The organism is Sphingomonas sediminicola (genome assembly GCF_049991885.1).
In the GTDB taxonomy this organism is placed as follows: domain Bacteria; phylum Pseudomonadota; class Alphaproteobacteria; order Sphingomonadales; family Sphingomonadaceae; genus Sphingomicrobium; species Sphingomicrobium sediminicola.
This window is the reverse complement of record NZ_CP178916.1, coordinates 1,780,198-1,834,858: the sequence shown is the minus strand read 5'-3', so window position 1 is coordinate 1,834,858 and position 54,661 is coordinate 1,780,198. Positions and strand designations below refer to the sequence as shown.

At 62.7% G+C, this 54,661-nt stretch carries 61 protein-coding genes and 1 tRNA gene (2 of these 62 running past the window's edge); 33 read left to right on the top strand and 29 right to left on the bottom strand.

What is annotated here, in order from left to right:
* On the top strand, positions 1–380 hold the 3' portion of the coding sequence (locus ACMC5O_RS09495) for a protein-L-isoaspartate(D-aspartate) O-methyltransferase (RefSeq protein ID WP_426692760.1). Its footprint begins 325 nt before the window's first position; the window shows 380 of its 705 coding nt (coding positions 326–705); its start codon lies beyond the left edge, outside the window; the stop codon is at positions 378–380.
* On the opposite strand, the gene serA is transcribed toward ACMC5O_RS09495, so the two are convergent.
* A complete protein-coding gene (serA, locus tag ACMC5O_RS09490; RefSeq protein ID WP_281389405.1) occupies positions 356–1,945 on the bottom strand; it encodes a phosphoglycerate dehydrogenase in 1,590 nt (529 codons plus the stop codon). The two genes, ACMC5O_RS09495 and serA, sit on opposite strands and share 25 nt — an antisense overlap.
* The gene (locus ACMC5O_RS09485) at positions 1,942–3,108 is read right to left on the bottom strand and encodes a phosphoserine transaminase (RefSeq protein WP_222949890.1); all 1,167 of its coding nucleotides are present in this window, start codon (positions 3,106–3,108) and stop codon (positions 1,942–1,944) included. The genes serA and ACMC5O_RS09485 overlap by 4 nt, the downstream gene beginning before the upstream one ends.
* A gap of 366 nt (positions 3,109–3,474) precedes the next feature.
* Here ACMC5O_RS09485 and ACMC5O_RS09480 point away from each other — a divergent pair, with 366 nt between their 5' ends.
* The 3 genes from ACMC5O_RS09480 to xth are packed head-to-tail and all read left to right on the top strand — an operon-like array spanning position 3,475 to position 5,573.
* Positions 3,475–4,431 (top strand): M23 family metallopeptidase, encoded by a 957-nt coding sequence (locus ACMC5O_RS09480; RefSeq protein ID WP_187708989.1) that lies wholly within the window; start codon positions 3,475–3,477, stop codon positions 4,429–4,431.
* Positions 4,432–4,470: 39 nt separating this feature from the next.
* Positions 4,471–4,803 carry an iron-sulfur cluster insertion protein ErpA gene (erpA, locus tag ACMC5O_RS09475; protein WP_187708990.1) on the top strand — a complete coding sequence of 111 codons (333 nt, stop codon included), beginning with the start codon at positions 4,471–4,473 and terminating at the stop codon, positions 4,801–4,803.
* Complete coding sequence (xth, locus tag ACMC5O_RS09470) at positions 4,800–5,573, top strand: exodeoxyribonuclease III (RefSeq protein WP_187708991.1); 774 nt, start codon at positions 4,800–4,802, stop codon at positions 5,571–5,573. The genes erpA and xth overlap by 4 nt, the downstream gene beginning before the upstream one ends.
* 10 nt (positions 5,574–5,583) lie before the next feature.
* On the opposite strand, the gene ACMC5O_RS09465 is transcribed toward xth, so the two are convergent.
* Positions 5,584–8,892, bottom strand: coding sequence for a M10 family metallopeptidase C-terminal domain-containing protein (locus ACMC5O_RS09465; RefSeq protein WP_187708992.1), 3,309 nt, complete (start codon positions 8,890–8,892; stop codon positions 5,584–5,586).
* A 133-nt stretch (positions 8,893–9,025) separates the two neighbouring features.
* On the bottom strand, positions 9,026–10,168 hold the full coding sequence (locus ACMC5O_RS09460) for an N-acetyltransferase (RefSeq protein WP_426692759.1): 1,143 nt from the start codon (positions 10,166–10,168) through the stop codon (positions 9,026–9,028).
* A gap of 96 nt (positions 10,169–10,264) precedes the next feature.
* Between ACMC5O_RS09460 and ACMC5O_RS09455 the strand changes: the two genes are divergently transcribed.
* The gene (locus ACMC5O_RS09455) at positions 10,265–11,374 is read left to right on the top strand and encodes a fatty acid desaturase family protein (RefSeq protein WP_426692758.1); all 1,110 of its coding nucleotides are present in this window, start codon (positions 10,265–10,267) and stop codon (positions 11,372–11,374) included.
* Positions 11,375–11,381: 7 nt separating this feature from the next.
* On the opposite strand, the gene ACMC5O_RS09450 is transcribed toward ACMC5O_RS09455, so the two are convergent.
* The 3 genes from ACMC5O_RS09450 to lptF form a co-directional block, all read right to left on the bottom strand.
* Positions 11,382–11,513 carry a hypothetical protein gene (locus tag ACMC5O_RS09450; RefSeq protein WP_281389406.1) on the bottom strand — a complete coding sequence of 44 codons (132 nt, stop codon included), beginning with the start codon at positions 11,511–11,513 and terminating at the stop codon, positions 11,382–11,384.
* A gap of 132 nt (positions 11,514–11,645) precedes the next feature.
* Positions 11,646–12,743, bottom strand: a complete 1,098-nt coding sequence (gene lptG, locus ACMC5O_RS09445) for an LPS export ABC transporter permease LptG (protein ID WP_425506889.1) — start codon at positions 12,741–12,743, stop codon at positions 11,646–11,648.
* Positions 12,740–13,939: an LPS export ABC transporter permease LptF gene (gene lptF / locus ACMC5O_RS09440; RefSeq protein WP_246444337.1), complete on the bottom strand. Its 1,200-nt coding sequence runs from the start codon at positions 13,937–13,939 to the stop codon at positions 12,740–12,742. The genes lptG and lptF overlap by 4 nt, the downstream gene beginning before the upstream one ends.
* A 162-nt stretch (positions 13,940–14,101) precedes the next feature.
* Between lptF and ACMC5O_RS09435 the strand changes: the two genes are divergently transcribed.
* Together ACMC5O_RS09435 and ACMC5O_RS09430 are read left to right on the top strand one after the other, a co-directional pair.
* Entirely contained in the window at positions 14,102–15,073 is a 972-nt protein-coding gene (locus ACMC5O_RS09435) for a diacylglycerol/lipid kinase family protein (protein ID WP_187708994.1), read from the top strand.
* A gap of 3 nt (positions 15,074–15,076) precedes the next feature.
* Positions 15,077–15,940, top strand: coding sequence for a hypothetical protein (locus ACMC5O_RS09430; RefSeq protein ID WP_187708995.1), 864 nt, complete (start codon positions 15,077–15,079; stop codon positions 15,938–15,940).
* On the opposite strand, the gene ACMC5O_RS09425 is transcribed toward ACMC5O_RS09430, so the two are convergent.
* From ACMC5O_RS09425 to ACMC5O_RS09415, 3 genes are read right to left on the bottom strand one after another with little or no spacing between them, the layout of a single operon-like run.
* Positions 15,897–17,879 (bottom strand): ATP-binding protein, encoded by a 1,983-nt coding sequence (locus tag ACMC5O_RS09425; protein ID WP_426692757.1) that lies wholly within the window; start codon positions 17,877–17,879, stop codon positions 15,897–15,899. The two genes, ACMC5O_RS09430 and ACMC5O_RS09425, sit on opposite strands and share 44 nt — an antisense overlap.
* Before the next feature lie 48 nt (positions 17,880–17,927).
* Entirely contained in the window at positions 17,928–19,127 is a 1,200-nt protein-coding gene (spt, locus tag ACMC5O_RS09420; protein ID WP_246444339.1) for a serine palmitoyltransferase, read from the bottom strand.
* Complete coding sequence (locus ACMC5O_RS09415) at positions 19,124–19,372, bottom strand: acyl carrier protein (protein WP_246444341.1); 249 nt, start codon at positions 19,370–19,372, stop codon at positions 19,124–19,126. The genes spt and ACMC5O_RS09415 overlap by 4 nt, the downstream gene beginning before the upstream one ends.
* A gap of 487 nt (positions 19,373–19,859) precedes the next feature.
* On the opposite strand from ACMC5O_RS09415, the gene ACMC5O_RS09410 reads away from it, so the two are divergent.
* Both ACMC5O_RS09410 and ACMC5O_RS09405 read left to right on the top strand, forming a co-directional pair.
* Positions 19,860–21,341, top strand: a complete 1,482-nt coding sequence (locus tag ACMC5O_RS09410; protein WP_187708998.1) for a hypothetical protein — start codon at positions 19,860–19,862, stop codon at positions 21,339–21,341.
* Positions 21,338–22,297 carry a threonine ammonia-lyase gene (locus tag ACMC5O_RS09405; protein ID WP_187708999.1) on the top strand — a complete coding sequence of 320 codons (960 nt, stop codon included), beginning with the start codon at positions 21,338–21,340 and terminating at the stop codon, positions 22,295–22,297. The genes ACMC5O_RS09410 and ACMC5O_RS09405 overlap by 4 nt, the downstream gene beginning before the upstream one ends.
* Here ACMC5O_RS09405 and ACMC5O_RS09400 read toward each other — a convergent pair.
* The 6 genes from ACMC5O_RS09400 to ACMC5O_RS09375 form a co-directional block, all read right to left on the bottom strand.
* Positions 22,294–23,355, bottom strand: coding sequence for an isopenicillin N synthase family oxygenase (locus tag ACMC5O_RS09400; protein WP_187709000.1), 1,062 nt, complete (start codon positions 23,353–23,355; stop codon positions 22,294–22,296). The genes ACMC5O_RS09405 and ACMC5O_RS09400 overlap by 4 nt on opposite strands.
* Positions 23,352–24,248 (bottom strand): TSUP family transporter, encoded by an 897-nt coding sequence (locus ACMC5O_RS09395; protein WP_187709001.1) that lies wholly within the window; start codon positions 24,246–24,248, stop codon positions 23,352–23,354. Before ACMC5O_RS09395 ends, ACMC5O_RS09400 begins: the two co-directional genes overlap by 4 nt.
* Positions 24,242–24,379, bottom strand: a complete 138-nt coding sequence (locus tag ACMC5O_RS09390; RefSeq protein ID WP_187709002.1) for a hypothetical protein — start codon at positions 24,377–24,379, stop codon at positions 24,242–24,244. The genes ACMC5O_RS09395 and ACMC5O_RS09390 overlap by 7 nt, the downstream gene beginning before the upstream one ends.
* Positions 24,380–24,499: 120 nt before the next feature.
* Positions 24,500–25,405 carry an NAD-dependent epimerase/dehydratase family protein gene (locus tag ACMC5O_RS09385; protein WP_187709003.1) on the bottom strand — a complete coding sequence of 302 codons (906 nt, stop codon included), beginning with the start codon at positions 25,403–25,405 and terminating at the stop codon, positions 24,500–24,502.
* Positions 25,402–26,445, bottom strand: coding sequence for a GTPase ObgE (gene obgE / locus ACMC5O_RS09380; RefSeq protein ID WP_187709004.1), 1,044 nt, complete (start codon positions 26,443–26,445; stop codon positions 25,402–25,404). Before obgE ends, ACMC5O_RS09385 begins: the two co-directional genes overlap by 4 nt.
* Positions 26,446–26,482: 37 nt before the next feature.
* The gene (locus tag ACMC5O_RS09375; RefSeq protein ID WP_426692756.1) at positions 26,483–27,073 is read right to left on the bottom strand and encodes a TetR/AcrR family transcriptional regulator; all 591 of its coding nucleotides are present in this window, start codon (positions 27,071–27,073) and stop codon (positions 26,483–26,485) included.
* 27 nt (positions 27,074–27,100) lie between these two features.
* On the opposite strand from ACMC5O_RS09375, the gene ACMC5O_RS09370 reads away from it, so the two are divergent.
* Entirely contained in the window at positions 27,101–27,979 is an 879-nt protein-coding gene (locus ACMC5O_RS09370) for a metal-dependent hydrolase (protein WP_187709005.1), read from the top strand.
* Between the two features lie 56 nt (positions 27,980–28,035).
* The gene (locus tag ACMC5O_RS09365) at positions 28,036–28,740 is read left to right on the top strand and encodes a 2OG-Fe(II) oxygenase (RefSeq protein ID WP_187709006.1); all 705 of its coding nucleotides are present in this window, start codon (positions 28,036–28,038) and stop codon (positions 28,738–28,740) included.
* On the opposite strand, the gene ACMC5O_RS09360 is transcribed toward ACMC5O_RS09365, so the two are convergent.
* The 4 genes from ACMC5O_RS09360 to hspQ all read right to left on the bottom strand — a co-directional run bounded on the left by ACMC5O_RS09360 (position 28,737) and on the right by hspQ (position 30,726).
* Positions 28,737–29,276: a GNAT family N-acetyltransferase gene (locus ACMC5O_RS09360; RefSeq protein WP_187709828.1), complete on the bottom strand. Its 540-nt coding sequence runs from the start codon at positions 29,274–29,276 to the stop codon at positions 28,737–28,739. The genes ACMC5O_RS09365 and ACMC5O_RS09360 overlap by 4 nt on opposite strands.
* Positions 29,277–29,452: 176 nt before the next feature.
* Complete coding sequence (gene rpmA / locus ACMC5O_RS09355) at positions 29,453–29,725, bottom strand: 50S ribosomal protein L27 (protein ID WP_187709007.1); 273 nt, start codon at positions 29,723–29,725, stop codon at positions 29,453–29,455.
* Positions 29,726–29,759: 34 nt separating this feature from the next.
* Positions 29,760–30,263: a 50S ribosomal protein L21 gene (rplU, locus tag ACMC5O_RS09350; RefSeq protein ID WP_187709008.1), complete on the bottom strand. Its 504-nt coding sequence runs from the start codon at positions 30,261–30,263 to the stop codon at positions 29,760–29,762.
* A gap of 112 nt (positions 30,264–30,375) precedes the next feature.
* Entirely contained in the window at positions 30,376–30,726 is a 351-nt protein-coding gene (gene hspQ, locus ACMC5O_RS09345) for a heat shock protein HspQ (RefSeq protein WP_246444342.1), read from the bottom strand.
* 144 nt (positions 30,727–30,870) lie between these two features.
* Between hspQ and ACMC5O_RS09340 the strand changes: the two genes are divergently transcribed.
* From ACMC5O_RS09340 to pgl, 21 genes are all read left to right on the top strand, one after another.
* Positions 30,871–30,960 (top strand) — tRNA-Ser (locus ACMC5O_RS09340).
* Between the two features lie 185 nt (positions 30,961–31,145).
* Positions 31,146–32,411 carry a tyrosine-type recombinase/integrase gene (locus ACMC5O_RS09335; RefSeq protein ID WP_426692755.1) on the top strand — a complete coding sequence of 422 codons (1,266 nt, stop codon included), beginning with the start codon at positions 31,146–31,148 and terminating at the stop codon, positions 32,409–32,411.
* Positions 32,408–32,821, top strand: coding sequence for a hypothetical protein (locus ACMC5O_RS09330; protein WP_187709012.1), 414 nt, complete (start codon positions 32,408–32,410; stop codon positions 32,819–32,821). The genes ACMC5O_RS09335 and ACMC5O_RS09330 overlap by 4 nt, the downstream gene beginning before the upstream one ends.
* Before the next feature lie 99 nt (positions 32,822–32,920).
* Positions 32,921–33,136 (top strand): helix-turn-helix transcriptional regulator, encoded by a 216-nt coding sequence (locus ACMC5O_RS09325; protein WP_187709013.1) that lies wholly within the window; start codon positions 32,921–32,923, stop codon positions 33,134–33,136.
* On the top strand, positions 33,136–33,357 hold the full coding sequence (locus ACMC5O_RS09320; RefSeq protein WP_187709014.1) for a hypothetical protein: 222 nt from the start codon (positions 33,136–33,138) through the stop codon (positions 33,355–33,357). The genes ACMC5O_RS09325 and ACMC5O_RS09320 overlap by 1 nt, the downstream gene beginning before the upstream one ends.
* Positions 33,358–33,426: 69 nt before the next feature.
* A complete protein-coding gene (locus tag ACMC5O_RS09315) occupies positions 33,427–33,876 on the top strand; it encodes a hypothetical protein (protein WP_426692754.1) in 450 nt (149 codons plus the stop codon).
* Entirely contained in the window at positions 33,863–36,229 is a 2,367-nt protein-coding gene (locus tag ACMC5O_RS09310; RefSeq protein ID WP_426692753.1) for a DUF5906 domain-containing protein, read from the top strand. The genes ACMC5O_RS09315 and ACMC5O_RS09310 overlap by 14 nt, the downstream gene beginning before the upstream one ends.
* A 202-nt stretch (positions 36,230–36,431) precedes the next feature.
* The gene (locus tag ACMC5O_RS09305; RefSeq protein WP_426692752.1) at positions 36,432–36,806 is read left to right on the top strand and encodes a hypothetical protein; all 375 of its coding nucleotides are present in this window, start codon (positions 36,432–36,434) and stop codon (positions 36,804–36,806) included.
* A gap of 16 nt (positions 36,807–36,822) precedes the next feature.
* Complete coding sequence (locus ACMC5O_RS09300) at positions 36,823–37,203, top strand: P27 family phage terminase small subunit (RefSeq protein ID WP_426692751.1); 381 nt, start codon at positions 36,823–36,825, stop codon at positions 37,201–37,203.
* On the top strand, positions 37,200–37,448 hold the full coding sequence (locus ACMC5O_RS09295; protein ID WP_187709017.1) for a hypothetical protein: 249 nt from the start codon (positions 37,200–37,202) through the stop codon (positions 37,446–37,448). Before ACMC5O_RS09300 ends, ACMC5O_RS09295 begins: the two co-directional genes overlap by 4 nt.
* A gap of 77 nt (positions 37,449–37,525) precedes the next feature.
* Complete coding sequence (locus ACMC5O_RS09290; RefSeq protein WP_426692750.1) at positions 37,526–37,885, top strand: hypothetical protein; 360 nt, start codon at positions 37,526–37,528, stop codon at positions 37,883–37,885.
* A 99-nt stretch (positions 37,886–37,984) separates the two neighbouring features.
* Positions 37,985–38,578: a hypothetical protein gene (locus ACMC5O_RS09285; protein WP_426692749.1), complete on the top strand. Its 594-nt coding sequence runs from the start codon at positions 37,985–37,987 to the stop codon at positions 38,576–38,578.
* An 83-nt stretch (positions 38,579–38,661) separates the two neighbouring features.
* Complete coding sequence (locus ACMC5O_RS09280) at positions 38,662–39,873, top strand: phage major capsid protein (RefSeq protein WP_426692748.1); 1,212 nt, start codon at positions 38,662–38,664, stop codon at positions 39,871–39,873.
* 174 nt (positions 39,874–40,047) lie between these two features.
* The gene (locus tag ACMC5O_RS09275) at positions 40,048–40,602 is read left to right on the top strand and encodes a hypothetical protein (RefSeq protein ID WP_426692747.1); all 555 of its coding nucleotides are present in this window, start codon (positions 40,048–40,050) and stop codon (positions 40,600–40,602) included.
* A 28-nt stretch (positions 40,603–40,630) separates the two neighbouring features.
* Entirely contained in the window at positions 40,631–41,053 is a 423-nt protein-coding gene (locus ACMC5O_RS09270) for a hypothetical protein (RefSeq protein ID WP_187709021.1), read from the top strand.
* A gap of 47 nt (positions 41,054–41,100) precedes the next feature.
* Positions 41,101–41,316 carry a hypothetical protein gene (locus ACMC5O_RS09265; protein WP_187709022.1) on the top strand — a complete coding sequence of 72 codons (216 nt, stop codon included), beginning with the start codon at positions 41,101–41,103 and terminating at the stop codon, positions 41,314–41,316.
* A 228-nt stretch (positions 41,317–41,544) separates the two neighbouring features.
* A complete protein-coding gene (locus ACMC5O_RS09260; RefSeq protein WP_187709023.1) occupies positions 41,545–42,093 on the top strand; it encodes a hypothetical protein in 549 nt (182 codons plus the stop codon).
* 143 nt (positions 42,094–42,236) lie between these two features.
* Entirely contained in the window at positions 42,237–42,779 is a 543-nt protein-coding gene (locus ACMC5O_RS09255) for a hypothetical protein (protein WP_426692746.1), read from the top strand.
* 81 nt (positions 42,780–42,860) lie between these two features.
* A complete protein-coding gene (locus tag ACMC5O_RS09250) occupies positions 42,861–42,989 on the top strand; it encodes a KGG domain-containing protein (protein WP_187709025.1) in 129 nt (42 codons plus the stop codon).
* 112 nt (positions 42,990–43,101) lie between these two features.
* Complete coding sequence (locus ACMC5O_RS09245; protein WP_187709026.1) at positions 43,102–43,854, top strand: energy transducer TonB; 753 nt, start codon at positions 43,102–43,104, stop codon at positions 43,852–43,854.
* A gap of 20 nt (positions 43,855–43,874) precedes the next feature.
* Positions 43,875–44,576 carry a 6-phosphogluconolactonase gene (gene pgl, locus ACMC5O_RS09240; RefSeq protein ID WP_426692745.1) on the top strand — a complete coding sequence of 234 codons (702 nt, stop codon included), beginning with the start codon at positions 43,875–43,877 and terminating at the stop codon, positions 44,574–44,576.
* Between the two features lie 16 nt (positions 44,577–44,592).
* On the opposite strand, the gene ACMC5O_RS09235 is transcribed toward pgl, so the two are convergent.
* The 9 genes from ACMC5O_RS09235 to ACMC5O_RS09195 all read right to left on the bottom strand — a co-directional run bounded on the left by ACMC5O_RS09235 (position 44,593) and on the right by ACMC5O_RS09195 (position 54,220).
* The gene (locus tag ACMC5O_RS09235) at positions 44,593–45,048 is read right to left on the bottom strand and encodes a hypothetical protein (RefSeq protein WP_187709027.1); all 456 of its coding nucleotides are present in this window, start codon (positions 45,046–45,048) and stop codon (positions 44,593–44,595) included.
* A 46-nt stretch (positions 45,049–45,094) separates the two neighbouring features.
* Positions 45,095–45,229, bottom strand: coding sequence for a hypothetical protein (locus ACMC5O_RS09230; protein WP_281389409.1), 135 nt, complete (start codon positions 45,227–45,229; stop codon positions 45,095–45,097).
* Between the two features lie 147 nt (positions 45,230–45,376).
* A complete protein-coding gene (locus ACMC5O_RS09225; protein WP_426692744.1) occupies positions 45,377–47,014 on the bottom strand; it encodes an MFS transporter in 1,638 nt (545 codons plus the stop codon).
* Positions 47,015–47,067: 53 nt separating this feature from the next.
* Positions 47,068–49,011, bottom strand: coding sequence for an acetate--CoA ligase (acs, locus tag ACMC5O_RS09220; RefSeq protein WP_187709028.1), 1,944 nt, complete (start codon positions 49,009–49,011; stop codon positions 47,068–47,070).
* Positions 49,008–50,102 carry an NAD(P)-dependent alcohol dehydrogenase gene (locus ACMC5O_RS09215; RefSeq protein ID WP_426692743.1) on the bottom strand — a complete coding sequence of 365 codons (1,095 nt, stop codon included), beginning with the start codon at positions 50,100–50,102 and terminating at the stop codon, positions 49,008–49,010. Before ACMC5O_RS09215 ends, acs begins: the two co-directional genes overlap by 4 nt.
* Before the next feature lie 10 nt (positions 50,103–50,112).
* Positions 50,113–50,943: an HpcH/HpaI aldolase/citrate lyase family protein gene (locus ACMC5O_RS09210; protein WP_187709029.1), complete on the bottom strand. Its 831-nt coding sequence runs from the start codon at positions 50,941–50,943 to the stop codon at positions 50,113–50,115.
* Positions 50,940–51,392 (bottom strand): MaoC family dehydratase, encoded by a 453-nt coding sequence (locus ACMC5O_RS09205; RefSeq protein ID WP_187709030.1) that lies wholly within the window; start codon positions 51,390–51,392, stop codon positions 50,940–50,942. Before ACMC5O_RS09205 ends, ACMC5O_RS09210 begins: the two co-directional genes overlap by 4 nt.
* Before the next feature lie 36 nt (positions 51,393–51,428).
* On the bottom strand, positions 51,429–51,824 hold the full coding sequence (locus ACMC5O_RS09200) for a hypothetical protein (protein WP_187709031.1): 396 nt from the start codon (positions 51,822–51,824) through the stop codon (positions 51,429–51,431).
* 80 nt (positions 51,825–51,904) lie between these two features.
* Complete coding sequence (locus ACMC5O_RS09195) at positions 51,905–54,220, bottom strand: transketolase-like TK C-terminal-containing protein (protein ID WP_426692742.1); 2,316 nt, start codon at positions 54,218–54,220, stop codon at positions 51,905–51,907.
* 114 nt (positions 54,221–54,334) lie between these two features.
* On the opposite strand from ACMC5O_RS09195, the gene ACMC5O_RS09190 reads away from it, so the two are divergent.
* Positions 54,335–54,661: the 5' portion of a nuclear transport factor 2 family protein gene (locus ACMC5O_RS09190; RefSeq protein ID WP_187709032.1), read on the top strand. 147 nt of this gene lie beyond the right edge of the window; the window shows 327 of its 474 coding nt (coding positions 1–327); its start codon is at positions 54,335–54,337; its stop codon lies beyond the right edge, outside the window.

Here is a 54,661-nt window from a genome sequence, read left to right as displayed (position 1 = left end):
TCATGGCCGAGATGGGCGCTGAGATGTTCAGCGTCGAAGTCGTCGAAGAGTTCGCCGACGGCGCGAAGGCGAGGTTTGAGTTGCTCGGGTACGATATCGAGGTGCGCGTCGGCGACGGAACGCGCGGCTGGCCCGAACATGCGCCCTTCGATCGCATTCTCGTCACGGCCGCCGCGGAAGAACCGCCTCCCGCGTTGATCGAGCAGCTTGAACCCGGCGGTCGAATGGTCATCCCGATCGGGGGGAGGGAAATCCAGCAGCTCAGCGTCATCGACAAGACCGGCAGCGGCGAGATCCGGACGCGCGAAATCATGCCCGTCCGGTTCACCGAGCTAGAGACCTCGTCGAGCGGACCTCAGAAGGTCAGCGGCACGACCTGACGGACGCCTGGAAGCTTCCGAAGCTCTTCGGTCAGTTCGGGCGTGATCGGGTCGTCGACCGCCACCAGCGCGACTGCCTCTCCACCGGCCTTGCGCCGGCCGAGGTTGAAGGTCGCAATGTTGACGCCTGCCTTGCCCAACGTCGTTCCGAGCGAGCCGATGAAGCCCGGCGCGTCGGTGTTGACGATGTAGATCATCCGCGGGGTCAGGTCGGCCTCGACTGCGACACCGAAAATGTCGACCAGACGCGCAGCGCGGTTGCCGAACAGGGTGCCGGCAACACGCTTGTCGCCCTCGGCTGTGCCGACCGTCACGGCGACGAGGGTATGATAATCCACCTCTCGCTCGTGGCGGACTTCCTTGACGTCGAGTCCGCGCTCCTTTGCGTAGACCGGAGCGTTCACCATGTTCACCGTGTCGGAATAGGTGCCCATCAGGCCCGCCAGCACCGCACCGGTGATCGGCTTCATGTTGAGCTCTGCGGCTGCGCCCTCAACCTCGACCGCGACCGACCGGATGTCCGCTCCCGCGACTTGTCCGACGAGGCGTCCGAGCTTCTCCGCCAACGCCATGTAGGGTTTCAGCCGCGGCGCTTCCTCGGCCGACAGCGAGGGCATGTTCACCGCATTGGTGATCCCGCCGAGAAGCAGGAAGTCCGCCATCTGTTCCGCGACTTGGATCGCGACGTTCACCTGAGCCTCGTTGGTCGAGGCACCGAGATGCGGCGTGCAGATCAGGTTGGGCGTCCCGAACAGCGGGTTTTCTTTCGCCGGTTCCTGCATGAACACGTCAAGCGCCGCTCCGGCGATATGCCCGCTCTCGAGACCTTCCTTGAGCGCCGCTTCGTCGATGAGGCCGCCGCGCGCGCAATTGACGATGCGTACGCCCGGCTTGGTCTTCGCCAGCGCCTCTCGCGACAGGATGCCGCGCGTTTGATCGGTCAGCGGGGTGTGCAGCGAGATGAAGTCGGCGCGACGCAGAAGCTCATCGAGTTCGACCTTGTCCACGCCGAGTTCGAGAGCGCGTTCAGGCGAAAGGAAGGGATCGTAGGCTACCACCTTCATCTTCAGCCCGTGGGCCCGGTCGGCGACGATCGAGCCGATATTGCCGCAGCCGATCAGGCCCAGGGTCTTGCCGCTGAGCTCTACACCCATGAAGCGGTTCTTCTCCCACTTGCCGGCTTGCGTGGACTGGTCCGCAGCGGGGATTTCACGGGCCAACGCGAACAGCATTGCGATGGCATGCTCGGCGGTCGTGATCGAATTGCCGAAGGGCGTGTTCATTACGACGATGCCGCGAGCCGTTGCGGCCGGAACGTCAATCGTGTCGACGCCGATACCCGCCCGGCCGATGACCTTCAGTCGCGGGATCGCCGCATCCATCGCCTCGGCATTGACCCTGGTCGAGCTGCGGACGGCAAGGCCGTCATAGTCGCCGATGATCGCCTTGAACTCTTCCGGCGTGAGACCTGGCTTTTCGTCCACCTGGATGCCGCGCTCGCGGAAGATCGCCGCCGCGCGCGGGTCCATTTTGTCTGAAATCAGTACGCGCACTTGCTCGCTCACGCCGTCGCCTCCCAAGCCCAATCGAGCCAGGGCCCGAGCTTCTCTATGTCTCCAGTGTCGACGGTGGCTCCGCACCAGATGCGGATACCGGGCGGCGCATCGCGGTAGGCGCCTATGTCGTAGGCGGCGTCCTCCACCTCGAGCAGCTTCACGATCGCCTTCTGGCGCGCCTTGTTCGCTTCCTCGTCGGCGCGATCTGCGAACTGGAGGCAGACGGAGGTGTTCGACCTGATTGCCGGGTCGCCTGTTAGATGCTGGATCCAGTCTGACGCCGCGACCCAGCGGTCGAGCGCTCCGGCGTTCGCATCTGCCCGGGCGATCAGCGCGTCGAGACCGCCGACCCGCTCCGCCCAATCCAGCGCAACGAGCCAGTCCTCGACCGCGAGCATCGAAGGTGTGTTGATGGTCTCGCCCTTGAACACGCCTTCGATAAGCGCGCCGCCTTTGGTCAGGCGGAAGATCTTGGGAAGTGGCCGGTTCGTCTGGGCTTGCTTAAGCCGCTCGACTGCGCGCGGGCTGAGGACGAGCATGCCGTGCCCGCCTTCACCGCCGAGCGCCTTTTGCCAGCTGAAGGTGCCGACATCGATCTTCGGCCAGTCGATACGCTGGGCAAATGCGGCCGAGGTCGCATCGCAGATGGTAAGGCCGGTGCGGTCTTCGGCGATCCAGTCGGCGTTCGGCACCCGGACGCCGCTGGTCGTCCCGTTCCACGTAAAGACCACGTCGCTCGCCGGATCGATGCCGCCCAACTCGGCAATCTGTCCGTAATCGGCGGTGCGGACCTCTGCTTTCAGCTTCAGTTGCTTGGAGACATCCGTCACCCAGCCAGCGCCGAAGCTTTCCCATGCGAGCATGGTGACCGGCTTCGGTCCAAGAAGCGCCCACAGCGCCATTTCGACCGCACCGGTATCCGACGCCGGAACGATGCCGAGCCGATAGTCGGCCGGCAGCTGAAGCAGCGCCTTGGTGCGCTCGATGGTTTCCTGCAGCCGCGCTTTGCCGAGCGCCGACCGGTGCGACCGTCCGAGTGATCTTGTGTCGATGCGACTTGGGGACCAGCCTGGCGGCTTGGCGCAGGGGCCCGACGAGAAATGCGGGCGAGCCGGTAGAGTAGCGGGTTTCGGCCGGCGCAACGTCGCGCCTGCCGCTGTCGTATCAGTCAATTCAACTCTCCTCGCAGAGAGCACGCGCCGCGTTGGGACGGCGTGGCCCGCCGACGTTTCTAGCGGCGATTGCGGCATCGGCAAGGCAGTGCGAAATTATCGCAGATCAAGGTCAAACAGCGCCTGATTCGGGCGCTCTTCCCTCTGTGGTTGACGCAATTTGCTCATTTCACCGCAGTGAGCGGACGACTCGTCCCGGCTGGAGGAACCGAAGGTTGAATTCATTAACCGGGGCGGGTCAGTCTCCCCTCGCCAGCTGGTGGTGGGCAAACTCTGTTGGCAGGTGGGGGCTGGGGAGCTCCTTGATCGATGGAATTTCGGACCGCGTTTTTGCGCGGCCCGCATGGATTTGTGGAGCGAGGGGTCATGTCTACGGTGTTGGCGGCGACGTCCGGCCTTTTCAGGGACCGCGATTTTTTTGTGCACGACGGAAAGCAACTTCGCAGGTTCCGCCTGTCTGCCTCTGCTCAAATTGTCGTCTTCGCCGCATTCTTCGCGCTCGTTGCGTGGTCCAGCTACTCCGTCGCCCGCATCCTGACTCCAGCTCCTGCCCCAATCGCCACCACCGAAGCTTCCTCCACCGATTACGCAGCCCAGGTCGCCCAGCTCACAGCTGAAACCGAGCGCCGGGTTCAATTGATCGAGCAGCGCCAGATGGCTCTGGCAGCAGCTCTCTCCAGCGAGAACATCGACAAGTCGACGCTCGAGCGTCTCGGCTTCTATCCTTCAAGAGCCGGCCAGGACGGCCGCGGCGGCCCGTTCGACGGCAATGCCGACCCGACCTTCAAGCAGCTGTTCACGAGCTGGAAGAAGCTCGACAACCTCGCGTCCGGCGCAATTGCCGTTCCTTCGGACAAGCCGGTCAAGACCGCCGCTTTCACCAGTGGCTACGGCGTCCGCTCCGATCCGTTTCGCGGCTCGGCAGCGATGCACCCCGGCATAGACCTCGCGGGTCCGTACGGCACGCCGATCTACGCGACCGCCGACGGTACCGTCCTTCGTGCCGGCTGGAACAGCGGCGGCTACGGCAATCTGGTCGAGATCGACCACGGCCGCGGCATCGCTACCCGCTACGGCCACCTGTCGCAGGTTCTCGTCCAGGCGGGTGCCCACATCACTCGCGGTCAGCTGATCGCCCGCATGGGCTCGACAGGGCGCTCGACCGGCAGCCACTTGCACTATGAAGTGCGCATCGACGGCCGTCCCGTGAATCCGATCCCGTTCATGAAGTCGACCGACTATCTGGTCGCGATGCAGAAGAACGCCGGAACGCACTCGATGGACACGATCGCCCTTGGCGGTCCGTCGGGCGGCAAGCGCTAATTCTTGCCGCTTCGGCGGTGCCACCCTATCTCGCTACCTGTGAGCGAGCCTGACATCATCCTGACCGAGAGCGCTGCGAAGCGTGTAGCCTGGATCGCTGAGCGTCAGTCGAGGCCTGCGATCCTGCGTCTCGCAGTGGATGGCGGCGGGTGCGCCGGCTTCACCTACAAGTTCGAGCTCGCCGAGAGACAGGCCGACGACGACACGGTCGCAGAGACTCACGGCGTCAAGCTGGTGGTCGATCCGATCAGTCTCGACCTCGTTCGCGGCTCGGCCGTCGATTTCGTCGAAGACCTCGGCGGCGCGGCCTTCAAGGTCACCAATCCCAATGCGGCTTCGGGCTGCGGCTGCGGCTCGAGCTTCTCGGTTTGAGGCTAGCGACGTTCAACATCAACGGCATCCGCGCGCGGCTCCCGCGCCTGCTCGAATGGCTGGACCGCGAAAAGCCGGACGTCGTCTGCCTTCAAGAATTGAAGTGCGCCGACGAAAGCCTGCCAATCGCCGACATCGAAGGCGCGGGTTACGGCGCCGTCTGGCACGGCCAGAAGGGCTTCAACGGCGTCGCCATACTCGCGAAGGGCGACACGCCGGAGCTCAGGCGCGTTGGCCTTCCGGGCGACCCCGACGACACCCACAGCCGCTACATCGAGGCTGAGACGAATGGCACGGTCGTTGCGTCGATCTATCTTCCGAACGGCAATCCGATCGGCACCGAGAAGTTCGAATACAAGCTCCGCTGGATGAAACGGCTCGAGGAGCGTGCGAAGGAACTGCTTGCGGACGAGCGTGCGGTGATCCTCGCGGGCGACTTCAACGTCGTCCCCGAAGACCGCGACGTCTTTTCGATCCGAGCCGCGTCAAACGATGCGCTGGTCCAGCCGGAGACGCGGGCGCAGTGGCGCAGGATGCTCAACCAGGGCTGGACCGAAGCCCTCCGCGCGTTCCACCCGAACGACGATCATCTCTACACCTTCTGGGATTACACTGCCGGCTGCTGGCAGCGCGATGCGGGCTTCCGCATCGACCATCTGTTATGCTCTCCAGAAGCCGCCGACCGCCTTCAAGGTGCCGGCGTCGACAAGTGGGCGAGGGGTGAAGAGAAAGCGTCCGACCATGCTCCGACCTGGGTCGAACTAGATTGAAGCCGTTCATTCAGGCCCACAGACCGCCGCTGGATAAGGTGACGTAGACGCCCGCGGAGCCGAAGCCGAAGAGATCGGCGTCTCCATCGTTGTCGAAGTCGAAGACATAGCGGGGGAAAGTGTTCTGGCTTTCCCAGCCGCCAGCTTCCGGGCCCGCGCCGAAGTTACCATAGACCGGTTGCGAGGCGGCGAAGGTGCCGTCTTCGCGGGCAAGCGCAACGTAGACTGCGCTGAGACCGAATCCAACGATATCGGCCCTCCCGTCCCCATTTACATCCGCAACTTCTCGGTGATAGCGGTCGTCAGACGTCCATTGGCCAGCAGCGGTCGACCGTCCGAATTCGCCCGTCGCGACATACGGCGCGCCGAAAGTCCCGTTGGCTTGACCCAAAGCCACATATGTGGCGCCCTCTCCGAAGGCGATGATGTCCGCTCGACCATCGCCGTTCACATCCGCCAGTTCGCGTGGGTAGCGGTCTTGCGAGGTCCAGCCTCCCGCGCCACCCGAGAACCCGAAGTTCACGGACGCGATGCCCGCAGCCGCGAACGTTCCATCGGAGCTGGCGAGTGCGACGAACACGCCATCGTTGCCGAAGCCGACGATGTCGGCACGGCCATCGCCGTTCACGTCCGCCAGTTCGCGCGGGTAGCGATCGTTCGACAGCCAGCCACCGGCGGTGGCAGAACGCCCGAACTCTCCGGTGGCCACAATGGGAGTAGCGAACGACACTCCCATTGTGGGGCTCGTGCTGAGCGAAACGTAAGTGCCACCCTCGCCGAAGGCGACGATGTCGTCACAACCATCGCCGTTCACGTCCGCCAGGAGACGAGGGTAAAGGTTGTTCGAGGTCCACCCGCCAGCTTCCGTCGAATAGCCGAAGTTGAACGAGACCAGCGCCGATCCTCCGAAACCGCCGTTGTCGGCGCTGATGACGACTGTAACGCCCTCTGGTCCGAACGCGACCACATCCGCCCGGCCGTCGCCGTTCACATCGGCAATCTGTCGAGGGGTCAGATCGTTCGAGGTCCAGTTGCCGGCATTGTAACCGAATCCGTCGACGGCCCAGCGGAGGCTCCCGAAGCCGGCAAACGGCTCGGTACCCCCCTCGATCGTGAGTTGGACTCCGCCACCCGCCGCAGCACTTGCAACAATTGACGCGTCCGTCGGGATTGGTGACTCCAAGGTCAGCGATCCGCCGGTGTAAGAGAGTGTATTACCCGAGAGGTTGAACGAGAACCCCGCGAGGCTCGCGTCACTGATTATGATCGTGTCGTTTCCGTAGAAATCGACGATTGTGTCGCCGTTGAGTCCGGCCGCGGTGTCGCGAAAAGTGTCCGCTTCACGTCCGCCGGTCAGCCGATCGATGCCTGCCCCTCCTACGATCAGGTTGGCACTCGAATTGCCGGTAATTACGTTGCTGAGTTCGTTGCCAGTACCGCTGATTGGCCATGGTTCTCCGCTGATGGAAGAGTTCATCAAGACCAAATTTTCAACGTTGGCAGGAAGGACGTAGCTCAAGTTTGATTGGACAGTGTCCATTCCTTGGTTCGGAGCCTCTGTCGGGTTCCAAGTGGTTCCGAAGACAAGGTATAAATCATCGCCCGCGCCGCCCCAGAACTCGACACCAACGGCACCTGCGTAATAGAATGTGTCGTTGTAGGCCGATCCGAGAATTCGTTCGATTGAGCCGTATGAGTCGCTACCGGTGCTATCGGAATAGCCGCCGATAAAGAGCGGGCCGGTAGCTAGGCTGTAATCGACGATATCGAAACCGTTTCCGCCGTCGATGGATTCGCTCGCCGGGCCCGCGATGAATACATCGTCGCCATCGCCGCCGACCAAATTGCGTTGTCCGGTTCCATAACTGATGATGAGGTCGTTACCGCTGCCGCCATCAAGCCGAAAAGTCCCCGACGTTCCGATGAGGACGTCGTCGAATGGAGATCCCGTAACTCCTTCAATACCTTCCAATGTATCGAGGCCGGCGCCAATCGTGTCTTGTTGGGTCGTTATGCCCAGGTCGATCCGGACGCCCGCAGTAGCTGTTTGATAAGACACCATGTCCTGACCATCGCCACCCGTCAGGACGTTGTTCGCGCTATTGCCGATGAAGGTGTCATTACCTGAGCCGCCAGTGGCATTCTCGATGACGACGCCGCGCGCGATGCTGAGGTTGCCGGTCGATCCATTGACGCTGGAGAACGTTTCTGGATTAAGATTGAATGTCTGGTTGAAGTATTGAACTTGCGAGAAATTCAGAGTGTCGATGCCGCCGGTATCGTAAATCGTGTAAGCGACGTTCTGAAGGCTGGCCGCGTCGTAAAGGCTGCCGGCATTCGAGTTGAACCCGTATCTCGTGTTGCCGGATCGCGTGCTGGACGACAGCCCGTAAAGCTCCTGCATCGCGACGATGTCCGCCAGCATCGGGGTGACGAGAAAGTTTTCGCTGAAGCCCTGGTTTCCGAAATAATAATTCTCGTGCTGGCTAAAGTACGACATGACAGTGGTGGCCCAACTGTCGTTCACGAACAACGCATCGGTCGTGTAATTCGCGGTCGAGTTGTAGTTCCCGGCATGCCCCAACCCTAGGGCGTGGCCGATCTCGTGAATGTAAGTTTGGAAGGCGTAACCGCCGACGTTGGCTCCATAGTCGGCAAGCCATTGGGTTGAAACGTTGACGGTCGACGAGGTGATGAAGCCGCCTGAATAAACAGAGTCGGAAAAAGCTCCGGATTGATTGTCATCGAAGACAATCTGGCCGCCTGTCGTAACCGGTATGAAGTTGACACCGATGATGTCTGTCCAGGTCTTGAGCGCGGCACCAGCCAAGGCTTGGCCTGCTGCAGTAAGTCCGGTGAGGTTGACGGTGATCGATCCGCCCTGGCTTACGTTGAACCGGTGTGCTCCGCCGTCCCAGTAACCGTTGACCAACTGGTCAGCGATCTGATCGTAGGTTGCGACGGCTGGCGGAACGTAGCTCGTGACCGTGAGCTGGTAATCGCCGCGAGTGGCGTCGTTGAAAGCGCCAACGTCGATGTAATAGGTTCCGGCCTGCGGCGCGATGACGTTGATTTTCGATCCCAGCAAGGTGCCGGGACTTATGTCGTCGTTCTCGAGGATGACGTTTCCGAGCGAGTCGCGGATTCGCAAATAAGGATCGCCAAGCGACAAGCCTTTCAGCGTGACGGTAATCGATTGACCCTCGCTCAGGTCAACTCGAAACCAGTCATGATCGCCGACGACTTCGAGGGTATTCGTCGTAACGCTTCCAACGACTACCGACGATGTCGTCGAGCTGCTGCCCGGGATATCGACCAAAACAACTGTCTCCAGGATGCCGAAGCTTTATTGAAATCAATCAATGACGGCTGAGTCAACGCGCTGCAAAGTCGGAAGCCCCGACCGACAAATAAAGGATTGGGCGATCCCCGGTCGCCAACAACGCTCGAGCTTAGAGCGCCTTTTCGTAGATCCGGTAGCGGTGGTTGATCTCGGCGCCGGGCAGCTGAGCGATCGAAAGCATCCCCTTATTGTCCTCGAGGATCCAGCCGAACTCGCCGTGAGTCGCGCCGAACTTGGAAACTGCATCGCGGCGCGTGAATTCGATCATCATGAAGGCGAGCTGGCTGGCGAGGCGCGAGCCGTGCAGCTTCCTGGCGACCCCCATCAATGGCACGCGGAGGCGGCGGGTCCGAGGCTTGCGAAGCCGCCACAGCAGCTTGATGAAGTTGAACGGGAACAGCTCGCCGTTGAGATCCTTCGTCAGCTCATTGATGTCGGGGATCGTGAGCATGAAGGCGACAGGCTCGCCATCCAATTCCGCGATCCGGACCAGCTCATTGAAGATGATCGGCTTCAGCTTCTTGCCCGCGTAGGCAATCTCCGCCGGAGTCAAAGGGACGTAGCCCCAGTTGTTCGACCAGGCGTCGTTGAGCAGATTGAGGATCAGCGCGGCTTCCTGGTCGAATTTCGACTTGTCGACGTTGCGAATTCGGATGCGCGGATTTCGTTCGCCCGACGCGATCAGCCGGTCGATCAGCGGGTCCTGCCAATTGGTGATGTCGAGCGCGTAGGTGATTAGGTCCTTGGCCTTTTCGTAGCCGGCGGCCTCGATCCAGCCCTGATACTCCGGCCGGTGGTGTCCCATCATTGCTGTCGGGGATTCGTCGAAGCCTTCGATCTCAAGCCCCGGCTCATCCCAGATCGAAAGGCTGATGGGCCCGAGCGCCCGCTTCATGCCCTGCTGGCGAAGCCAGTCCTCGGCAGTCGCGATGAGCGCGGCTGAAGCCTCGGCGTCGAGCACTTCGTACATCCCCCATTGGCCGGTGCCCTGGCACATTTCGTCCTGTACGAGTTGGTCGACTTGCGCACTGATGCGCCCGACCACTTTTCCTCCGCGCTCGGCGAGCCACAGCTGCGCCTTCGCATGCTGGAACCACGGATTCTTCTTCGGGTCGAGCAGGCCGTGGACCTCGTCCTTCAAAGGCGGGACCCAGGCCGGATCGTCGCGATAAACGTCCCAGGCGAAGTCGACGAACTTCTTGCGATCCGCCTTTGAATCGATCGGGCGAACGGTCAGTGCTGAGGAATTCATGAGCGCTGGCTAGCGCGGCAACGCGCCAACCGCCAGCCATAGCGCCGTTGTAGCGCCATCATCGCGCCACTATCTCTTTGCAGAGGCAGCCAAATCATGACCCGGACAAGCATTCTTGAGCTGCAGCGCAGCGTCGAAGCCGATTCCACGCGAGGCGACCAGACGCCGGTGCGTGCATCGGGCGACGACAAGGCGATGCTGAAGGCCGCTGCGGACCTGACTCGCGACCTGAATGTCGCGCGGCCGGGCATCTACTGGGCCGACATGATCGGATGCGCCCTTCTCGGCTATGCCGGGCTGTTCACTGCGATCTTCACGAGCTCGGCGGTGGTCGCGACAGTGGCGGTCGTCGTTGCGATGCTCGCGCTGTACCGCGCCGGCAGCTTCATTCACGAGCTGACCCACATCAAGCCGAACGCGGTCCCGGGCTTCCGGCTCGTCTGGAACCTGATCGTCGGGATACCGCTGCTCGTCCCGTCCTTCCTCTATGAAGGCGTCCACAATCAGCATCATGCGAAGCGCTACTACGGGACGGTCAACGATCCCGAGTATCTCCCGCTCGCGCTGATGAAGCCGTGGACCTTGCCGGTTTTCCTGATCGCGGCTGCGCTCGCACCGATCGGTATGCTGATTCGCTTTGGAATCCTTGCGCCGCTGTCGCTGTTGTCACCCAAGCTCCGCGATACGGTCGTCGCGAAGTATTCGGGGCTTCAGATCAACCCGAAGTTCCGCCGTCCGCAACCCGAGGGCGATTTCCGCAAGCAATGGCTGGCGATGGAGATTGCGTGCAGCGTGTGGGCGATTTCTCTGCTCGCGATGGTTGCGACGGGCGTCGTCCCTGTGCGCGCCTTCCTGATCTTCCTTGGCGTTGCGTCCGGGGTGATGTTCCTCAACCAGATCCGCACTTTGGTCGCGCATCTCTGGGAGAATGACGGTGAGCCGATGACCGTCACCGCGCAGTTCCTCGACAGCGTCAACGTGCCGCCGCCAGGGACCCTGCCTGCAATTTGGGCGCCGGTCGGCCTTCGCTACCACGCCCTGCATCACCTGCTTCCGGGCTTGCCCTACCATGCGCTCGGCGAGGCGCACCGCCGTCTGTGCAAGGCGCTGGATGGGGATTCGGTCTATCACGACTCGACCTATCGCAGCCTTTCCCGGCTGGTCGGACGGCTAGCGGCCAGCAGCTGGACCGCCGGCGCCCGCTAAGCGCTCTTCACTCGAACTCGATGACCCGGACCACTACCGGTCGTCCATTCTCGACAATCAGGATCTCTCGCTTTCGCGCGGTCCGCTCCTGCCGCCACGTATCTTTAGTGACGAGTACCGAGTGGGCGACGCGCACCATGGCCCTTGCCTGACTGGGCGGACGAGGGGCCGAGATCGTGGCGGCAAGAGCGGCGGACAGGAACACCGCCAAGTCTTCGTCAGGTCAGGCTTAAGCGGACCCTGCGCATGCCTCCGAAACGGATGGAGATCCTTACTCTTCGGATCGGATCAGGACCGTCTCACCGACGAGGAGGAACAGCAGGAACGGTGCCCAGGCGGCGAGGAAGGGCGGGTAGGCGCCGACATTGCCCATAGCCAGGCTGAAGTTATCGGCCACGAAGTAGGCGAAGCCGAGCGCCATGCCGATCGTCGCACGCATCAGGACCTGGCCCGAGCGGGCCAGCCCGAATGCCGCGGTCGCTGCGAGCAGGGGCATGAGAAGGGTCGAAAGTGGACCAGAAATCTTGTGCCAAAGCCCGGCCTTGGCCTCGTCGGCTGGACGTCCGGCGCGTTCGAGCTGGCCGATGCGCTCCTTCAAGGTCCAGAAATCGAGCTGGTCCGGATCGACCTTCGCGAGGGTCAGCTGCTCGGGCTTGACGCCTTCGAGCCCGGTCATTTCAGGAACGTGCCGGACGATATTCATCGATGAATCGTAGACGCGCACCTTCGAAAGCTTCCACGCGCCGTTCTGGGGATCGGCGCGATCGGCCTGGATGATCCGTTGCAGGACGCCGCGCTCGCGGTCGTAGATCGACACGCCCTCTGCGTGGAAACGTCGTCCTTGCCCCCCGACGTGCCGTGCCTGTATCAAATCCTCGCCATTGAGCAGCCAGATATTGCTGAGGATTCCACTCTCAGGAGGCACCGGCCGATAGTCGTTGTCGCTCCAAGCCGTCACCTGGCGGTTCGCGTTGACGACCACCTTCTCATTGAACGCGAACAGGCCGCCGGCAATGACGAGGCTGGCGAGGATCAGCGGCGCCAGCATCTGGTGCGCTGAAATGCCCGCGGCCTTCATGGCCACGACTTCGCTGTGCTGATTGAGGCCCGTGAACGCGATCAACGTCCCGAGCAGAACCGAGAAGGGCAGGAAACGCGAGATCAGCAGAGGCACCCGGAGCGAAACGTATCGCCATAGTTCCGGCTCGCCATTGCCCGGGATCGCAAGGATCTTCCCGGACTCGCCGAGCAGGTCGAGCGTCATCAGGACGAGGACGAGCGCGAGCAACACCGCGAGGCTTCGCGTGATGAAGAGCTTGACGGTGTAGAGCGCCAGCCGCCGCGACGGGAAGAATTGCAGGTTGATCATGCCGGCCGGACTTTCGGCAGGAGCCTGCGGACGGCCTTGCCGACTTGGCTGAACGCCCGCTCCAGCGCGCCGATCGGCTGTCCGCCGGGCCGGTGCGCGAGCACGTGGTACATCCAGTAGATCATGGCCGACAATGCGAGCAGCGGGATCCAGAGCGCCAACACCGGCTCCATCCGGCCCTGCGCCGCGGCCTGCTCTGCGTACTGGTTCACCTTGTGATAGGCGACCACGATCACGATCCCGATGAAGATACCTAGCGCGGAACTGCTTCGCTTCGGCGGGACAGCGAGGGCGACGGCCAGCAGCGGAAGCATCAGCATCATCAGGACCTCGACGATACGGAAATGCAGGTTCGCCTGCGCACCGAGCCGCTGTGCCTCGGGCACGTTTCGCAAATAACCGTCGCGGAAAAGCTCGGGCAGGGTGAATTCCTCCAGCTCCTCGTGGCCGCGTTGCCGAAAGCTGTCGACGCGCGGCAGGTTGATCGGCAAGTCGTAGAGGTCGAACGACAAGGTTCGCGGAGTCCGAAACTTCGGGGAATCCTGGATCAGGCGGCCCTTCTCGAGCCTGAAGAGGATCACGTCGGGATCGTCGGTCGACAGGAACCGGCCCTGGTCCGCGGTCGCAGCAACCTGGGTCCCCGACTTGTCGTCGACCTGGACGAAAATGCCGTGAAGCTCGGTTCCGCGGTTTTCGCTGCGATCGATGCGGAGCGTCATCCTCCGCCCCAGGTGATTGAATTCGCCGACCTTCATCGACGCACCCAGCGCGCCGGAGCGCAGGTCGAAACGCAGCCGCTCATATCCGTAGTGCGTCCAAGGCTGTAGCCAGCCGACGATGAACAGGTTCAGCAGCAATAGCCCGATGGCAAAGGCGTAAGGGACACGCAGCAACCGGCCGAAGCCCGCCCCGATCCCGCGCAATGCATCGAGTTCCGATGACAATGCCAGCTTCCGGAAGGCCAGCAGGATGCCGAGCATCAGCCCGATCGGGATGCCCAGTGAGAAATATTCCGGGAGCAGGTTCGCGAGCATCCGCCACACGACGCTGACCGGTCCGCCGGCAGTCACGACGAAATCGAACAGGCGCAGCATCTTGTCGAGGACCAGCAACATGGCGGCGAGCAGGAGCGTTCCGATCAGCGGCACCGCGATCGTCTTCACCAGGTAGCGATCGATCAAAGTTAGTCGGCGCACGGATTTAGTCGTCCCAACACCATGATTTGGCCGCAAACCCGACCCAGATATCGCAATGGGCCGTTGCATCTTCCTGAACGGCCTTGGTCGAAGCCTATAACGGACGGAACGTGAAAATCATGTCGAAATCGCGTTTCGCCGCTCCGCAAGTCAGCGAGTAAGATGTCCCGTCCACGGATCGCATTGCTGTCGAACCCGAAGTCGACGGGGAATATTGCGCAGCTTTCGCGCATCCGCGACTATTGCGCCGACCATCCGGACATCTTCCATTACGAGGTCGAGCGGGCCGAGCAGATCGGCGACGCGCTTCGTACCATCGCTCGCGTCCGCCCGAAGATACTGATCATCAACGGTGGCGACGGCACCGTTCAGGCCGCCCTGACCGAAATCCACAACGGCGGTCATTTCGGGACGCAGCCTCCGCCGGTCGCGGTTCTCCCGAACGGGAAGACAAACCTCATCGCTCTGGACCTGGGTGCGCAAGGCGACCCAATCGTTGCGCTCGAGCGGCTGGTCCTGCTCGCGCAGTCGGACCTTAGCCCGCACATCGTCGCGCGCGAGTTGATCGCGCTGCGCTGCGACCCGTTATCGCGGCCGGTCATCGGCATGTTTCTCGGTGGCGCCGGCCTCGCCGACACCATGCTCTACTGCCGCGACAAGATTTACCCGCTCGGTCTTCCGAACGGTGTCAGCCATGTGTTGACCGCGCTCGCATTGGTTGTCCGCATGGTCCTGGGGCTGCAAAATCGTTTCCTCCCCCCGACACCAAGCCCATTGCAGGTTTCCGTCCGGCGTGAAGGCCCGATCACCGGGCGTTTCGCCCTCCTTGCGGTGACCACGCTCGAAAAGATGCTCCTTTCGAGTGAGTTGCGGGGAACTGGCGGAGGGCCGTTAAAGCTGCTGGCCATCGAGGAACGCCCAGCCTCACTGTTCAGGGCAATCCTTGCAAGTATTGCCGGCAAACTCGGCCGCTCGCGGCTGCGGGGCGTTCATTTCGAGGAAGCGGACGAGATCAGCATTGAGGGCGAGGGCTCCAGCCTCATTCTCGACGGCGAGATGTTCCACACCCGGATCGGCCAGCCGATCGTCCTTAAGCCCGCTCAGCCGCTGTCGTTCGTCCGCCTCGCGGCCTGAGCCGTGGCGGCATTGCGCGATCTCGTCGCCGAAGAGCTCGCCGAGCAGGTCGACCCGCGAGTCAGGACCATGGCGGAGGCGATTGCGGCGAAACACGCGCCGGCGTCTCGCGCCGTCCTCTTCTACGGTTCCTGTCTTCGGCAGAAGCAGCTCGAAGGGTTGATGCTGGACTTCTACCTGATCGTTTCAGATTACCGCACGACATACGGGAAGTCCTGGCTTGCAGCCGCGAACCGAATGATCCCGCCGAACGTTTTCTACTTCGAGCATGACGGGCTGGTCGCCAAATATGCCGTGCTCAGCGAGCCGGACTTCTACCGCCTCAACGGTCCGGAGACCCGCAACGTCTCGGTCTGGGCAAGGTTCGCGCAGCCGTCGCGGTTGGTCTGGGCTGCGGATGACGCTTCCCGGGCGGCCGCGATTGCAGCGATATCCCGGTCGGCTCCGACGCTGCTCGCATCGGCCGGACGGGTTGAGGGAGAGGCGCCGCTGGACTGGTGGCGCCGGGCGTTCTCGCTGACCTATTCCGCCGAACTTCGGGCCGAACGCAAAGGTCGCAGCACGTCGGTCGTCGACGCAGACCTCGAACGTTACCAGCGGTTCAGCGGTCCGGCGATTGCGGCGATCCCCGCGCTGATGGCTCGACCATCGAGCTGGGCCAGGCGGCGCGTCGAAGGAAAGATGCTGTCAGTGGTTCGGCTCGCTAAGGCGAGCGCGACCTTCGCAGGCGGCGTCGATTACATCGCGTGGAAGATCAATCGGCACGCTGGCACCGAGATCGACATTAAGCCTTGGCAAAGACGCTGGCCGCTGCTCGCCGCGATCAGCCTGCTGCCGCGGCTCCTCCGCTCCGGCGCGGTTCGCTAGGCCGGCGCGACAAAGCGACTGCTACGGCATTGGCCAGCGCGCCGACGGTGAACGGCTTGCGCAGCAGTTCGTAGCCGACGAGGTCACCGGTTTCTCCCTCGCCGACATATCCGGTGACGAACAGCACCGCGAAGTCGTCGTGCGACTGCTTCAAGTGCTTGATCAGTTCCGGGCCGGTCATTTCCGGCATGATGACGTCCGTGATGACGAGGTCGAACGGCTGGCTTTCGAAGATCCCGACTGCTTCGGCACCGCTACTGCACGCGACCGGGTCGTAATCGAGATCTTGCAAGGCCTCGATGGTTGACGACCGGACGCGAGGATCGTCCTCGACCAGCAGTATGCGGGCCCCCGCGACGGTCGCGTCCTCGACCCTCTGCATAGCCGGATGGAGCCGGATCTTGGTCTCCGCGGCAACGGTCCGCGGCAGATAGACCGATACGGTCGTGCCTTTGCCGATCTGGCTTTCGATTCCGACCTCGCCCCCCGACTCGTGTGCAAAGCCGAAGATCTGGCTGAGACCGAGACCGGTACCCTTGCCGACGGGCTTGGTCGTGAAAAAGGGCTCGAACGCCCGTTCCATCACTTCAGGAGTCATGCCGCAGCCCGTGTCGGTGACGCTGATCCGGACATACTCGCCGGCGCGGATGTCGCCGACCTCGTTGGCCGCGAGGACGATATTGCTCGCAGTGATGCGCATCAGGCCTTCGCCCTCCATCGCGTCACGCGCATTGACCGCCAGATTGACGATGGCGTTCTCGAGCTGGTGCGGGTCGACGTAGATCGGCCAGACATCCGGTGCGAGGTCGACCTCGACGTGGACGCGCTCACCGAGCGTGCGGTCAAGCAGGTCGGACATGCCGGACACGAGCTCAGAACTGTCGACACGCTCGGGCAGCAACGGCTCCGAGCGAGCGAAGGACAGCAGGCGCCGGGTAAGGGCCGCTGCGCGCGTCGCGCCTTCCATTGCGTTGTTGAGGTGGTTGAGGACTTCGCGCTTCGGGCCGTTGAGCCGCCTGCGGGCGAGATCGATCCCGCCGACGACGACCGCCAGCATGTTGTTGAAGTCGTGCGCGATGCCTCCGGTCAGCTGACCGACGGCCTCCATCTTCTGGACCTGGCGCAGCTGAGCTTCAGCCGCTTCGCGCTCCTCGGCTTCCGCTTTGAGCGCCTTGTTCGCCTCGATCAGTTCACGGGTTCGCTCAGCGACTGCTTCTTCGAGACCCTCGGCGCGCTCCGTCTCCGTATCCGCCAGCTTCTTCGCATAGGCGAATTGCCGCACCGCTTGGACTGAAACCAGTCCGAGGAAGATTGCGCCGAGCCCGACGAGAACTCCTAGCCAGCTCAGATAATCCGTGAGGCGATCCGCTTCGGCGGAGAAGAATTGCGTCTGCTCCATCCGCTGGCGCAGCAGGGTGCGCTCGGCCGCGGCGATTTCAGCCAGCTTGGCCGAGAGATCCGAGCCGACTTCCGACTGCGCGGCCTGGTAGAAATAGCCGGTGCCGCCGGAGCCCTGCTTGGCGACAGTGGCGCGAGCGGCGGCCGCAAACTCCTCGCCTCGCATCTGGTAGAGCCGGTCGAGCTCCTGGACCCGCTTACGCTGCGCGGGGTCGGAGCGGACGAGCCGTTCGAGCTGCCTGATCTGCTGTCCGGCGAGCCGCCACTGGCTGTAATAGATATTCCCGCTGGTCTTGACCTCCTCGTCGAGAACGAAGCGGCCGAGCCCGGCTTCGGCCCGCGAGATGCTGGCATCGACCGCGCGCGAGAGCAGATTGACGTCATAGGCGTGCCGCTCCCCGGCCAGAGCGCGGTCGCGCGTCTGGTTGGACATGGCCACAAGCACGACCATGGCGAGCAGAATCAGGGTGGCGACCAGTGCGCCTGCCGCTGCCCCACCCCGTCGCCAGTCGAACTGGAGATCGTCCCCGCTGGGCGTCATGGAATCAGTTTAGCCCCGTCTGCTTCCCGACGGAAGGCGGGTTAACGCTTAAATGCAACCGGTTGCTCGGCCTGCCGCAGCGAACATTCCAAGTATCTCTTCTACCTGCTCCGAACTGTGCTCCGCGCACAGGGAGCAACGCAGGAGCGTCATTCCCGCCGGAGTTGCGGGCGGACGGGCCAGATTGACGTAAAGCCCTTCCTTCAGGAGCGCTTCCCACATCGCCGCGCCAGTTTCGAGGTCCGGCATGATCACCGCAATGATCGCCGACTGAGGTTCCTGCGTGCCGAGCGTGAAGCCAAGCTGGCGAAGCCCGGCGTGGAGCCGCTTCGAATTCTCCCACAGATGAGCTCGCTTGTCGGACGAATCCATCAGCTTACGGATCGACGTGGCCGCGGTCGCGACCACCGACGGCGGGAGCGAGGCGGTGAAGACGTAGGGGCGACAGACGAGCCGCAGGATCTCGAACTTCGGATGGTTCGACACGCAGAAGCCGCCGACCGTTCCAACCGATTTGGAGAAGGTACCGATGATGAAATCGACGTCGTCAATAACGCCCTGCGCCTCGGCGACGCCACGGCCATGCTCGCCGATGAAGCCCATCGAGTGAGCCTCGTCGACGAGGACCATCGCACCGTTGGCCTTGGAGACGGCGACCATCTCCTTGAGAGGAGCAATGTCGCCGAGCATCGAGTAGACGCCTTCGAGCACCACCAGCTTGCCGGCGCCCTCGGGCACCCGTTTCAGCCGCTTTTCGAGCGCTTCGATATCGTTGTGGCGGAAGGGGACGATCTGGGCGTTGCCCATCGCGCACCCGTCGTAAATCGATGCGTGGCTGTCGATGTCGAGGATGATGTAGTCATCCTTGCCGGCGATCGTGGAAATGATGCCGAGGTTCGCCTGGTATCCGGTCGAGAACACCATGGCATGGTCCATGGCGTAGAAGTCCTTGAGCGCATCTTCGACCGCGCGGTGGCCGACGTAGGTGCCGTTGAGCACCCGGCTTCCGGTCGTGCCCGACCCGAATTCGTCGAGCGCCTTCTTGCCGGCCGCGATGACGTCCGGGTCGAAGGTCATGCCCATGTAATTGTAAGTGCCGAGAAGGATCGTCCGACGGCCGTTGCAGATGGCGACGGTCGGGCTTTCGACCTTCTCCATAACCAGGTTGAACGGGTCGGTGACGCCGCTCGAAAGCAAGCCCTCGCGAAGTGCGATCAGGTCGTCGAACTTGGAGAAGAGGTCGCTCACCGTTCGCTCTCGAGCTGGCGGACGGCATCGATCAGCTGGTCGACAGTCTCGATCTCGGCCGCGCGGTTCATGCTGATCAGGATATCGAACTCGTCCTCGACCGAGGCGACGAAGTCCATCACGGTCAGGCTGTCCCATTCGAGGTCCTGAGCGAAGCGCGTGTCGCCGGAAATTTCGATGCCCTTCTTGTTGAAAGGATCGATCAGCTCGCGGATCTTGGCTTCGGTTTCGTCGCGGTCGGTCATGGAGGCGCCCTATTAAGAGGCGCGTCCTTTCGCAACGCAATCAGGCGGGAATAGGGCGGTACGGTGCCATGGGGCCGGGCAGGCGAAGCTCATGAAGGTGATGATGTGACGCGAGTCGTGAGCGGGCGTGCCTCCCTTGGGCAAGCAGAGAGGAAGTTGATCGTGTGTGACCTTCATCATCTTCGAGGGCGACAGAAGATCTGATGCGTGGAAGATACGTGAATAATCGCCGTCATGAGCACAACAGACAGGTTGTAGGACAGAATTTTCCTATTGCCGGAGTGGACGGCGGACATTGCAACTATCGTCTTGCAAATCCAAGACTGCTCTACATACTCCCAGTCGAGTAATGCGTAAGGAGTAAGTTGTGTTGAGCCTGTTGCTTTCAATTGCTCTTGGTACATCGTCGTGAATTCGCTGCAGATCGAGCTGGAACCCCGGCCAGCTCTCTAAAATTCCTAAAGACCTCTCAGGGGCCGAACGCACCATGGCGCGCATCGCGCGCGGTCATCGACTGCGTCATGTTGCCGTCTACCTGTTGTTCGTAGGGGTCGCTGCGCTGCTCATGATGCCGGCGGTGATTGGTCCGCCCATGCTCTATGACAGCTTCATTATCAGTTGGGTCTGGGCCGACCAGTTCACGTCGGAGATCGCCCGCGGCAATCTCTATCCACGCTGGCTGCCGCTCTCCAACTCCGGGCTCGGCTCACCAGTCTTCTACTATTATCCGCCGATTGCCTTTTACGTTACGGCCATTTTCGGGCTGCTTGGCGTCAGCACGTACGCCAGCGTGATGGCCGCTTTCTGGTCATCCTACGCGATGTCCGGAATCACCGCATGGCATTGGCTGAAGGAGCGATCATCGCGACCAGTTCTCGGTGCGTTGATGTTCGTGGCAGCCCCCTATCACCTGTTCGATTTCAGCCGCCGCGGAGCTCTTGCGGAAACCGTCGCAATCTCGTTGATCCCACTGCTGGCGATCGGACTTCGGCGCATCGCTGAAGGGCGCGGCATCGTCTTGGCGGCTCTGGCCTATGGCGTGCTCATTTGCACGCATCTGCCCCTCGCGTTGCTCGCAAGCACTTTCCTAATTGCCCCATATGCGCTGTGGCACCGGCGCGAGCTGCCCCATTTTGCGTTGGCATGCGGTCTCGGGATCGGATTCGCGGCAATCTACCTTGGACCCGCGCTCACTTTGGAAAGGCATCGCGAGGCCGCAATGCTTTATCGATACGATTTTCTGAGACCTGAATTCTGGTCGATCTGGAGTGCGAACCTGGAGCTTGGTTTCGTTGCAACCGTGTTCCTTCTCATGGCTTCCCTTACAGCCCTTGCGGTGATCCTGATCATCACGCGCCGCGACAAATGGGCATTCCTTGCACTCGGAATCCTAGTCATCAGCGCCGGCGTCGTTCCGGCTTTCTGGTCCTTGCCGCTGCTCGCGAAGGTTCAGTTTCCCTATCGCGCTCTTCCAATCGCAGAGTTCGCACTCGTTACGGCAGTCGCGAGTGCCCGGTTTCGGCCGTTGCTGCTGATCATTATGATGCCGGTCGCCTACTTGTCCGCCACCTTCCTGCTCCAGCCGAGAAGCGGGGAGATTCCGACCGTGGCCAGTATCCAGGCGGACCATCCTGACTTGCCCGAATATCTGCCGCCCGGAGTGATGGCGCTTGAAGATTCGTCGGACCCGGGGGAGCTGGCAAGAAGTTTGCTGCCGCCACCGCAGGTTCCGGGGAAGGTGGTGGAACCGCACTTCTATTTCCCGGCCTGGTCGTGCGGCGAAATGCATCCGCAGACTAAGCTGTTGATGCACAACCCTGGATGCAGTCCGCGGATTGTATGGACGCGCGAAGAAAGAGTTGGTGCGCTGATCACACTCTTGAGTTTGGCCGCTCTTGCTTGGCTTGGGTTTAGACAAACCCGTGAGCCGACCATAAGGATCGCCAACCAGGCGCGGGGAAAGCGATGATCGATCCGGTTCGGCGAATCTCACTCGACGACATCGAGCAGGCGCGGGGGCGGATCGCGAGCACGGTGCTTCGTACGCCGCTCGTCAGGCTGGACCTCGGCAAGGACGGGCCGGACATTCGGCTGAAGCTGGAAAACCTCCAGCCGACCAACGCCTACAAGATCCGCGGCGCGACGAATGCGGTGGCGAACCTGTCGGACGAGCAACGGGCGCGGGGCGTGTGGACGATCAGCGCCGGCAATGCGGGGCAGGGCGTGGCTTATGCCGCGCGCAAGTTCGGCATCGCCGCAACCGTGGTGGCGATCGAAACCGCGCCGCAGACCAAGCTCGACCGAATGCGGGCGCTCGGCGCGGCCATCGTTCCTGTTTCCTACGATGATGCCTGGAAAGCAGCGGAGAGCCACACGTTCCCCGGCCTTGAGGGCACCTTCATCCACCCTTTCGACAATCACGACTTCATCGCCGGGCATGCGACCATGGGCCTCGAAATCCTGGAAGATGCTCCCGACGTTCACACCGTGATCACAGCGATCGGCGGCGGCGGCCTGATCACCGGCGTCGGGAGCGCGATCAAGGCGAAGCGGCCGGACGTGCCGGTGCTCGGCGCCGAGCCCGAAACGGCGGCTCCCTATGCCTTGTCGCTCCGCGACGGCGGCCCGCGCAAGTTCGCCGAATGGCAGGCTTCATTCGTCGATGGCGCGGGCGGCAAAAGTGTCACCGAGCGAATGTGGCAGCGGATGCGACCGGTGACCAACGGGTCGATCACCGTCACCCTGGACCAAACGCGCGAGGCGATGTGGCTGATCGCCGAAAAGACGCGGACGATTGCGGAAGGCGCGGGAGCCCTGGCGCTCGCGGCCGCGCTGACCGGCGAGGCAGGCGAGGGGCCGATCGTCTGCGTGGTCTCTGGCGGAAACATCGACCTCGGCAAATTTGCCGAGCTCGTCGTAACCTAGCCGACGGCGTAACCGTCGCCGTAGAATTTGCTCGTGCTGCGCGTGTGGAAGGCGATGGCCTCGATCGGATCGTACTTCGGCGCGCCGAGCCCCGGTAGGACATCGAGGATCTCATTCTCCCACAGGTAGACCGCCATCGGGAACGACGTCCGCGCGCTCGTCAGGTGCGACCCGTCGCTGGGCTTGCCGACCCGGTGCGTCGTTGACGGAAGCCGGTCGTTCGAGATGCGCTGCATGTAATCGCCGGTGTTGATGATGATCGACCCGCGCGGAGCACGCAGCCGAACCCATTTGCTGCTTCGGTGATTCCAGACCTGCAGGCCATCACATTTGGAAGCCGGAAGGATCGTGAACAGGTCCACGTCCTCGTGGCCGAGCAGTCGGCCCGCGCCGGAGCGGTCCTGCTCCTCTGTCATTGGCGGATAATAGTTGAGCCGCAGTCCGAAATTGGTCTGGGTAAGCTTGCGATCGTAGATGTCCGGATCGCAGCCGAGCCCCTGGAAAATGGCCTGTGCGATCGGCTTGATCAAAGGCTCATGTGCTTCGACCAGGCGGCGGAACTGCACCTCCTGTTCCGCGCGCGGCCAATACTCTTCGGCATCGAACGGCGCATCACGATCTTGCGGGATATCGAAGGCACGCCTGCACCAGACCCAGCCCTCGACCAGATCGGGATGAATGTCGCTGGTCTCCTCCAGCGGGAAATAGCCCTGGCTGACCGAGCCGTATCGCCGGGCCCGGAACCGCATCTTCTCACCGAACGGGGTGGCGGTGAACAGCTCGGCAACGCGGTCGTGCATTTCATCGTATAGCACCGGATCGACGCCGTGCCCGGTGAGGACCGCAAAGCCGATGTCCTGCAAGGCTTCCGCAAATTCCTTGGCAAACTGGGCCCTGTCTTCCGAGCTTCCATGCAGGAATGGCCCGAAGTCCAGCGTTGCGATTCGATACTCCTCGTCGAATTCGTCGGTTTCGCTTTCGGCAAGCCGGTAGGTGTGCGTCTTGCGCACCTGGTCGTACTTTTCGAAGTCGCGATTGATGGCGCTCGTATCGGTCATGATGCGGCCACCGCGGCTGTCGCACCTTCGGCTCGATGCTCGCGGCGGCCGTGCAAGGCGGCGCGAAGCAGGATCGCCGCCGAATAAAGAACGACGATTACGACCATCCAGCGCAAGACTTCGATCGGCATTGACTTCACGATCAGCGCCGCGACGAGCACTGCCGGGATTCCGCCGAGGGTGAGGCCGAGGACCACGCGCATGTCGACCTGGCCGATCTGGATGTGCCGGACGCTCGCGCTCGCGCCCATGAGGGATCCTCCCAACGCCATGATCGGGAAGCACAGCCTCGGGTCCATGCCCATCAGGCTCAGCATGACGAGCATTGGCGCGTAATTGCCGACGCCAAAGTTGGCGAGAATCCCGAGGACGAAGCTTGCGATCACGGCGATAACGGTCAGCTCGACCGGAAGCCCGGACGCTTCGCCTCCGCCGGGGAAGAGGTGCAGGTTGGTCATCACATAGGCGCCCGCAGCAAGGGCGAGGCCGATTGCAAGGATGAACTGGACGACCCAGACCCTTGCGCGAGCGACGAGAGGAGCTCCGACGATTCCGCCGATCATCGTCGCAAGCGCGCATCCGACCAATAAGGTCGTATCGACCATCACCCCGAGCAGGATCAGGAAGATGACGCTCTCAGCCATGACCGGCGGCGTAAGCCCGACAAGCATGGTTGGGGGTATCAACCGGTCCGGCACAAGCTTCCGGAACTTGAGCCAGGCCGCCGTCGGGGCGAACGACCCGATTCCCAGCGTGTCGAAGAAGTTGACGACGGCGCCGAGGATAGTGGCTTCGAGAGTGGGCTTCGCCCCTTGCGCGATTGCCGAGCGCGCGAGGAAAGAGACGTTGACGAGAATGGCGAGCGCGAGCGTCGCGATGATCGCAATCAGCATTGCCCCAACTCCAGCGCGTTCGCGGTCAAGAGCAGAACGATATCGGTCATTATGGTCACCTGAAACAAAAAAAGCCCGCCGATGGCGGGCGGGCATTCGATGATCGTTGGTAGGTCGATCAGTCGCGCCATCGCTCCGCATGCGTGAACACGCGCCACCAAAGCTTGGCGGTGCGAGTCGCGGAGGTGGCGTTCAGGTGCCTCATCGTCGGATTTGCTAGGTGAGGGACGTCGACTTCGTCAAGGCGTCGGCTAAAGCCAGCCCTGCTCGCGGTACCAGCCGGCAGTTTGCGCCAGCCCTTGCTCCGTCGGTACTTCCGGCTGCCATAGATCGGCGGGGGGCTCGCTTCCGTCGCTCACCACCCAGTCGGGATGGCAGAAATAGGCAACGCGGTCGGGGGTGAGCTTGGCCCTGTCGCCGCGCACTATCCGGTCGATCGCGGCGCCTGCGCGGAGAACCAGACGGGGCGTGGCGAACGAGATAGCGCGGGTTCCGACCGCTTTCGCGAGCGCTGCGGCAAATGCCCGGTGCGTCCAGCCGTTCGCCTTTGCGTCGTGCGGCTCAATGATTTGCTTCACCGGCTCGTCTCGCTCCGCAAGCGCGAGAAGCAGGCGACCGAGATCGTCGACGTGAATGACCGACAGGCGGCCTCGCGGGGGCAGAAAGACAACGCCGGATTTGGCCATCTTGAACAGCTCCAGCGTCTCCTTGTCGCCGGGGCCATAGACTGCGGGCGGGCGAACAATCGTCCAGTCGAGGCCGGAGCGCTGAACCAGCTCTTCCGAACGGGCCTTGGACGCGCCGTATTGCGAAAGGCCCGGCTCGCGCGCCGCGAGGGACGAGACGTGGACGAAGCGGTGCGTGCCGGCTGCCGTCGCGGAGGCGAGCATCGCAAGCGTGCCATTGACATTCCCCGCTTCGAAGCCGGCGGTGTCCGGAGCATTGATCACGCCCGCGACATGGATCACCGCATCGCTTTCTTTCACGAGCTGCTGGAGCGCGTCACGGTCTTCGAGGCTTCCCTCGATCCATTCGACACCGTCGCGCACTTGCTGCGGACGCCGGGCGAGCGCGCGGACCAGATGGCCGCGCTCCACTGCAAGGTCGATGAGCCGCTGTCCGACGAAGCCTGTTCCGCCGGTGACGGCAAGGATCATAGGGGCGACCAGGGCCGTTCGTCCGCGGTGGCGTCTTCGCGGACCTCCGCCTGCGCGCCAAGGCGCTGAATGACGGCGTCGAGCAAGGGCGCGACGCCTTCGCCGAGCGGCGCGGAAATGGGGAAAGCAGTTTGGCCGGTTGCGTCTTCAAGCTCCCGCTTGAGTTCATGCAGCCGTTCCTCGGTGACGAGGTCGCTACGGCTCAGCCCAACGACTTCGGGCTTGCCGGCAAGGTCTGCACCGTAGCTTTCCAGCTCACCGCGCACCACGCGCCAGGCCTCGACCGGATCGTCGCCCGCAGCATCGACGAGGTGCAGCAGAACTTCGGTCCGCTCGACATGCCCGAGGAATCGATCGCCGATGCCCGCGCCTTCAGCCGCGCCCTCGATCAGGCCGGGGATGTCGGCAAGCACGAACTCGCGGCCCTTGTGCCGGACGACACCGAGCTGGGGGCGGAGCGTTGTGAACGGATAATCGCCGACCTTCGCGGAAGCGTTGGTGACCGCGTTGAGGAAGGTCGACTTGCCCGCGTTCGGGAGCCCGACGAGGCCGACGTCGGCAAGCAGTTTCAGCCGAAGCCAGATCCACATCTCCTCGCCCTCGATGCCGGGCTGATGCTGGCGCGGGGCGCGGTTGGTCGAGCTCTTGTAGCTGGCATTGCCTCGACCGCCCATTCCGCCTTCAAGCAGTACGACGCGCTGGCCTTCGACCGTCAGGTCGGCGATGAGACTGCGGTCCTCGTCATCGGCGAGAAGCTGCGTTCCGACCGGAACCTTGATCACGAGATCGGGCGCGGCGGCGCCGGTGCGATTCGAACCGGAACCCCCGGTCCCACGCTTCGCCCGGAAGTGCTGGGTGTAGCGAAAGTCGATCAGCGTATTGAGGCCGGGCACCGCCTCGAAGACGATGTCTCCGCCCTTGCCGCCGTCGCCGCCGTCGGGCCCGCCGAACTCGATGAACTTCTCGCGACGAAAGCTGACGGCGCCGGGGCCTCCGGAGCCGGATCGTACGTAGATCTTTGCCTGGTCGAGAAAATGCATGAACGCGCATGTAGGGCGGCGCGCCCGATATGACCACTCAGGCCATACGGGGGTGCCTTGCGGCGATTTCCGAACGAAGGGCTTCGGTCGCGATCCGTCTCGCGGCATCGCGCTGCAATCCGAGCGAACTCGTGATCGGTTCGCCAAGGAGAGAATCGCCGAGCGCCGCAAGCACCAGCCATAGAGTGCTTTCGGGGACGTGATGTTCTTCGTGACCGACCCTCAGCTGCGAGACCAGGGCGCGGATCGAATCGAGGATCGGGTTCAGGGCATCGCGGTTGCCAGACAGGATCATCCAAGCGGCGAGGGCGCCCGCGCCTTCGCGATCGAAGGCGTCGAACGTGCCGTCGACGACCTCGCGAACGTCACGCTCGCCGACGCGGGCGCGCTCCACTGCCTCCGCGATGCTTCCGGTCACTCGGTCCGCGATCGAGCGTGCGAGTTCGGCCTGGAGGCCCGCTGCCGAGCCAAAATGATGGAGCAGGTTGGCGTGGGTTCGGCCGACCTTCGCGGCGACCGCTTTTAACGTTACGGCCTGCGGCCCCTGAGCGAGCAGCAGCATGCGCGCGGCTTCCAGCGCGGCGGAACGGCTCTCTTCGGAGTTGAGGCGTTTACGGCTTATTGACACGTTTGTCAGTTAATATAACTTCCACCCATGAGCACGACGACCCTGCCGACTCCGTCAGACCTGACGATCACGCCGCGCGATCGGAAATTCGAACGCGGCGAACTCGATCCACGCCTGTGGCACGGCGGGAGTGTCGAGGCCACCGCCATTTACAATGCGCTGTCGACGACCTTCCCCGTCGGCGAGGCCTATTTCGTCGAGAGCGTTCGCGCCTTCCGCGAGGGCACTCCGCCGAAGCTGGCGCAGGAGATCAAGGGCTTCACCACCCAGGAAGCCATCCACAGCCGTGAGCATGCGGCCTTCAATCGCCGCGCCGCGGACTCTGGTTATGATCTGTCGAAGCTTGAAGCGCAGGTCGAATACAGGCTGAGCATCACGAAGACGAAGCCGCCGATCGTCAGTCTCGCGGCGACAATGGCGCTGGAGCATTTTACGGCGATCCTGGCCCACGAGCTTCTCGCCGACCCAAGCCATCTGGCAGGCGCCGACAAGGATGCCGCCGATCTCTGGCGCTGGCACGCCTGCGAGGAGATCGAGCACAAGGGCGTCGCCTACGACACCTGGCTGCACGCCACGCGCAACTGGCCGCGCACGAAGCGCTGGAAGGTGAAGGCGAAGGTGATGCTCTACGTCACCCGCAATTTCGTCGTCGACCGGACGGCGGGTTCGCTCGAGCTCATGCGGCAGGACGGCGTGAGCGGCCTTCGCGCGTGGTCGCGGCTGCTTTGGTATTTGTGGGTTTATCCGGGAATGTTCCGGAAGATCGGAGTCGCCTGGTTCAAATTCTTCCTTCCGAAATTCCACCCGTGGAACGAGGACGACCGGGATCTCCTCCGCGCCTATGAAGCGAGCGCCGCAGTCAGGGCAGCGCCGGCTCCGGTGAAGAAGGTCCGCAACGCGGCCTGAAGTTTGGCGGCAAGCGGCGGGACGCTTCACGGCCTCCCCGTAGCTACTCAGTCGCCATGACAATCCAGGACAGATTTGCCGCCATCGATTGGGATCGCGTTTCAGCGGATCTCGATGGGCGCGGCTGGACGACCACCGGCCCGTTGCTTTCGGCGGAGGATCGGGAGGCGCTGATCGCAGCGTACAAAGAAGACCGGCTCTTCCGGAGCACCGTGGTGATGGCGCGGCATGGCTTCGGCAAAGGCGAATATCGGTATTTCTCAAATCCCCTGCCGGAACTGATCGGGACGCTCCGCAAGGCGCTTTACGCTCGTCTCATCCCGGTCGCGAACCAATGGCGCGAACGCTTGGGCCAAGGCGATCTCCTGCCGGCAGAGCATGCGGAGTATCTCGAGCTATGCCATGCTGCCGGCCAGACGCGACCGACGCCGCTGCTGCTTCGCTACGGGCCGGGCGACTACAATTGTCTGCATCAGGATCTCTATGGCGACCTGAGTTTCCCTCTTCAGGCGGCCTTTCTGCTGTCGGAACCGGCGGGGTTTGAAGGCGGGGAATTCGTGCTCACCGAGCAGCGGCCGCGCATGCAGTCGCGGGTGCATGTCGTGCCGCTAAAGGCGGGCGAGGCGGTGATCTTCGCGGTCAATCACCGCCCCGTTCAGGGAGCGAAGGGCACGTATCGCGTTACGATGCGCCATGGAGTCAGCCCGGTGCGCAGCGGCAGCCGCCACACACTGGGCATCATCCTCCACGACGCGACCTAGGCGGCCAGCGCCTCGTCCTCCTCAACGGCTAGGGTCAGTCGGAGCAGGCGAGCCTGCGCCTCCGCTCCGCGCGCGCAACTGAGCCGAGGCGCGGAGATACCGAGCGGCTTGAAACCCAGCTTCTCGAGCACCCGGCCTGAGGCAGGATTGTCGAGGAAGTGTGAGCCTTCGAGCTGCGTGAAGCCAAGCGTCCGGGCGATGTCGATCAACGCCAGGCCGGCCTCGGTAGCATAGCCGCGGTCCCAGTAAGGTCTCGCGATCCAGTAGCCGAGCTCGACCGCACCCGATGGACGTCTGCCAAGCCCGCAAGAGCCAACGAGGCGCGGTGCGCCTTTTGTCCGGGCGAAGATCAGGAAGGACGGCAGAACGGGATCGCGCGGCTGCGCGAGAAAGGCTTCGGCGTCGCGAAGATGATACGGCCATGGCGCCGTCGCGAGATTGCGGACGATCATCTCGTCGGCAATCGCAGCGGCAAGCGCCGGGGCGTCTTCAGCCCAGCCGGGCCTCAGAAGCAGCCGTTCAGTCCTGGCGAACATCATTCCTTCTCCCTCCGTGAGCCGCGCCGTAGCGCCGCTCCGTGACTGTTTCGGGAGAAGAATTGGGCCCTTCAGATACAAAGAAGGGAGAAGAGGGGGCTTCCCTCTTCTCCCTTGTGACCTTGCGGTCGACTTTGGGCTGCCCCCTCCTGGGGTGGCCCCTTATCGACCAGCCCCTATGCGTTTTCCTCGGTCGTAATCGGCATGACGTGCACGTACTTGCGACCAAGCTTGCCGTCGCGAAACGCGACGGTGCCGTCGGTAAGAGCAAAAAGCGTGTGATCCTTGCCCATGCCGACGTTGCTGCCGGCATGCCATTTCGTTCCGCGCTGGCGCACGATGATGTTTCCGGCGCGCGCGCTTTGGCTGCCGAAGAGCTTCACGCCGAGGCGCTTGCTTTCACTGTCGCGACCGTTGCGGCTGGAACCGCCTGCTTTTTTATGTGCCATGAGAAACTACTGCCTGAATTTCTTAAACGAGTGATTACTTGGCCTTAGGGGCCTTCTTGGCTGCGGCCTTAGCAGGTGCAGCATCCTTTGTCGACGGCGCCTTGTCGGCCTTTGCCTTCGGCTCGGCCTTCTTGGCCGGAGCTTCGGCCTTGGCCGGCTTCTCCGCCTTCGCAGGTGCAGCAGCAGCCTTGGTCTCGGCCGGAGCGGCTTCCGACTTCGGCTTCGCTGCCTTGGCCTTCTCGCCGCCGATGGACACGATCTTCAGGATCGTGTGGTTCTGACGGTGGCCCTTCTTGCGGCGATAATTGTGCCGGCGGCGCTTCTTGAAGACGGTGACTTTCTCGCCCTTTGCCTGGGCGACAATTTCCGCTCCGACCACGAGGCCAGCGACGGACTTCAGGTCCGAGCCTTCTCCGGCAAGGAGGACGTCGGTGATGTCGATCTTGTCGCCGGCTTCCCCAGCGAGTTTCTCGACGACGATCTTGTCTCCGGCGGTGACGCGATATTGCTTACCGCCCGTGCGCACGACTGCGAACATTGGCTCACTTCTCTGCAAAACTGGACGCGCGGTCGGGCTATAGACCCCCGCGCGAAAGGCAGCCGCCTATGGCAGCGGCCGTGACCTGTCAACCGCGGGCGGCGTCGAAAAACTAGTGACGATGCTCCGGTCGGAGCTGGTAGCGGCTGCCGTCGAAGCCGTTGAAGTAGGCCTCGATCGCTGGGTGGTCGATCGGCTCGTCGCTCTCGTCCTGCATCAGGTTCTGCTGGCTGACGTAGGCGATGTAGCTCTGCTCGGCATTCTCGGCGAGCAGGTGGTAGAAGGGCTGGTCCTTCGAGGGACGCAGGTCCTCCGGGATCGCCTGATACCATTCCTCGCTGTTGGCGAAGACCGGGTCCACGTCGAAGACGACTCCGCGGAAATCGAACAGCCGGTGGCGAACGACATCGCCGATTCCAAACCGGGCCTTGGCCATCGGCAAAGCAGGTGTTGCGGAGTTCATGGCTGTGAAACGTTCGACGTGCGACATGGCTTCAATCTAGGGATCGCGCGCGGTTCCACAAGGCGGCTATGCAATGCCGGAACGCGCTGCTAGAGGCGCCTCCGCCCAGCCGGCATCGTCCGGCCAGCGCCTTCATACAAATGCGGAGAGGTGGCTGAGTGGTCGAAAGCACCGCACTCGAAATGCGGCGTACGGGCAACCGTACCGTGGGTTCGAATCCCACCCTCTCCGCCAACAGCTGATCCCCGATACAGCGCGAATAGGCCCGATTGGGCTGCTAAAATCCACGCAATTCAAACGTTTCTAGCCTAGCCGATAGTCCGGATGGGTCCCGTTGGGTTCGACAAATCTGTTTACGTTTTTGTCCGAATCAGGGAAATATCAGGGATGGCTTTCGTTGTGAAAGCCGGGAGGCTGGTATGCGTTTGACTAAGAAGGACATCGAGCGGGCGAACAAGCGGCGCAAGTATAGCGATGGGCGCGGGCTGTTCCTGTCTGTGAGCGCGGGAGGCCGCAAGACGTGGTCATTCTGCTACCGCTTCCCGGACCCCTCCAAGGACATCGTCGGCCCGAACGGTAAGCCCAAGAAAGGCTACCGCGAACGGGAGATGAGCTTGGGGTCCATCGACTTCATGGACGTGGACGAAGCGCGCGACCGCTGCGTGGAGCTTCGCCGGATGGTCCGGCAGGGCATCGATCCGATGGAGGAGCGTGACCGCGAGACGCGGCACGTGATTCGCCAGCAGCGCGATGGATCCACGTTCAAGGACATCGCTGAGCGCTACATCGACATCAAGAAGGCCGAATGGGACGCGGGCGGAAAGAGCGAGCAATCTTGGCGCGGCTCGCTGGCCAAGCACGTCTATCCGATCCTTGGCGACATGGCGGTGGATCGCATCGACCGGGCCGACATCATCGATCTGTTGCTGCCGATCTGGACGAAGGTGCCGGTTACGGCCACGCGCCTCCTGCCGCGCCTCGACCTGATCTTCAGCTTCGCCATTGAGGAGGGCTTCCGCTCCGGGAACAACCCGGCTGACCGGGACAGCCTTCGCAAGTCGCTCCCGAAGGCCAGCAAGGTTCACAGCCCGAAGAAGCACAAGGCGATGACCTACGCCGAAGTGCCAGCGTTCGTGACCTCGCTCCGGAAACAGAAGGGCGTGACGCCACAAGCGCTTGAGTTCCTGATCCTGACCGCGCTTCGCACGTCCGAAGTGATCGGTGCGACGTGGGATGAGATCGATGAGGAAGCTGGCGTGTGGACGATCCCCGCGCAACGCATGAAGATTAAGCGAACCGGGAACGGTGAGGAGCGGATGCCGCACCGCGTGCCGCTGTCCGAGCGAGCGCTAGCGATCCTCAAGGCCGTTCCGCGTGAGGAGGGCAACCCGCACGTTTTCATCTCCCGGACGAAGCCGGGCAACGGCCTGAGCAACATGGCGATGCTCGACCTTCTCAAGAACGACATGGGCTATGCCGGAAAGGCGACAGTCCACGGTTTCCGCTCCGCGTTCCGCACCTGGGCGGCTGAGGCCACGGACTATCCCGACCAGTTGGCCGAGTTCGCGCTGGCGCATTATGACGACGACGAAACGGTTGCAGCTTATCGGCGCACCGATCTTTTCGACAAGCGCAAGCCTTTGATGGCTGATTGGGCGGCGTTTGTTGAAAGCGTAAAGGCATGAAGCTCCCGGAGTGGAAATCGAGCGACCCGGAGGACCAGCGGGCGCTGACTCGCTTCATCATCGCTGAGCTCGACCGGGCCGATGAGGCCGCTCTAGCGGCAGCGAATGACGGACCGGGCGCGCAGTTCATCGGCATATGGGGACAAGCTCAAGGTCTTCTCGCCCGGATCGGGCTGAAGTTGCCATTACCGGAACCCGCGAAGCGACCGGGACCAAAGCCCAAAGACGATCTCACCGACATTGAACGCGCCGCGCACGATGTGCCGCGAATCAGGGCGCTCTTTCAGCTTCATTGGAACAAGCGAAATCGCACGACGCGGCCAATGGCGGAGGACATCGCCGCCGAACGATGGGAATTGAGTGCTGGCGAACGGGCCAAGCTCATCAACAGATTTCGGCGGAAGCCCTAACTTTCGCGGCAATTAGCCGCCGAACTGCTGCGCTCTCCGTTGTAGCGATTGGGGCCGATTGGCTCTCTTTAAGTCCCCGTCACAAGGACGGAGGACACAATGACCACAACCATCAAGGCCCCATCTCTCGTCATTCGACCGCGAGATTGGATGCGCGAACTAGGCGTCGGCAAGCACGGCCTAGCAATCCTGATCCGCGATCACGGCCACCCCAAGCCTTTCGCTCTCGGCAAGCGCAGCAGCGGCTTCGACCGGGCGGAATGCGAAGCGTGGCTTGAGGCCCGCAAGGCGCAACGCGATCAGGCCAATGCGTAATGAGCGAGGAGCCGGAGCCGTATCACGGCCCGTTCGTGGTCCTCGCGCCTGATCCGCTTGGCTACCGGGTGAGTGTCGATCCGGCGAACGATCCGGACCTCATCCGCACCTATCGGATGAAGAACGATGCGTGGGCCTATGCCCGCGATCTGTGGACCACGCTCCGCGCTCCGCTGCGCGATCTGACTGAGAGCAACACCGCCCGCGCTGCCGAAAAATAACGGCGCGAAAAAACCTGTTCGATCTGAATTGGCGGCAGCGGACCTCTCTCCTCGGAAGGAGAAACCACTATGACGATCTACACGACGAAGGCCGCTTGCCAGCTTCTTGGCCGCGACCGGAAACAGCAAGAAGGCGACATTGCCACCGGCCACTGCGGACATGTTCCCGCTTCGGTCAACGGGATGCGCCATTGGCGCGATGACGACCTAGCCGCCGAACTGCTCTTCATGGATCTGCGGCGTGAAGGCTATTCGGTGAAGATTGCCGGGTTGATCGCTACCCGGCTGCGCACCGCGACGCGCGAGCACCCGGAAGCCGCCCAGCTCACGCTCGTCACGATGATGAACGGCAATCGCTTCGCGGTCCCCACGGCGGACCTCGACTTGGCGAACGGCTGGACCTCTGGCGGCCCGGTTCGCGAGGCGCTGATGATCGACGTGCGCAATCTGCGGGCGCGGATCAGCCAGCTTCTTGAGGCTTACGAGCCGGTGATCGGGGGCGGCGATGACGACGCCTGAAAGTGCAAGCGCCCGCTCCGATGAAGGAACGGGCGCAGCGCTAGGGGAACCGGAAAGGAATGACCCTGAAGCCGGTCCTGCTGCGGACGCGCATCAGAATAAAGAGGAACCGACGCGCATCGGGCAGGTCACTTCGCTCGATGAGTTGCCCGCCGTCCGCGCATATCTGATCCGGATCGAGGCGAAGGCGGTGAATTTCCAGCGCGCCAAGATCGAAGTGACTGAGGACGGCTATCCCCGAACTGTGGGCCAGGTGCGCTTCGACGCGAAAGGCAACGTGAAAGTCACCGGAAAGGCGGAGCAGCCGACAGAGGCCGAAGCCGCTGCGATCAAGGAAGCCTTCAAGAATGTGAAGCTCCCGACGATCGTTCATCTTGAGGTGGTCACCGAGCCGCCTCCCGGCGTGAACCTCTCCGATCCGAACATCTACCTCTGCCATGACTTCGACGGGCGGGTGGTGATGATCCACCAGCGCTATCAGACGAAGGACGGCGGCAAGGGCTTCATCCCTTGGACGCGGTGGAGCGACGGCCAGTGGCATCAGATGGAGCCGGAGGTCATGCCGTTCTACGGCCTCCCCGGCGCGAAAGAACATAGCACCCTCTTCCTGCATGAAGGCGCTAAGAGTGCCGCGTTCGTGAAGCGGCTGTTGGCTGGCGAAGAGTCACCCGACCGCTTTCCGTGGCTCGATGAGCTTCGTTACGGCGCGCATGTCGGCTGGATCGGCGGAGTTCACGCCATCAACCGCAGCGACTGGGCGAAGCTCGCCGCGATGGGTTGGAAGCGCGTCGTCATCATCGCGGACAACGACCATGACGGGAAGGGCCTGAAGGCCGCGCACGAGATTGCCGCGCCCGAGATTGCCGCCGAGCGCTTCGCATCGAATGTCTGGATTTGCGCTTTCGATGCCCGGTTCAAGGATGGCTTCGATCTAGCTGATCCGCTGCCTGACGAGATGTTCGACGGCGAGCGCTTCGTCGGGCCGATGTTCACTGACTTCCTGATCCCGGCGACCAAGGCGACGTTCCTGTTGCCTGTCGAGGGACGCGGAAGGCCGACCGCCTTGCTGCGTGACGAGTTCGCAGCGCAAGTCGCCTACACCGCGCAGCCACCGCGGATCATGTTTCGTCACCATCCGAGCCGCGACCGAAGGCCGGAAGAGTTCAACACGATTATCGCGCCGTTCTCCGATGTGAAGGACACGGCGCAGAAGGTCTTTGAGCGCATCGAATGCCAGCACGAGCGCATGGTCTATCGTCCGGGCTTCCCGTCCGGGTCGCTCACGGTCGATGGGCAGCGGTGCTTCAACGTCTATGAAGGGCCGAACATCACGCCTGTTCCGGGCGATGCTGGGCCGTGGGAAGCGTTCCTAGAGCACCTGTTCCCCGACGCCGAAGAACGGCCCTTGGTCATGAAGTGGCTCGCCACTCTGATCGCGAAGCCGAAGGTCCGGATGCGCTACGGGATGCTCCTGATCTCCGCCACGCAAGGCGTCGGCAAGAACACGCTGGGCATGATCCTCCGCACACAGGCGGGAGCGTCCAACGTGAGCTTCCCTTCCGAGAGTTCGGTTGTGGACAGCGCGTTCAACGGCTGGGCGGCGCGCAAGCGGCTGATCTTCATCAGCGAGTTCTATTCCGGTCAGAAGCGCAAGGCTTACGACAAGCTCAAGTCGCTCGTCACCGATGATGTGATCGAGGTCAACGAGAAGGGCGTCAACCAATACGAGTTGGACAACGCGGCGACGATCATCGCGTGCTCAAATTCCGAAGAGGCGCTGTATCTGGACGATGAGGATCGGCGCTGGCTCGTGCCGACTGTTTCGGAAACGCTGCAAGCTCCGGAATGGTGGGCCGACCTCCGCCAATGGCTCGCGAGCGACGGGCCGGGAATCATCCTGCACTGGGCGCAGCGATACGTTGCCGACCACGGCTTTGTCGGGACCGGCGACCACGCACCGGGGTCAACGCGCAAGCGAGCGATTGCGGAGGCTTCCCGATCACCGGCGCTGAGGCTCGCGACCGAACTGGCCGAACATCTCACGACGCTGGACCGCAAGGTCATTCTGCCGATGCGCGACGTTCGCAAGTGGATCGCCCTGCAACTCGGCTTCCGTCACGCGGACGGCTCCGCGAACATCGCGGACAAGCGGCTGGGGAAGCCGGAGACAGTCACGAAGGGGCTGAAGAAGGCCGAAGGCGTGACCGTCTGGGCCGACGCTCTGCGGCCCAAGATCGCCGGCACGCGGGACGCCGTGGTGATGAACTTCAAGCCGGAGCCGGATGCGCTCTGGCCCGACATCAAGGAGCACCTGACGAACATAGAGGGAGTGAAGCTCGATGACCCAATGTAACCCGGACACGAACGGACACGAGAAAAGGGGACGGGGGACGGGTGAAACCCCTTTTCTCTCCCCGGACAGAATTAAATCGGAAGAAGGAAGAGAAGGGGATTTAATCGGCGGCGATAGCGAAACTAGGCCTTTCGCCGTCCCCCGTCCCCTTTCGCCCGACGATCCGGCTGCGCTGGACCGCTTCCTAGCCGACAACCCGGCGATGACTGTCCGCGATTGGAAGGGCAAAGGCTTTCACGCGTTCGCGCCGTTCGACAAGCACTACGTCCTTCCGAACGAGCTTCCTTGGGACAAGTTGGACCGGGACGAAGTGCGGCGGCTCGCCACCAGCGAGAAGGCCCGCTTCCTTACTCGTGGCCAGCGAATGGCCGCTGGGCGTGATCCTGGGCTGGAATGGGATGAGCGCAGCCGATCCTACCGGCTGAAGGCCGACGCCACTCCTGCACCAGCTACGGCCACCGGGGGCGATGCTGACCCCTACCCCCATCGAAAAGTTCGTGGTGGCCCAAATCCAAGACCGGCGGCGGCCACGATTAAAAATGCAAACACGGAAAATCGCGAGGGTGACGATGCCTGAACCCACAGCTTTCAACATGAACAGCCGTGAGCGCGTCATCTTCGACGAGATCATGGAGGAGCGCTCGGACTGGTCTGAGCACCAAGTTCGCTTGGCCACGATCCTCGCACGCGAAATGCTCCGGCTCGCTCAGGCGCAACAAGACCTGCAGCGCACCGGCTACGTGACCCACAACGGGCGCGGCAACCCGGTTGTGCATCCGCTTGTTCGGGTGCTCGATCAGGCCGTCAAAAAGGTCTGCGCATACCGACGCACACTCGGCATCAGTGCGCGGGCGCAAGGCGGCGAAGCCCGCGACATTGCACGCCGCCGCGCGATCCGCCTCCAGCAACAACGAGACGCCGTGCGCGACGAAGACAACCTAATCGCATTTCCGACACAAGGAGACAGGACATGACGCGTGAAGAAGAGGACTGCTCAGTCAAGGTGATCGAGTTCTGCCGCACCCACTTTCGCAAGCTTGGATCGGAGGAGTTCGCGAAGATGGGCGCTCGATCCGAGGACGTGGCAATCGCCGCCTGTTACTCCGCCTTTGACCTCGCCTCCGCCCACAAGGGCGATGCGTTCGCGGGCATCGAGTTAGCTCGCACCGCGCTGGACGTGATCGAGCGGAGTTTGCTGACCGGAGAAACGGTCCTGTGAACGCTTGGCCGCGCGCCTTGGTCAGCGGTGTGCGATGCATGGCGCGTCCGCGTCGGCCCGATGCTGAGGCTCACGCCGTGCGCGAAGCGGCGAAGATCGTACGAGCAGAAACCGGGCTGACGAGCGCGAAGGGCATCGGCGGCGAGATTGCGGCCCGCGTCGTCCCTGCGGTAATGAGAGAGATTGAGGGCGATGCGCTGGAACTTGCGCTGGCCGCAATAGAACGGGACTTGATCGGCTCTCCGTTTCAGCGGCTCGCATCATGCCCTGAAATCGACACTGCTTCCCTGTTCGTTGAAAGACAGGTCGAGAGGCTTCGCGCCAGATCGGGTCGTTATCTCTCGCCGACCGAGCAGTTGGTGGAACGCCAAACCATTGCCGCCGAGGTCACAGACGTTTTAGCAGCGCGTTATGATCGGCAATTGCGTGCCTGCTAATGCCGATTTCAGAGGTTTAGCGACTAGCATGGATAGATGATGGCTAATGACAATGGGCAGCGCGGCTTCCGCAGATGGGTGAGCTGGGCGTTCGCTCTCGTGAGCTTGGTCGCGGCGGCCTTGTTCCAACAAGCGATAGGCGCCTTCGCGACCAACAGGGGTTGGGACCAGATACTAATCAGCGGCTGGCAAGAAATCACAAATCTGGGCCTTCAGGATGTGGTTGTCTTTGCCTTCTTCACCTTGGGCGGGGCCACCCTCGCACTATGGGTCGAGTTTTGGCTCAGGGACAGGCGCGAAGCGAAGGCACGGCAGGAGCAACTGGCTTTGTCGTCCACTGCATATCTTCGATTTTCCGAGGATAATGGCGAACCGTTAGTGGTGGAGCTTGGCGAGCAATCCGAAAACGTCTCCTACTTCGCATGGTATGTGAACAACGGCGGGACGAGGCGCAACGAGGCCACGATGATCTTTGTCGAGTTCGAGAAAGAAATCCCTGCGCCTGCGGTTGTCGCTCATTCCGGAAAGCCGGGCGAATGGCGGGAGATTGCCTCCACCGATCGATTCGCATTTGTCGAGCTAAAGGGCTGGCCTGATGGTGAGGTGACTGTCCAAGCAGTTGACTCTAAAGCCTTGGGACTGGACCGCCGCCACGAATTGCTCGTTTGGCGATCTTATGCGCCAGTTGACTAATTAGAATCGAGTAGCACGCGCGAGAACGCAGTATTTCCGCGCCGGGACAGTCGATCCTCCGTCATCGATCAACGGAGAACGACATGACCTACCATTTCCCACGTTCCCTCGCCCACGGCGGCTTCCGCGTTCGCGCTGAGCAAGGCCCGGAGCAGATGATGCGTCAGCTTCGCAACGCCATCGAGGATTTCACGACGCGGCATGACGAGCGCGTGACCAATCTGGAAGCGGCGCTGAACAGCATCAACGCTGGCGGCGGCGTGAACATCTCCGCTCCGCAACTGAATGTCGGAGCCGATCCGGAATACACCCGGACGTTCAACAGCTACTTTCGACGCGGCGAGGGCGAAGAGTTCCTGCGCTCGCAGAACGCCACCGGCGACCGCGCGGCCATTCACGCGGCGATGAGCGTCGGCACGGCCGGTGACGGCGGCTATCTGGCCCCCAACGAGTGGGACCGCACCATTCTTGAGGCACAGCGGGCGACCTCGCCTATGCGTCGTCTCGCGACGGTGCAGCCCACGAGCGTTGGCGCGTTCACGAAGCTCTGGGACGCGAAGAACTGGGGATCGGGCTGGGTTGGCGAAACCGCCGCGAGGCCGCAGACGACCAGCACGCAGCTTGCTCCGATTCCGTTCGCATCGGGTGAGATTTACGCAATGCCGGCTGCGACCCAGCGGCTGCTCGATGACGCGGCGATCAACATCGACGTTTGGCTGCGCAATTCGGTGCAGGCGGAGTTCAGCCGCCAAGAAGGCATCGCCTTCATCGCCGGCGACGGCACCAACAAGCCCGCTGGCTTCCTGAGTTACGTGACCGGTGGCGCCAACGCGGGGACCCATCCGGGCGGCGTGATTGAGACTGTTGAGAAGGCGCTTGATCCGGCGGCATCGGCTGCGACCGTCGATAACCTGATTGACTTCGCTTACGGGTTGGACGCGCCCTACAGAAACAATGCCACCTGGCTCATGAACAGCCTCACGGCGGCGATGCTGGCGAAGCTCAAGGACGCGGACGGTAACCTGATCTGGCGCGAGAGCCTGATCGTCGGACAGCCCGCAACCCTGTTGGGCCGTCCGGTCGAAATCGACGAGGCGATGCCCGCTCCAGGCCTTGGTGCGATGCCGATTGCGTTCGGGGATTGGAAGGCTGGATATCTAATCAACGACCGCATTGGCACTCGCGTGCTGCGCGATCCTTACAGCAACAAGCCGTTCGTGATGTTCTACGTCACGAAGCGCGTTGGCGGCGGCGTCCTCGATCCGAATGCGATCAAGGTGCTCAAACAGCCCTAACGGCACTATTCCTTAGTTGGCTTCGGCTCCGGTTTAGGCTCAGGCCTTGGCGGAGCCGGAGGCTTTTTCGCGCCGTCGTCATACTTGCGAAATTGTTCAGGCGGAGGCTTTGCCATGTAGTGAAACTACGGCAATAAAAGCCGTGTGTCTAATGGCTTTGAGACATTCGCAGACTTGCCGCCCGAGCTTCAAGTAGAGGCTCTACGCGAAGGCGAGAAAATGCTTGAGCTTCAACTCACGGTGGCGAACGCCGCCGACGCTCGCGCTCTCGCTTGGTCCGGTTTTTTATTGACCGGAGGGACCGCTTCTTTGGGAGGCGGCATCGCCCTCTTCAACAAATCGCCCGCGGACATTTGGCTTGGCTACGTCGCAATCTTGTTCGGCTTACAACTTCTGATCGCCGCGTGGCTCTCGCTGTCGACAGTCGCTCCAAAGCGCTTTTGCCTGCCCGGAAACCAGCCGTCCTCATGGCTGCCGGAGAACTGGGAGTGCGTGGGCGATGACCCCGCGAAGATTCGCCGATCCCGAATTGATCAAGCGCGCGACATCGATAACTCGATTGTGAAGAATATGGCCGCCGCTGAAACCAACGCGAAGCGAATGCACCGGTCATTCAAGTGGGGCTTCATCTCTGTTGTTGCCGCTGGCGTTCTACTCTTGCTGACCGTCACGTATCGCCAGTTCACGATCCAAGAACCGAACTCCGAATTTGTCGGTCGCAATCCATAGGAGGTAAAGCATGGATCAGCGCGTTGTCATGCTGGTCGACGATTTGCGTAGTTTGCCGACCAATGAGCCGGTGGATCTGATCGGCTTCAAGGACCAGATTGTCTTCCTCCACGGCGATGTCGACAACGAGGCCGACCGCGTCACGTTGATCGAGATCTACCTCTCACTGATGGAACTGGCCGAACGACAATTCATCGCGCAAGGGGCAGATCCCACCGAAATTCGCAACTTGAAGAATGCGGAACATAAGTTCTTCTGCATCAAGGAAGCGACGATTGGCGAGAACGTCGATCCCGACCTTCTCCTGCAAGTGACACAACGCGAAGTTGATGCGGGCCGACTGCCAGCCGACGACGGACTATATCAGCATGCAAAGGACGGCGCGGCAGTCTTTGGACGCGGGAGTGCGCCTGAGCGAAAGGGATTTTTCAACAAGCTTTTTGGCCGCTGACGACTCAGCTTGTTCACGAATCGTTCTCATCCGCATATGCGGAGAGAATGTCCACGAAGCACGTCCGAACGACCGGCGACCTCGTGCGCTTCGGCGCATCCCTCCGGCTCGACTGTAGTGGCTGCGGAGCCGCGCGGACCCTCTCCGGGCCGGAAGCCGTGCAGACCTTCGGGTTGGCTCCCCTCACCCATGCGCGGGCGCGGGCGAAGTGCTCGCGATGCGGGGTGAAGGCGGCTCGCATCGTGGTGCTTCCGCCGTTGTAAGACGTCGCTTTGGCCAGCCCTTTCAATACAGCTTTCCGCTGCTAGCATCTTCCCATGACGAAGGCTTCGAGAGGTCGACAGGCGCGACGTTTTGGCGGTGGAGGTTCAAAGCCGCCCGTTAATGATGTCCCAGTGTCCAGCCATGCGCCACGGGACGAACCTCACTTAAGACGGCTTGAGATTTTCGGGGGGCTAGCTCTCAGCACGATAAGCGCCCTTTTTGCGGCCGTGGCCGCTGTCAGTTCGTGTCAGCAGACTGCCGCAACGCGAGGTGATCGAACGACGCCCTACAAGATCGCCTTGTTCCAGACGCGCACGGATGAATTCCGAAAGTTCATGACAGCTGGTCAGCGCCTAGATGCGGCCTTCCGGAAGGCGCTTTTTGTGAATCCCGTTTATATGGAAACGTCCGAAGATGCGTTGAAGATGACTGACGCGCAGTTGCAGGATGCAAACGCAAAAGTCGCCTTCATGATCGACGAATACACGACTTGGTTGAACGATGCTCAGGCCGTCAACGTGGGTTGGACACCTGAGACGACTATGGCCGTCAATCGGTCGCTTGAGGCCAGCGAAAGGGCGATGGGCTGCTACTTCGCATTCGGTCCTTCTGCTCGGACAAACGTGAGAGCGGATTATTGGGCAGGTGTTCGTCAGCGAACGGCCCAAGAATGTCCAAAAACGCGGGCAAGTGTTGTTCAGTTCGATGAGGCGCTTTTGGAGGCCTACAACCTCATGAAAAAGGACATAGACGCCGTCACGCTTCCGAATATCTAGAGCCCGCTCCCGTCCGGGAAAAATTCGGGGTTAGGCTCCCGGCCACGGAGACGAACTCATGTTTTTCAGCACATTAGGCGATCCGCAGTCGGACACCCTCTCCGCCAGCGCCCATCGAAAGGGCATTCGACCTTAAGGGCAGATTGATCTCAGCCTCGTTGATCAACGACCGGTCGACCACCGCCTGGGTCATCGTCGCGGCCTATTTTGCCGGTGCCGCGGCAGCGTTTTGGGCTAGTGGCGCGGCGCGCAAGCGCGAACGTCAATTCTGGATCGGTACCGCGCTGTTGCTCACCTTCCTGGGGTTCAACAAGGAACTCGATCTTCAGACTTTCCTCACCGAAACGGCTCGGAAGCTGGCCCACTATGAAGGCTGGTATGATCAGCGGCGATTGGTCCAGGGCCTGTTTTTGCTGCTCCTGGCGGCGGGACTGATTGTGGCGATCATCGCGCTCGCTCGCCGGCTCCGGCGTTCGCCGTTGCCGGTCAAGTCTGCAGCGCTCGGAATTGCGCTGTTGTTCGCATTCGTGGTCATGCGCGCCGGTTCGTTCCACCACATCGATCGATGGGTGACCGTTAATATCGGGGGTTTGCGCAGGGGCTGGTGGCTTGAGCTCGCGGGTATTGCGGTGATCGCCGCTTCGGCTCTCGCCTATCGGAATCTGCCGCGACGAAAATCTCGCTAACTCACATCAGATATTTGAACCGCTGTTTCCGGGCTGCGTTTTTCGGTGTCGCTACGGGTTGTAGCTCACAAGGAGGCAGGCATGGCCGGATCGAAGGCGAAGCGCGGCTTTGCTGCGATGGACCCCGCGAAGCAGCGGGAGATTGCAAGCAAAGGCGGCCGGGCTAGCCACGGCGGCGGCCGTAAGAGTGCAAGCAGTATGAGCCGCTAATAAATCTGTGTGAGAGCGGCGCCGGGCGGATGATCATCCGTCCGGCGTTCTCTCTTCTTGCAACGGCGTGACAGCGGCAACCGCGCAGCATTACGGTCGTTGTCAGACCGTAATGTATCGCTCCAATCTCAAAAATCGTGACAAGGGCAGGGCCATCGCAGGGGTGATCGCAATCCACGCGGTCCTGCTGTTCATGCTCCTCCATCTCTCGGGACGGATAGATCTCGCCGACCCGCAAAGCGTCATGCGCGTCTTCGACGTCAACGAAGTGCCGCCGCCACCGCCTACTCCGCCGGTCACCCCTAAGCAGGCGGAAGAAACGCAGAAGCCGAAAGAGCGGGAGGGCGCGGCCGCACCCGCGAACATGAAGAGCCAGGCGACGCCCGTGGTAGCGCCGAAGCCGCGGATCGAGCTGCCCGTTCCAGTCCCCGTGACTCCGACCAAGACCCCCAACGAAGGCGCCGCGCCGACGCAGGGGGCGTCGAACGTACCGGGGCCGGGCACGGGTGCAGGCGGCACCGGGGCGGGCACGGGTTCGGGCGGAGCAGGCAGTGGGACAGGCGGAGGCGGACAGGGGCTTGCCGCCGTCCGGACGAGGCTTGCGACGCGGCCGCTTCGAGGGCGCGACTTCCCGCCTCAGTTGCTCGACGCCTGGCCGCGCGGCGCGTGGATCCGGATGCGGTTCCGCGTCGACGCGAACGGTGCGATTATCCAGTGCATCGTCGATCAGGGGACCGGAAACCCGGCCATCGATTCGCAGGTGTGCAGCATCGCTCGCCAGCGGCTCCGGTACACGCCGGCGATCGATCGAAGCGGTCAACGGGTTGCGGATTGGGCCGGCTATGGGCAGGAGCCTCCGCGCTAGCCGACAAAGAAAGCCTGACGATGATCGAAGCCGAATGGTGGGAATATGACAACGCTGAGGAAATGGCCGAGGCCGTCGCCGGCGACATCGCTTTCATCATCGAGAGCGCACTCGATGCGCGCGGCTCTTCGCTGATCGCGCTTCCGGGCGGCGATACCGCAGAGCCCATCCTCAAGGCCCTGGCGGCGAAGAAGCTGCCGTGGAAGCAGGTGACGATCATTCCCACGGACGAGCGGCTGGTCCCGATGGACGACGAGCGCAGCAATGTGCGCGCAATCGCCCGCACATTCCTTCCGGCGGGCGCGCGGGTGATCCCGATCGCGGCGGACATTCCCGATTACAGGCTCGCAGGCAATTCGGCCGATGCGCGGCTTCAGGATCTGCCCTGGCCACCGGACCTCGTCTGGCTCGGGGTGGGCAAGGACGGTCACACAGCGTCGCTTTTCACTGGGCCCGATCTTCAGGACGCCTTGGATGCTCCGAAGGCGCGCCGCGCGGTTGGGGTCATGCCGGACCCGATGCCGGAGGACGCGCCGGTGCCGCGCGTAACGCTCACGCGATCGGCGATCCTGTCGGCCCGAACCGTCCTCATTACGTTGAAGGGCGACGACAATCGCGAGATGCTCGAAGGCGCAATCGAGGACGGTCAAAGCTCAAAGCTGCCGATCGGCCGAGTGCTCGCCGAGGCGGAGCAGCCGATCGACATTCACTGGGCGCCCTGAGAATGTTCTGCAGACATTAGTCCTGCAGCAGGTCAGCCCGCGAGTGATCCTTTGCTCGGCCGAATGTCCGGAGCAGCCGGATCAATTCGTCGACCGAAGGAACGTAAACTCGCTGTCCTTGGACCGTGACTTCCTCGCGCGTAGATAATGCGACGTCGCGCCAGCCGTCGGGCGTTGCGACGCTGAAGCCGGCCATCACTTCAACGGGTATCGGCGGCTTCGTCCAAGTGCCGAACACGAGCGACCGGAACCGATCGTTCGGCTTGCCGCTTTGAGGCCGCTCGCCCACGCGCTTCAGGAATTCTTCGCCATCAGGGGCGGACATCACAAGATCGACGTCCTTTACCTGATCGATGCTGCGTCCGTGAAGAACGACAGCCGCGCTCCCGATGATCCACCACGGGTTTCTGGCGCACGACGCCGCTTCGGAAACCATCGCCAGAGTTTCGGCGAGTGCCGGAGTCATGACCATGGTGAGTGAATGGCCGCGGTGCGAAGGATCCGCAATGCGTTGAAAGCTAGGCCACCATCACCTGAAGCAGGCTGATTGGCCCGAATGCGATCACCCGGAGCAACGCAGGCCCGAATGTGATGGTCGCGGCGATCGCGCCGAAAATGATCCAGGCGACGAGAAACCGAAAGAGAGCGGACATAATCCCCTTTTCGAATAGCGGTTGCAGACACCGCGCAAGGTTGGGGCTCGCACCCCCGCGTCGCTTCAGAAGTGAACGAGCCCCGCCGCCACGATACGCAATCGGTTGCTGGGCGAAACCTTACCCAAAGTTAGCCCTGTCTCGGAACTAGACTTCTTCCAGCCGCCTGCCGCGCGTTTCTTTCAGGAAGAAGAGCGAGACGAGTATGGGGATCACGGTGAAGACGACCGGGTACCAGAGGCTCGCGTAGGTGTTCCCGGTAATCGCCGCCAAGGCGAAGCTTGTCACCGGAAGAAAGCCGCCAACCCAGCCTGTACCGACATGGTAAGGAAGCGACATGGCGGTGTAGCGCACCCGCGTGGGGAACATCTCTACGAGAGCGGCCGCCTGCGGTCCGTACAAAGCGGTCGCGGCCACTGCGAACACCATCAGCCAGAAGAAGATGATCGGGAGGTTCATCCGGCCGGGATCGGCTTTCGCCGGATAGCCCTCGGCGGCAAGGGCGGCCTTGACCGTCTTGGCCGTCGCTTCCTTCAGCGCCTTGAGTCCTGCAGCGTCCAGGCCGCGGCCGTCCGGCACTTCGATCTGCTGGATTCCGACCGCGATGATTGCCCTGTCGCCGGGGTAGCTGCGGTTCGTGTACGAGATGCCGGTCGAGGCGAGCAGGCTCTTGGCAATGTCGCAGCTCGTGTCGAAGCGCCGCGTCCCAACGGGATCGAACTGTACCGAGCAGGTCGCGGGATTGGCGTGAACCTCGACCGGCCGCTTCTGCTGCGCCTGAACGAGCGCCGGGTTCGCGGCTGCGGCTATGCCGTGGAAGCCGGGGTAGTAGGCGATCAGCGCGAGCAGCATACCGCCGATCATGACCGGCTTGCGGCCGACGCGGTCGGACACCCAGCCGAAGAAGACATAGAGCGGCGCGCTGGCGATCGTCATCGCGAGCACCAGCGCATCCTTGGTCGAATCGGGAACGCCCAGCGACTTGGTCAGAAAGACCTGGACGTAGAAGAAGGACAGGTACCAGACCGCGCCTTGGGCACACATGATTCCGAAGAAGGCGATCAACACGCGCTTCAGATTGTCCCAGCGGCCGAAGGCTTCGCGGAGCGGTGCAGTGCTGACCGCTCCTTCCTCCTTGAGCTTCGCGAAGGCGGGACTTTCGGAAAGCTTGAAGCGCAGCCAGACGGAGATGATCAGCAGCACGACAGAGACGAGGAACGGGACTCGCCAGCCCCATTCGAGGAAGTGCTGTTCGCCGGTCGCGCTACGCGTTCCGAGGATGACGAGGAGACCGGCAATGAGGCCGAGCGATGCAGTGATCTGAATCCAGCCGGTTGTCGCGCCGCGCTTATTGTTAGGTGCGTGCTCCGCGACATAGATGGCCGCGCCACCATACTCGCCGCCGAGCGCGATGCCCTGCAAGATGCGCAGCAGGATGAGCAGGATGGGTGAGACGATGCCCGCCGTGGCGTAGGTCGGGAGAATGCCGATCAGGAAGGTCGAAGCGCCCATCAGGCTGACGGTCGCAAGGAAGGCGCCCTTGCGGCCGAGACGGTCGCCGATCACCCCGAAAATGAGCGCGCCGAGGGGACGAAAGGCGAAACCGGCTGCGAACAGGCCGAGCGCCGCGACCAATCCGGCAGTCGGGTCGAGCCCCGCGAAGAAGACCTTCTGAATGGTCGTCGCGAGCGATCCGAAGATGAAGAAGTCGTACCACTCGAACGCGGTGCCGGCCGACGATGCGGCAACGACGCGTTTCATCGACCAAGCTTTTTGATCGCTCATTCTGCTCCCCCTGCCGGTCAAGGGTTAGCGGCTATGAGCGACGCTGCAAGCGCTTAGGCAGGAGCCTTCTGGAACTCGCGCGCTCCGGCGAGGAGCTGGTCGACGACCGTCGGATCGGCGAGCGTCGACGTGTCGCCGAAGCCTGCGGTTTCGCCCTCCGCGATCTTGCGCAGGATCCGGCGCATGATCTTGCCGGAACGGGTTTTGGGAAGCGTCGGCGCGAACTGAATTCGCTCGGGCGATGCAAGGGCGCCGATCTCCTTGCGTACCTGCTGATTGAGTTCGCGGCGAAGGTCCTCGCCGCCTTCCTCGCCGGCGTTCAACGTCACGTAGGCGTGGATCGCCTGGCCCTTGATGTCGTGAGGGAAAGCGACAACCGCTGCTTCGGCCACGAGAGGATGGGCGACTAGCGCGCTCTCGACCTCGGCGGTTCCGATGCGATGGCCGGAGACATTGATCACGTCGTCGACGCGGCCGGTGATCCAGTAATAGCCGTCCTCATCGCGCCGGCATCCGTCGCCGGTGAAGTAGAGTCCGCGATAGGTGGAGAAATAGGTCTCGAAGAAGCGCCGATGGTCGCCCCACACAGTGCGCATCTGGCCGGGCCATGAGGCGGAAATGCACAGGTTTCCGCTTGTCGCGCCGTGCAGTTCCTTGCCTTCCGAATCGACTAGCAGCGGCTTCACGCCGGGCAGCGGTTTCGTCGCCGATCCGGGCTTCATCGGAGTCGCGCCGGGGAAAGGCGAGATGAGGATTCCGCCGGTCTCGGTCTGCCACCAGGTGTCCACCACAGGGCAGCGGCCGTCGCCGACCACACGCCAATACCATTCCCACGCTTCCGGGTTGATCGGCTCACCGACCGTCCCGAGCAGCCGGATCGACTTGCGGCTGTATCTCTTCACCGGTTCGTCCCCTTCGCGCATCAATGCGCGGATCGCGGTCGGTGCGGTGTAGAAAATGGTCACGCCGAGACGATCCACCGTCTCCCAGAACCGGCCGAAGTCGGGGAAGTTGGGAACGCCGTCGAACATCACGCTCGTCGCGCCGTTCATCAGCGGGCCGTAGACGACATAGGTGTGCCCCGTGATCCAGCCGACGTCGGCGGTGCACCAGAAGACGTCGTCGTCGCGATAGTCGAATACCCAGTCGAAAGTCGCCGCCGCCCAGACCGCATAACCGCCGGTCGTGTGGACGACGCCCTTGGGCTTTCCGGTCGATCCGGACGTGTAGAGGATGAACAAAGGATCCTCCGCGTCCATCGCTTCCGCTTCGCATTCGGTCGAAAGCTGGTCGCGGACAGCCGAATAGCTGACGTCGCGGCCGTCCTTCATCGGCACGTCGGCGCCGGTGCGTGTGACAACGATCACTGATTGCACGTCGCGATGCTCGAGCGCGGCGTCGACGTTGCGCTTGAGCGGAATGTGCTTGCCGCCGCGCACGCCCTCGTCGGCGGTGATGACCGCGCAGGCGTCGCAGTCGGCGATGCGCCCCGCGACGCTCTCCGGCGAGAAGCCGCCGAAGATGACCGAATGGATCGCGCCGATGCGGGCGCAGGCAAGCATTGCGGCCGCTGCTTCGGGGATCATCGGCATGTAGATCATCACGCGATTGCCGCGGTGAACACCTCGCTGCTTCAGCAGGTTCGCGAAGCGGCAGGTCTCCTCGTACAACTCACGATAGGTGTAGCGATGACCGTGACCCGGCTCGTCCGCCTCGAAGATGATCGCGGTGCGGTCGCCATGCTTCTCAAGATGCCGGTCGAGGCAATTGACGGACAGGTTGAGCTTTCCGTCCGCAAACCAGTTGATGCGGAAGTCGTCCTCGTCGAACGACCAGTCGCCCGACTGCTCGGGAAATTTGGTCCATTGCAGGCGCTTCGCCTGCTCCATCCAGTGGCCATGAGGATCGGACTCCTCGGCCTTCAACAGCGCGTCGAGTTCCGCCGGTCCGATCCTCGCGTTGAAGTCGTCGGGAACGGGATGGACGGTCTCGCTCACAGGCCGTGGCTCATGTCGATTACGAAGCGGTAGCGGACGTCGTTCTTGAGCAGCCGCTCATAAGCCTCGTTGACCTGGTCCATGCGGATGAATTCCACGTCCGGATAGATGTCCTTCGCCGCGCAGAAATCGAGCATCTCCTGCGTTTCCGGAATGCCGCCGATTGCCGAGCCGCCGACCGCGCGATTCCACCAGATCAGGTTCATGCCAACGAACCCCGGCATGGGTGTCAGCGCGCCGACGATTACCATCCGGCCCGATCGGCCGAGAAGCTGTAGGTAGCCATCAATCTCGTGACTGACGGGAATGGTGTTGAGGATGAAGTCGAAGCGCGTCGCTGCGGCCTTCATCTGTTCGGGGTCGGTCGAAATGATGACGTCATGGGCGCCGAGTGCGCGGGCGTCATCACCCTTGCTGGGCGTCGTGGTGATCATTGTGACGTGAGCACCGAGCGCCGCGCCGAGCTTCACGCCCATGTGACCCAGGCCGCCGAGGCCGACGACGGCCATCTTGGTCGTTGGTCCGACGTTATACTGCCGAAGCGGCGAGTAGGTCGTGATTCCCGCGCAGAGCAGAGGCGCGACCCGGGCGGCGTCCATGCCGTCCGGCACCTTGCAGACGAAGTGATCGCGGACGACGATATGGTCGGTGTAGCCCCCCTTGCTGACCGTTCCGTCGTGATAGTCCTTGCTGTTGTAGGTCTGGACGCACCCCTTGCGGCAGAAGACTTCCCAGCCTTCGAGGCACTGGTCGCACTCCATGCAGCTATCGACCATGCAGCCGACGGCGACCGTGTCGCCGACGCGGTGTCGGGTGACCTCGTCGCCGATTGCCGTGACGATCCCGACGATCTCATGTCCGGGGATGACAGGGTAGCGCGTGCCGCCCCAATCGTTGCGGCAGGTGTGCAGGTCGGAATGGCAGATGCCGGCGTAGGTGATCTTAATCGCCACGTCGTTGGGACGGAGCGCGCGGCGTTCGAACTCCATCGGGCGAAGCGGCTGGTCTGGCGCGTCGGTGCCCCATCCCTTGGCGAGTGTCGGGCCGCCTGTGCGTTCCGATGTCGTGGTGGGTTCCGCAGTCGTCGCCATGTCGGCCTCCTTATTTCGCGCGGTCGAGCACCCTTCTTGCCTGTACAAGATGGGGCCGGTCGACCATCCGGCCACCTACTGACAGGACGCCGGCATCAGGCTCGGCATCGAACGCTTGGACAATAGCACGCGCGTGATCGAGTTCCGCGGCCGACGGGGTGAAGGCCGCATTGATCACGCCGACCTGAGCGGGATGGATCGCAAGCTTGCCGGTGAAGCCCTCTCGAGCGGATGCCTGGGCTTCGGCCAGAAGACCTTTCTCGTCACGGAAGTCGGCGAACACACCGTCCACGGGCTGGACGCCCGCGGCGACCGCTCCAGCAAGGCAGAGCGAGCGCGCAAGCTTGTAGGTGAAGCTAAGGCTGCCGTCGGCATCGTATTTGGACGATGCACCGAGAGCGGCCGAAAGGTCTTCCGCACCCCAACTCATCGCTGAGAGCGTCGACTTCGGATCGCGATAGCTCAGCAATCCGAACAGGCTTGCGGCCGTCTCGGTGACGATCGCGTGGATCGGAATGTTGCCGGTGCGGTGCGCGAGCTCGGCAACGTCCGCTCCGCCCTCCGCCTTCGGCAGGACGACACCGTGGATATCGGCGATGCCAAGCATTTCCAGGTCTTTGCGATGCTCGTCGGTGCGAAGCGGGTTGATGCGAACCCACCATTGCGGCCCGCCCGAGCGCTTGCCCAACTCCCTAAGGATTTGCCGAGCGGCGGCTTTCTGGCCGAAGTCGACGCTGTCCTCGAGGTCGAAGATGACCGCATCCGCATCGCTCTCGATCGCCTTGCCGATCTTCTTCTCGCTGTCCGCCGGCACGAACAGCCAGCTGCGAGGCTCGGTCATTGGGGCTTCTTCAACAGAAGCGCAGAGCGGGTGCATTCGCACACAAGTTCGCCGCGCTGGTTGAAGCTGCGGTGCGCCCAAGTGACGATGCCCGCATTCGGCCGCGACTTGCTCTCGCGAAGGTCGATGCACTCACTCTCGGACCGAAGAGTATCTCCGACGAAGACGGGTTTCGGGAAGACGAGCTTGTCGTAACCGAGGTTGGCGACCAGCGTTCCGAGCGTCGTGTCGTTGACGCTGACCCCGATCATCAGCCCGAAGGTGAAGACCGAATTGACCAGCGGCTTGCCGAACTCCGTTTTGGCCGCGGCCTCATGGTCGATGTGAAGCGGCTGCGGATTGTGGGTGAGGGTGGAGATCAGCAGGTTGTCGGTCTCGGTGACCGTCCGCGAGATCGAATGCTCTACGCGGTCGCCGACCTTCCACTCGTCGAAAAAGCGCCCTGGCATGATGCCGCTCTAGGCAGCGGCGACAGCCTTGCCAAGCTACAGTGCGCCGCTCCGTGTCAGTCGGGCCTTCAGGTCGCTCATTCCGATTTGCTCGATTGCAGACTCCGGGTCGGCCGAACAGATCACCTTTGCGATGTGGCCAAGCATCTGCCCGACGATGTCGAGCGACTGGAGGACCACGCCGTGACGCGAGACCGCAATGGGGTCGGCGGACAATTCATCGCCCATCGCGTCGAGCATCCGGCGGGCATATTCAAGTTCCTCGCCCAGCCTCAGATGCAGACGGTCGGCGGTTTCCTCGATTGCATGGTTTCGCGGTTGGAAGTCGCGGCGAACCGGGAGCCGCGCCTCGGCTGGTGCTTCTTCCTCCAGGCCCCAAATCTGGCGGACGCTATCGCCCTGGATGAGTGCGTCCCGCCGGGCGAACGGCATTCTTTGACTGAAAGGCTTCAACTCTTGCGCTCCCGTTGGTTTGGCTCTTGGGCACAAGGCCTTTCCAACAGGTCGCTACTTCATCCGTTCTGGAGCAATATCTCCGCCACCGCCTCGGTGATCGCGGCTCCGTCTAGCCGGTATGAAGCATAGAGATCGGAGAGATTGCCGGTCTGCCCGAACCGGTCGACTCCGAGCGGCGCCACGCGCTGACCGAGCACTCCGCCGAGCCACGATAGCGAGGCGGGCGCTGCGTCGGCGATCGTCACGAGCCCTGCGTTCCGGCCGATCCGGGAGAGCAATTGCTCGATGTGGCTGGCCTGACGCTCGCCTGCCCAGCGCGCCGCCTGCGCGGCAGTCCATCCGCGATGCAGCAGGTCGGGCGATGTGACGGACAATAGGCCCAGGCCCGGAATGTCCTCGCGCAATTCTTCCCACGCGGCGAGCGCTTCCGGCATGACCGTCCCCATGGCGACGATCGCGGCCTCGGACCCCGCACCGGGCTCACGCAGCCAGTAGGCGCCCTTCAGCGCGTCGTCCCGCCAGCCATCGTCTTGGCGTTCGATTTGCTGAACGCTGCGGGTCGACAGGCGGAGGTAAGTGCTCTCGCCCGCCGGATCGTCGATCAGGCGGAACGCCAGCTCCATCATCGCTGCAAGCTCGTCGGCATAGGCCGGCTCGTAGTGGCGCAGGCCGGGCTGGCCGAGCGCGATCAACGGCGGATTGATCGACTGGTGCGCGCCGCCCTCCGGTCCAAGTGTGATGCCGCTTGGCGTTGCGACGAGGAGGAACCGCGCGTCCTGGTAGCAGGCGTAGTTCAGCGCATCCAAACCGCGGGCGATGAAGGGGTCATAAAGCGTCCCGATCGGCACCAGCCGCGTTCCGAATTGATCTCCGGCCAACCCCGCGGCCGCAAGCATCAGGAACAGGTTGTTCTCGGCGATGCCCAGCTCGATATGCTGGCCTTTCTTCGCTGAAGACCACTTTTGCGCAGACGCAATCTTTTCTCGTGCAAATATATCGTCGATGCCCTCGCGCCGGAACAACCCGCGTTGGTTCACCCATGCGCCGAGGTTGGTCGAAACGGTCACATCGGGCGAGGTCGTGACGATGCGTTCGGCGAGCGTTCCACCGGCCTTCGCAATCTCCAGCAGGATTCGGCCGAAAGCGGCCTGCGTGGATTGCTCTTCGCCTGAGGGCGCGGGAATTGTGGGGACTTCGATCTGGCCGAACGCGCGTTGGCGTTTTTCGCGGGCGAAGCGGCTGCGCTCGATCATGGCTTCGACGCCGGGGCGGGTATTGTCGCCGACGCTCTCGAGCGGCTCCCACTCGCGGCCCTCGGTCACGCCCATCGCTTCACGCCATGCCGCCATCTGCGTCGGGTTCATCAGGCCGGCGTGATTGTCCTTGTGCCCAGCAAAGGGGAGGCCATTGCCCTTGATCGTCCAGGCGATGAACAGGGTAGGGACGTCGTCCTGCGCGGCGTCGAACGCCTCGACGAGCGATTCCATGCAGTGTCCGCCAAGATCGCTGAATAACGACGCCAACGCGGCATCGTCGTTTGCCTTCAGGAATGCGGACGCGCTCATTCCGAGATCCGCTTCGATGCGTTTTCGAAGGGCAGCCCCGCCTTGGTAATGTAAGGCTGACAACTCGGCATTTCCCAGTCCGTCGAACCAGGTCTTGAGCTTCGGATGAGCGTCGAGCGCGGCCTTCAGTCGCTTGCCGTATCGCAACTCGACAACTCGCCAGCCGCAGGAGCGAAAGATCTCGTCGAAGCGCTCGAACATGCGGTCGGCGCTGGTCGCGTCGAGGCTCTGCCGATTGTAGTCGAGGATCCACCACAGGTTGCGGACATCGTGCTTGGCGCCTTCGATCAGCGCTTCGTAGATATTGCCTTCATCCAGCTCTGCATCGCCGACGAGAGCGACGAAGCGGCCACGGTCGGCCTCGTCCATCATTCCGCGCGCAGTCAGGTAATCCTGGATGAGGCTGGAGAAGGTAGTGATCGCCACCCCGAGGCCGACCGAGCCTGTCGAGAAATCGACCGGGATCTTGTCCTTGGTCCGGCTCGGATAGGACTGCGCGCCGCCGAAGCCACGGAAATTCTCCAGCGCCTCGCGGCTTTGGGTGCCAAGCAAATAGTGGATGGCGTGAAGCACCGGGCCGGCGTGCGGCTTGACCGCGACGCGGTCGTTCGGCCCGAGCGCATGGAAATAGAGCGCGGTCATGATGGCGGTCATCGACGCGCAGCTTGCCTGATGCCCGCCGACTTTCAGGCCGTCGCTGTTCTCGCGGATGTGATTGGCGTGATGGATCGTCCACGCCGACAGCCAGCGCAGCCGTTCGTCGAGGATCTTGAGCGCTTCGATGTCGGTCGTGACGGGCTTCAGCATGGCGCAAGCCCTAGCTCTTGCAACAAGCGCCGCAAAGCCGCATTTCCTCGACCGCCCGCGCTTGGCCGGCGCTCGGTGAGTTGGCATCTTGATCGGCCGAACCTGGGGCAATTCATGACGCGAACGCTGCTGCTCGCCGCCGTTTCAATCATTGCGTGGACCGCGCCGGCTCAGGCCGGGCCGGCGGAGGATGCGACGGCGGCCGTCACTACCTGGCTGGACAAGTTCAACGCGGGAGATGCGGAAGCATTCTACGCAGCGCACGTGGACGGCGCGCTCATCGTCGACGAATTCGCGCCTTTCGTCTGGGGCGGCCCGCAATCGGCGCAGCATTGGCTCGCCGATTACATGAAGGACGCAGGGGCCAGGGGCATCAGCGGCGGCCGCGTCGATTACGAAAAGACCCCGATCCAGGCGAACAGCGACGGCAATTCCGCCTAC

Excerpts from the sequence above, each read along its gene's own strand:
- ACMC5O_RS09320 (WP_187709014.1), top strand. The coding sequence starts at position 33,136 with ATGAGCGAGGAGCCGGAGCCGTATCACGGCCCGTTCGTGGTCCTCGCG.
- ACMC5O_RS09195 (WP_426692742.1), bottom strand. The coding sequence starts at position 54,220 with ATGCTGAAGCCCGTCACGACCGACATCGAAGCGCTCAAGATCCTCGAC.
- ACMC5O_RS09395 (WP_187709001.1), bottom strand. The coding sequence starts at position 24,248 with ATGCTGATTGCGATCATCGCGACGCTCGCGCTCGCCATTCTCGTCAAC.
- ACMC5O_RS09230 (WP_281389409.1), bottom strand. The coding sequence starts at position 45,229 with ATGTCCGCTCTCTTTCGGTTTCTCGTCGCCTGGATCATTTTCGGCGCG.
- pgl (WP_426692745.1), top strand. The coding sequence starts at position 43,875 with ATGATCGAAGCCGAATGGTGGGAATATGACAACGCTGAGGAAATGGCC.
- ACMC5O_RS09415 (WP_246444341.1), bottom strand. The coding sequence starts at position 19,372 with ATGACCGACCGCGACGAAACCGAAGCCAAGATCCGCGAGCTGATCGAT.
- ACMC5O_RS09330 (WP_187709012.1), top strand. The coding sequence starts at position 32,408 with ATGAAGCTCCCGGAGTGGAAATCGAGCGACCCGGAGGACCAGCGGGCG.
- ACMC5O_RS09300 (WP_426692751.1), top strand. The coding sequence starts at position 36,823 with ATGAACAGCCGTGAGCGCGTCATCTTCGACGAGATCATGGAGGAGCGC.
- hspQ (WP_246444342.1), bottom strand. The coding sequence starts at position 30,726 with ATGAACTCCGCAACACCTGCTTTGCCGATGGCCAAGGCCCGGTTTGGA.
- lptG (WP_425506889.1), bottom strand. The coding sequence starts at position 12,743 with ATGATCAACCTGCAATTCTTCCCGTCGCGGCGGCTGGCGCTCTACACC.
- ACMC5O_RS09385 (WP_187709003.1), bottom strand. The coding sequence starts at position 25,405 with ATGATCCTTGCCGTCACCGGCGGAACAGGCTTCGTCGGACAGCGGCTC.
- ACMC5O_RS09280 (WP_426692748.1), top strand. The coding sequence starts at position 38,662 with ATGACCTACCATTTCCCACGTTCCCTCGCCCACGGCGGCTTCCGCGTT.
- rpmA (WP_187709007.1), bottom strand. The coding sequence starts at position 29,725 with ATGGCACATAAAAAAGCAGGCGGTTCCAGCCGCAACGGTCGCGACAGT.
- ACMC5O_RS09210 (WP_187709029.1), bottom strand. The coding sequence starts at position 50,943 with ATGACCGAGCCTCGCAGCTGGCTGTTCGTGCCGGCGGACAGCGAGAAG.
- ACMC5O_RS09205 (WP_187709030.1), bottom strand. The coding sequence starts at position 51,392 with ATGCCAGGGCGCTTTTTCGACGAGTGGAAGGTCGGCGACCGCGTAGAG.
- ACMC5O_RS09325 (WP_187709013.1), top strand. The coding sequence starts at position 32,921 with ATGACCACAACCATCAAGGCCCCATCTCTCGTCATTCGACCGCGAGAT.
- ACMC5O_RS09215 (WP_426692743.1), bottom strand. The coding sequence starts at position 50,102 with ATGGCGACGACTGCGGAACCCACCACGACATCGGAACGCACAGGCGGC.
- ACMC5O_RS09295 (WP_187709017.1), top strand. The coding sequence starts at position 37,200 with ATGACGCGTGAAGAAGAGGACTGCTCAGTCAAGGTGATCGAGTTCTGC.
- ACMC5O_RS09315 (WP_426692754.1), top strand. The coding sequence starts at position 33,427 with ATGACGATCTACACGACGAAGGCCGCTTGCCAGCTTCTTGGCCGCGAC.
- ACMC5O_RS09400 (WP_187709000.1), bottom strand. The coding sequence starts at position 23,355 with ATGACCGATACGAGCGCCATCAATCGCGACTTCGAAAAGTACGACCAG.
- ACMC5O_RS09200 (WP_187709031.1), bottom strand. The coding sequence starts at position 51,824 with ATGCCGTTCGCCCGGCGGGACGCACTCATCCAGGGCGATAGCGTCCGC.
- ACMC5O_RS09480 (WP_187708989.1), top strand. The coding sequence starts at position 3,475 with ATGTCTACGGTGTTGGCGGCGACGTCCGGCCTTTTCAGGGACCGCGAT.
- ACMC5O_RS09390 (WP_187709002.1), bottom strand. The coding sequence starts at position 24,379 with ATGGCGCGACTGATCGACCTACCAACGATCATCGAATGCCCGCCCGCC.
- rplU (WP_187709008.1), bottom strand. The coding sequence starts at position 30,263 with ATGTTCGCAGTCGTGCGCACGGGCGGTAAGCAATATCGCGTCACCGCC.
- obgE (WP_187709004.1), bottom strand. The coding sequence starts at position 26,445 with ATGCATTTTCTCGACCAGGCAAAGATCTACGTACGATCCGGCTCCGGA.
- ACMC5O_RS09265 (WP_187709022.1), top strand. The coding sequence starts at position 41,101 with ATGTCCACGAAGCACGTCCGAACGACCGGCGACCTCGTGCGCTTCGGC.
- ACMC5O_RS09235 (WP_187709027.1), bottom strand. The coding sequence starts at position 45,048 with ATGGTCATGACTCCGGCACTCGCCGAAACTCTGGCGATGGTTTCCGAA.
- ACMC5O_RS09245 (WP_187709026.1), top strand. The coding sequence starts at position 43,102 with ATGTATCGCTCCAATCTCAAAAATCGTGACAAGGGCAGGGCCATCGCA.
- ACMC5O_RS09225 (WP_426692744.1), bottom strand. The coding sequence starts at position 47,014 with ATGAGCGATCAAAAAGCTTGGTCGATGAAACGCGTCGTTGCCGCATCG.
- ACMC5O_RS09305 (WP_426692752.1), top strand. The coding sequence starts at position 36,432 with ATGACTGTCCGCGATTGGAAGGGCAAAGGCTTTCACGCGTTCGCGCCG.
- ACMC5O_RS09450 (WP_281389406.1), bottom strand. The coding sequence starts at position 11,513 with ATGGTGCGCGTCGCCCACTCGGTACTCGTCACTAAAGATACGTGGCGG.
- ACMC5O_RS09370 (WP_187709005.1), top strand. The coding sequence starts at position 27,101 with ATGAGCACGACGACCCTGCCGACTCCGTCAGACCTGACGATCACGCCG.
- ACMC5O_RS09335 (WP_426692755.1), top strand. The coding sequence starts at position 31,146 with ATGCGTTTGACTAAGAAGGACATCGAGCGGGCGAACAAGCGGCGCAAG.
- ACMC5O_RS09270 (WP_187709021.1), top strand. The coding sequence starts at position 40,631 with ATGCTGGTCGACGATTTGCGTAGTTTGCCGACCAATGAGCCGGTGGAT.
- ACMC5O_RS09405 (WP_187708999.1), top strand. The coding sequence starts at position 21,338 with ATGATCGATCCGGTTCGGCGAATCTCACTCGACGACATCGAGCAGGCG.
- ACMC5O_RS09365 (WP_187709006.1), top strand. The coding sequence starts at position 28,036 with ATGACAATCCAGGACAGATTTGCCGCCATCGATTGGGATCGCGTTTCA.
- ACMC5O_RS09435 (WP_187708994.1), top strand. The coding sequence starts at position 14,102 with ATGTCCCGTCCACGGATCGCATTGCTGTCGAACCCGAAGTCGACGGGG.
- ACMC5O_RS09310 (WP_426692753.1), top strand. The coding sequence starts at position 33,863 with ATGACGACGCCTGAAAGTGCAAGCGCCCGCTCCGATGAAGGAACGGGC.
- ACMC5O_RS09425 (WP_426692757.1), bottom strand. The coding sequence starts at position 17,879 with ATGACGCCCAGCGGGGACGATCTCCAGTTCGACTGGCGACGGGGTGGG.
- ACMC5O_RS09455 (WP_426692758.1), top strand. The coding sequence starts at position 10,265 with ATGACCCGGACAAGCATTCTTGAGCTGCAGCGCAGCGTCGAAGCCGAT.
- ACMC5O_RS09410 (WP_187708998.1), top strand. The coding sequence starts at position 19,860 with ATGGCGCGCATCGCGCGCGGTCATCGACTGCGTCATGTTGCCGTCTAC.
- ACMC5O_RS09460 (WP_426692759.1), bottom strand. The coding sequence starts at position 10,168 with ATGAATTCCTCAGCACTGACCGTTCGCCCGATCGATTCAAAGGCGGAT.
- ACMC5O_RS09250 (WP_187709025.1), top strand. The coding sequence starts at position 42,861 with ATGGCCGGATCGAAGGCGAAGCGCGGCTTTGCTGCGATGGACCCCGCG.
- ACMC5O_RS09360 (WP_187709828.1), bottom strand. The coding sequence starts at position 29,276 with ATGTTCGCCAGGACTGAACGGCTGCTTCTGAGGCCCGGCTGGGCTGAA.